At 70.0% G+C, this 57,671-nt stretch carries 50 protein-coding genes (2 of these 50 running past the window's edge); 24 read left to right on the top strand and 26 right to left on the bottom strand.

The features are described from left to right. The 3 genes from ACQPZF_RS26330 to ACQPZF_RS26340 all read right to left on the bottom strand — a co-directional run. A protein-coding gene (locus ACQPZF_RS26330) for a hypothetical protein (protein ID WP_433261263.1) crosses the window boundary here: on the bottom strand, nucleotides 1–77 show its 5' portion. It extends 3,751 nt beyond the left edge of the window; 77 of the gene's 3,828 nt are visible here — the first part of the coding sequence; its start codon is at nucleotides 75–77; the stop codon falls past the left edge of the window. A 588-nt stretch (nucleotides 78–665) separates the two neighbouring features. Continuing rightward, the gene (locus ACQPZF_RS26335; protein ID WP_433261265.1) at nucleotides 666–1,154 is read right to left on the bottom strand and encodes a DUF6640 family protein; all 489 of its coding nucleotides are present in this window, start codon (nucleotides 1,152–1,154) and stop codon (nucleotides 666–668) included. A 19-nt stretch (nucleotides 1,155–1,173) separates the two neighbouring features. Further along, entirely contained in the window at nucleotides 1,174–2,277 is a 1,104-nt protein-coding gene (locus ACQPZF_RS26340; protein WP_433261267.1) for an FAD-dependent monooxygenase, read from the bottom strand. Nucleotides 2,278–2,523: 246 nt separating this feature from the next. Here ACQPZF_RS26340 and ACQPZF_RS26345 point away from each other — a divergent pair, with 246 nt between their 5' ends. Continuing rightward, nucleotides 2,524–3,201, top strand: a complete 678-nt coding sequence (locus ACQPZF_RS26345; RefSeq protein ID WP_433261269.1) for a TetR/AcrR family transcriptional regulator — start codon at nucleotides 2,524–2,526, stop codon at nucleotides 3,199–3,201. Between the two features lie 613 nt (nucleotides 3,202–3,814). Here ACQPZF_RS26345 and ACQPZF_RS26350 read toward each other — a convergent pair. Beyond that, on the bottom strand, nucleotides 3,815–4,276 hold the full coding sequence (locus ACQPZF_RS26350) for a hypothetical protein (RefSeq protein WP_433261271.1): 462 nt from the start codon (nucleotides 4,274–4,276) through the stop codon (nucleotides 3,815–3,817). Between the two features lie 445 nt (nucleotides 4,277–4,721). Here ACQPZF_RS26350 and ACQPZF_RS26355 point away from each other — a divergent pair, with 445 nt between their 5' ends. Next, on the top strand, nucleotides 4,722–4,979 hold the full coding sequence (locus ACQPZF_RS26355) for a hypothetical protein (RefSeq protein ID WP_433261273.1): 258 nt from the start codon (nucleotides 4,722–4,724) through the stop codon (nucleotides 4,977–4,979). 566 nt (nucleotides 4,980–5,545) lie between these two features. Here ACQPZF_RS26355 and ACQPZF_RS26360 read toward each other — a convergent pair. From ACQPZF_RS26360 to ACQPZF_RS26380, 5 genes are all read right to left on the bottom strand, one after another. After that, nucleotides 5,546–6,502 carry a hypothetical protein gene (locus ACQPZF_RS26360; RefSeq protein ID WP_433261275.1) on the bottom strand — a complete coding sequence of 319 codons (957 nt, stop codon included), beginning with the start codon at nucleotides 6,500–6,502 and terminating at the stop codon, nucleotides 5,546–5,548. Nucleotides 6,503–7,178: 676 nt separating this feature from the next. Next, complete coding sequence (locus ACQPZF_RS26365; RefSeq protein WP_433261277.1) at nucleotides 7,179–7,574, bottom strand: VOC family protein; 396 nt, start codon at nucleotides 7,572–7,574, stop codon at nucleotides 7,179–7,181. 423 nt (nucleotides 7,575–7,997) lie between these two features. Continuing rightward, entirely contained in the window at nucleotides 7,998–8,528 is a 531-nt protein-coding gene (locus tag ACQPZF_RS26370) for a GNAT family N-acetyltransferase (protein ID WP_433261279.1), read from the bottom strand. 919 nt (nucleotides 8,529–9,447) lie between these two features. Next, a complete protein-coding gene (locus ACQPZF_RS26375; protein WP_433261281.1) occupies nucleotides 9,448–10,104 on the bottom strand; it encodes a response regulator transcription factor in 657 nt (218 codons plus the stop codon). Next, nucleotides 10,101–11,249, bottom strand: a complete 1,149-nt coding sequence (locus tag ACQPZF_RS26380) for a sensor histidine kinase (protein WP_433261284.1) — start codon at nucleotides 11,247–11,249, stop codon at nucleotides 10,101–10,103. The genes ACQPZF_RS26375 and ACQPZF_RS26380 overlap by 4 nt, the downstream gene beginning before the upstream one ends. Nucleotides 11,250–11,335: 86 nt before the next feature. Here ACQPZF_RS26380 and ACQPZF_RS26385 point away from each other — a divergent pair, with 86 nt between their 5' ends. Then, complete coding sequence (locus ACQPZF_RS26385) at nucleotides 11,336–12,823, top strand: hypothetical protein (RefSeq protein WP_433261287.1); 1,488 nt, start codon at nucleotides 11,336–11,338, stop codon at nucleotides 12,821–12,823. Nucleotides 12,824–12,897: 74 nt separating this feature from the next. Here the strand turns inward: ACQPZF_RS26385 and ACQPZF_RS26390 are convergent, their stop codons facing one another. Further along, on the bottom strand, nucleotides 12,898–13,695 hold the full coding sequence (locus ACQPZF_RS26390; protein WP_433261289.1) for a hypothetical protein: 798 nt from the start codon (nucleotides 13,693–13,695) through the stop codon (nucleotides 12,898–12,900). 338 nt (nucleotides 13,696–14,033) lie between these two features. On the opposite strand from ACQPZF_RS26390, the gene ACQPZF_RS26395 reads away from it, so the two are divergent. Beyond that, complete coding sequence (locus tag ACQPZF_RS26395) at nucleotides 14,034–14,330, top strand: hypothetical protein (protein WP_433261291.1); 297 nt, start codon at nucleotides 14,034–14,036, stop codon at nucleotides 14,328–14,330. 87 nt (nucleotides 14,331–14,417) lie between these two features. Here the strand turns inward: ACQPZF_RS26395 and ACQPZF_RS26400 are convergent, their stop codons facing one another. Beyond that, nucleotides 14,418–17,420 carry an AAA domain-containing protein gene (locus ACQPZF_RS26400; RefSeq protein WP_433261293.1) on the bottom strand — a complete coding sequence of 1,001 codons (3,003 nt, stop codon included), beginning with the start codon at nucleotides 17,418–17,420 and terminating at the stop codon, nucleotides 14,418–14,420. 335 nt (nucleotides 17,421–17,755) lie between these two features. Further along, nucleotides 17,756–19,342, bottom strand: coding sequence for an FAD-dependent monooxygenase (locus tag ACQPZF_RS26405; RefSeq protein ID WP_433261295.1), 1,587 nt, complete (start codon nucleotides 19,340–19,342; stop codon nucleotides 17,756–17,758). Between the two features lie 55 nt (nucleotides 19,343–19,397). On the opposite strand from ACQPZF_RS26405, the gene ACQPZF_RS26410 reads away from it, so the two are divergent. Next, nucleotides 19,398–20,102, top strand: coding sequence for a TetR/AcrR family transcriptional regulator C-terminal domain-containing protein (locus ACQPZF_RS26410; protein WP_433261297.1), 705 nt, complete (start codon nucleotides 19,398–19,400; stop codon nucleotides 20,100–20,102). A 444-nt stretch (nucleotides 20,103–20,546) separates the two neighbouring features. Here ACQPZF_RS26410 and ACQPZF_RS26415 read toward each other — a convergent pair whose 3' ends face one another. Then, entirely contained in the window at nucleotides 20,547–21,341 is a 795-nt protein-coding gene (locus tag ACQPZF_RS26415; RefSeq protein ID WP_433261299.1) for a hypothetical protein, read from the bottom strand. 70 nt (nucleotides 21,342–21,411) lie between these two features. Here ACQPZF_RS26415 and ACQPZF_RS26420 point away from each other — a divergent pair, with 70 nt between their 5' ends. Continuing rightward, nucleotides 21,412–22,422 (top strand): hypothetical protein, encoded by a 1,011-nt coding sequence (locus ACQPZF_RS26420; RefSeq protein ID WP_433261301.1) that lies wholly within the window; start codon nucleotides 21,412–21,414, stop codon nucleotides 22,420–22,422. A 537-nt stretch (nucleotides 22,423–22,959) separates the two neighbouring features. Here ACQPZF_RS26420 and ACQPZF_RS26425 read toward each other — a convergent pair. Further along, entirely contained in the window at nucleotides 22,960–27,273 is a 4,314-nt protein-coding gene (locus ACQPZF_RS26425; RefSeq protein ID WP_433261303.1) for a caspase, EACC1-associated type, read from the bottom strand. 713 nt (nucleotides 27,274–27,986) lie between these two features. Here ACQPZF_RS26425 and ACQPZF_RS26430 point away from each other — a divergent pair. Continuing rightward, entirely contained in the window at nucleotides 27,987–28,223 is a 237-nt protein-coding gene (locus ACQPZF_RS26430) for a helix-turn-helix transcriptional regulator (protein ID WP_433261305.1), read from the top strand. Nucleotides 28,224–28,620: 397 nt separating this feature from the next. Here ACQPZF_RS26430 and ACQPZF_RS26435 read toward each other — a convergent pair whose 3' ends face one another. From ACQPZF_RS26435 to ACQPZF_RS26445, 3 genes are all read right to left on the bottom strand, one after another. After that, complete coding sequence (locus ACQPZF_RS26435; protein ID WP_433261307.1) at nucleotides 28,621–28,947, bottom strand: hypothetical protein; 327 nt, start codon at nucleotides 28,945–28,947, stop codon at nucleotides 28,621–28,623. A 371-nt stretch (nucleotides 28,948–29,318) separates the two neighbouring features. Continuing rightward, nucleotides 29,319–30,770, bottom strand: a complete 1,452-nt coding sequence (locus tag ACQPZF_RS26440) for a hypothetical protein (protein ID WP_433261309.1) — start codon at nucleotides 30,768–30,770, stop codon at nucleotides 29,319–29,321. Continuing rightward, complete coding sequence (locus tag ACQPZF_RS26445; protein ID WP_433261311.1) at nucleotides 30,763–31,296, bottom strand: RNA polymerase sigma factor; 534 nt, start codon at nucleotides 31,294–31,296, stop codon at nucleotides 30,763–30,765. Before ACQPZF_RS26445 ends, ACQPZF_RS26440 begins: the two co-directional genes overlap by 8 nt. A gap of 215 nt (nucleotides 31,297–31,511) precedes the next feature. Between ACQPZF_RS26445 and ACQPZF_RS26450 the strand changes: the two genes are divergently transcribed. Both ACQPZF_RS26450 and ACQPZF_RS26455 read left to right on the top strand, forming a co-directional pair. Next, the gene (locus tag ACQPZF_RS26450) at nucleotides 31,512–31,985 is read left to right on the top strand and encodes a hypothetical protein (RefSeq protein WP_433261313.1); all 474 of its coding nucleotides are present in this window, start codon (nucleotides 31,512–31,514) and stop codon (nucleotides 31,983–31,985) included. 138 nt (nucleotides 31,986–32,123) lie between these two features. Then, complete coding sequence (locus ACQPZF_RS26455) at nucleotides 32,124–32,414, top strand: hypothetical protein (RefSeq protein WP_433261315.1); 291 nt, start codon at nucleotides 32,124–32,126, stop codon at nucleotides 32,412–32,414. Between the two features lie 208 nt (nucleotides 32,415–32,622). Here the strand turns inward: ACQPZF_RS26455 and ACQPZF_RS26460 are convergent, their stop codons facing one another. Then, on the bottom strand, nucleotides 32,623–34,428 hold the full coding sequence (locus ACQPZF_RS26460) for a KAP family P-loop NTPase fold protein (protein WP_433261317.1): 1,806 nt from the start codon (nucleotides 34,426–34,428) through the stop codon (nucleotides 32,623–32,625). A gap of 216 nt (nucleotides 34,429–34,644) precedes the next feature. On the opposite strand from ACQPZF_RS26460, the gene ACQPZF_RS26465 reads away from it, so the two are divergent. Further along, the gene (locus ACQPZF_RS26465) at nucleotides 34,645–35,559 is read left to right on the top strand and encodes an IS982 family transposase (RefSeq protein WP_433261319.1); all 915 of its coding nucleotides are present in this window, start codon (nucleotides 34,645–34,647) and stop codon (nucleotides 35,557–35,559) included. A gap of 17 nt (nucleotides 35,560–35,576) precedes the next feature. Here the strand turns inward: ACQPZF_RS26465 and ACQPZF_RS26470 are convergent, their stop codons facing one another. Further along, nucleotides 35,577–36,515, bottom strand: a complete 939-nt coding sequence (locus tag ACQPZF_RS26470) for an AraC family transcriptional regulator (RefSeq protein WP_433261320.1) — start codon at nucleotides 36,513–36,515, stop codon at nucleotides 35,577–35,579. Between the two features lie 93 nt (nucleotides 36,516–36,608). Between ACQPZF_RS26470 and ACQPZF_RS26475 the strand changes: the two genes are divergently transcribed. Continuing rightward, entirely contained in the window at nucleotides 36,609–37,529 is a 921-nt protein-coding gene (locus ACQPZF_RS26475) for an NADP-dependent oxidoreductase (protein ID WP_433261322.1), read from the top strand. Between the two features lie 114 nt (nucleotides 37,530–37,643). Then, on the top strand, nucleotides 37,644–38,351 hold the full coding sequence (locus ACQPZF_RS26480; protein ID WP_433261323.1) for a DUF6193 family natural product biosynthesis protein: 708 nt from the start codon (nucleotides 37,644–37,646) through the stop codon (nucleotides 38,349–38,351). A gap of 120 nt (nucleotides 38,352–38,471) precedes the next feature. On the opposite strand, the gene ACQPZF_RS26485 is transcribed toward ACQPZF_RS26480, so the two are convergent. Continuing rightward, a complete protein-coding gene (locus ACQPZF_RS26485) occupies nucleotides 38,472–38,651 on the bottom strand; it encodes a tetratricopeptide repeat protein (protein ID WP_433261325.1) in 180 nt (59 codons plus the stop codon). A gap of 800 nt (nucleotides 38,652–39,451) precedes the next feature. On the opposite strand from ACQPZF_RS26485, the gene ACQPZF_RS26490 reads away from it, so the two are divergent. Both ACQPZF_RS26490 and ACQPZF_RS26495 read left to right on the top strand, forming a co-directional pair. Next, nucleotides 39,452–40,906: a diguanylate cyclase domain-containing protein gene (locus tag ACQPZF_RS26490; RefSeq protein WP_433261327.1), complete on the top strand. Its 1,455-nt coding sequence runs from the start codon at nucleotides 39,452–39,454 to the stop codon at nucleotides 40,904–40,906. Between the two features lie 297 nt (nucleotides 40,907–41,203). Then, a complete protein-coding gene (locus ACQPZF_RS26495; protein ID WP_433261329.1) occupies nucleotides 41,204–41,626 on the top strand; it encodes a P-loop NTPase fold protein in 423 nt (140 codons plus the stop codon). Here the strand turns inward: ACQPZF_RS26495 and ACQPZF_RS26500 are convergent. After that, the gene (locus tag ACQPZF_RS26500; RefSeq protein WP_433261331.1) at nucleotides 41,600–42,463 is read right to left on the bottom strand and encodes an alpha/beta fold hydrolase; all 864 of its coding nucleotides are present in this window, start codon (nucleotides 42,461–42,463) and stop codon (nucleotides 41,600–41,602) included. The two genes, ACQPZF_RS26495 and ACQPZF_RS26500, sit on opposite strands and share 27 nt — an antisense overlap. A 194-nt stretch (nucleotides 42,464–42,657) precedes the next feature. On the opposite strand from ACQPZF_RS26500, the gene ACQPZF_RS26505 reads away from it, so the two are divergent. The 3 genes from ACQPZF_RS26505 (at nucleotide 42,658) to ACQPZF_RS26515 (ending at nucleotide 45,108) form a co-directional block, all read left to right on the top strand. Continuing rightward, a complete protein-coding gene (locus ACQPZF_RS26505; protein WP_433261333.1) occupies nucleotides 42,658–43,029 on the top strand; it encodes a winged helix-turn-helix transcriptional regulator in 372 nt (123 codons plus the stop codon). Between the two features lie 229 nt (nucleotides 43,030–43,258). Continuing rightward, the gene (locus ACQPZF_RS26510; protein ID WP_433261335.1) at nucleotides 43,259–44,482 is read left to right on the top strand and encodes an AAA family ATPase; all 1,224 of its coding nucleotides are present in this window, start codon (nucleotides 43,259–43,261) and stop codon (nucleotides 44,480–44,482) included. Further along, nucleotides 44,479–45,108 (top strand): LuxR C-terminal-related transcriptional regulator, encoded by a 630-nt coding sequence (locus ACQPZF_RS26515; RefSeq protein WP_433261337.1) that lies wholly within the window; start codon nucleotides 44,479–44,481, stop codon nucleotides 45,106–45,108. Before ACQPZF_RS26510 ends, ACQPZF_RS26515 begins: the two co-directional genes overlap by 4 nt. Here ACQPZF_RS26515 and ACQPZF_RS26520 read toward each other — a convergent pair. Beyond that, nucleotides 45,067–45,618, bottom strand: coding sequence for a hypothetical protein (locus ACQPZF_RS26520; RefSeq protein WP_433261339.1), 552 nt, complete (start codon nucleotides 45,616–45,618; stop codon nucleotides 45,067–45,069). The genes ACQPZF_RS26515 and ACQPZF_RS26520 overlap by 42 nt on opposite strands. Nucleotides 45,619–46,043: 425 nt before the next feature. On the opposite strand from ACQPZF_RS26520, the gene ACQPZF_RS26525 reads away from it, so the two are divergent. After that, entirely contained in the window at nucleotides 46,044–46,910 is an 867-nt protein-coding gene (locus tag ACQPZF_RS26525; RefSeq protein ID WP_433261341.1) for a hypothetical protein, read from the top strand. 270 nt (nucleotides 46,911–47,180) lie between these two features. On the opposite strand, the gene ACQPZF_RS26530 is transcribed toward ACQPZF_RS26525, so the two are convergent. Then, nucleotides 47,181–47,909, bottom strand: a complete 729-nt coding sequence (locus ACQPZF_RS26530) for a calcium-binding protein (RefSeq protein WP_433261344.1) — start codon at nucleotides 47,907–47,909, stop codon at nucleotides 47,181–47,183. 1,468 nt (nucleotides 47,910–49,377) lie between these two features. Here ACQPZF_RS26530 and ACQPZF_RS26535 point away from each other — a divergent pair. Beyond that, nucleotides 49,378–50,712, top strand: coding sequence for a hypothetical protein (locus tag ACQPZF_RS26535; RefSeq protein WP_433261346.1), 1,335 nt, complete (start codon nucleotides 49,378–49,380; stop codon nucleotides 50,710–50,712). 141 nt (nucleotides 50,713–50,853) lie between these two features. Here the strand turns inward: ACQPZF_RS26535 and ACQPZF_RS26540 are convergent, their stop codons facing one another. Then, nucleotides 50,854–51,840: a fatty acid desaturase family protein gene (locus ACQPZF_RS26540; RefSeq protein ID WP_433261348.1), complete on the bottom strand. Its 987-nt coding sequence runs from the start codon at nucleotides 51,838–51,840 to the stop codon at nucleotides 50,854–50,856. A gap of 568 nt (nucleotides 51,841–52,408) precedes the next feature. On the opposite strand from ACQPZF_RS26540, the gene ACQPZF_RS26545 reads away from it, so the two are divergent. From ACQPZF_RS26545 to ACQPZF_RS26565, 5 genes are all read left to right on the top strand, one after another. Beyond that, nucleotides 52,409–52,636: a hypothetical protein gene (locus ACQPZF_RS26545; RefSeq protein ID WP_433261350.1), complete on the top strand. Its 228-nt coding sequence runs from the start codon at nucleotides 52,409–52,411 to the stop codon at nucleotides 52,634–52,636. A gap of 262 nt (nucleotides 52,637–52,898) precedes the next feature. Then, a complete protein-coding gene (locus ACQPZF_RS26550) occupies nucleotides 52,899–53,129 on the top strand; it encodes an RGCVC family protein (protein WP_433261352.1) in 231 nt (76 codons plus the stop codon). A 676-nt stretch (nucleotides 53,130–53,805) separates the two neighbouring features. Continuing rightward, entirely contained in the window at nucleotides 53,806–54,324 is a 519-nt protein-coding gene (locus ACQPZF_RS26555; RefSeq protein WP_433261354.1) for a DUF5994 family protein, read from the top strand. A 342-nt stretch (nucleotides 54,325–54,666) separates the two neighbouring features. Continuing rightward, a complete protein-coding gene (locus ACQPZF_RS26560) occupies nucleotides 54,667–55,392 on the top strand; it encodes a GAF and ANTAR domain-containing protein (RefSeq protein ID WP_433261356.1) in 726 nt (241 codons plus the stop codon). A gap of 51 nt (nucleotides 55,393–55,443) precedes the next feature. Continuing rightward, a complete protein-coding gene (locus ACQPZF_RS26565; RefSeq protein WP_433261359.1) occupies nucleotides 55,444–56,190 on the top strand; it encodes a GAF and ANTAR domain-containing protein in 747 nt (248 codons plus the stop codon). 116 nt (nucleotides 56,191–56,306) lie between these two features. On the opposite strand, the gene ACQPZF_RS26570 is transcribed toward ACQPZF_RS26565, so the two are convergent. Together ACQPZF_RS26570 and ACQPZF_RS26575 are read right to left on the bottom strand one after the other, a co-directional pair. Further along, nucleotides 56,307–56,867, bottom strand: a complete 561-nt coding sequence (locus ACQPZF_RS26570; RefSeq protein WP_433261361.1) for a M15 family metallopeptidase — start codon at nucleotides 56,865–56,867, stop codon at nucleotides 56,307–56,309. Nucleotides 56,868–56,979: 112 nt separating this feature from the next. Beyond that, nucleotides 56,980–57,671: the final stretch of a sensor histidine kinase gene (locus tag ACQPZF_RS26575; RefSeq protein WP_433261363.1), read on the bottom strand. Its footprint extends 736 nt past the window's final position; the window shows 692 of its 1,428 coding nt (coding positions 737–1,428); its start codon lies off the right edge, out of view; its stop codon occupies nucleotides 56,980–56,982.

Raw genomic sequence — 57,671 nt, forward strand, 5'->3', positions numbered from 1 at the left:
CTGAGTCGGCGCAGATCGGCGGCGAACCTCAGCAGCGGACCGTCTCCTGGGTCCAGCGGGCGTTCCCCACGAGGCACGGAGCCATACTCCACCAACGGCAGCGGAGTTGTCAGGTGTTCGGGCACGGACCAAGGAATCCGTTCCACGGTCGTCCCGGCACAGTCGGAAAGACTATTCCACTGGGGACGGATAACGCCTGGACCTGTTGGCGCACGCGATCCGCACCTCAGCAGAAACAATCGACGGTGCCAGCCTTGGTTCACGGCCCAGTTGCGCTTCCCGCGCTCGGCCACCATCCACAGTGGACCAACAATGGCACAACAGCGTGTCGTAGCTCCACCGGCCGATTCCTGGGCGGGCCCGCCGGACGGGCGCAGTTCCGCGCCGGCCTGACGGGTGGCGTCGTTGATCGCCGAACCGAGGCCGGATCGGTCGCCGGGCACGGCGCCCATCACCGCGGCGGTGCCCGCGGCGGCCACCAGGCCTGCGCCGACACCCGCGACCAGGACCCGAACCGCGGCTTTCCTGTCGATGGTGTGATTGGTTCAAGCATCGCGGTGTCTCCGGCTCGGCATCGCGAGGACGTTGTTGGCCGTGGTTTCGTTGTCCATGATCCGCATCACCAGCCGCCGACTCACCCCAACCCCAATAGCTCGAAATAGCTGCTAACAAGCTGATCCTGTTCCGGTGATGCCCTCCGTTGGCGCGGAGTGTCGCTGTGTCGTCCTGTCTGGGAGCGTGCGCAGTGCTGCTGCTGCGCCGAGTAGGGCGAGGAGTAGGGCGATCGCCATGACGACCTGCCCGTGGAGGCCGAGGACGAAGAGGGTGTGGTCGGCGAACTCCGGGTCGTAGGTGGCGGTGTCGGGGAACAGCAGGGCGCCGAGCATGCCGAGCCAGGGGATGGAGAGTATGGCGGTGGCGCAGAGCAGTCGGCCGCGCGTGTTCCGGCTCCGCTGGAGAGCGAGGGTGAGGCCGAGGAGGCCGAGGAGCACGGTCATGACCATGTATTGGGCGTCGTGGAACTTGGCGTGGGGTGGCCATGCCGGGTTGAAGGCGTGCTGTGCCGCCAGGTCGGGGATGACCAGGTCGGCGAGTACGGCGCTGATCGTCGTGATCACTCCAACGAGGATGATCAGGATCCGTGACAAGGTCATCGGGCGAACCTCTCGGTTGTCAGGTCGTCCAGGTGTAGACGGAGGTGATCGAGCGTCCGAAGAGCGAGAGGGGCAGGAGGGGGAGCGCCGCGTCGCGCAGGGCGGTCAGTGGTGGGGAGGTCCAGTGCGCGGGCGTGCCGGCTTGGCGGGAGCGGCGGGCGATCATCTGGGTGCGTGGTCTGCGGGCGCGGTCGTATTCCTCCAGCCCCGCGCGCACGCCGAGGGTGTCCACTGTGGAGGCGAGGGTGACTGCGTCTTCGAGGGCTTGGCAGGCGCCCTGTCCGAGGTTGGGGGTCATGGCGTGTGCGGCGTCGCCCAGGAGGGCGACCTTGCCGGAGACGTAGGTGCGCAGTTCCGGCAGCTCGTAGGTGTCGTGCTGCAACACCGCGTCCGCACGTGCGGAGTCCAGCAGTGCGGGGATGGGGTCGTGCCAGCGTGCGAAGCGTTCGCGTAGCCGGTCCAGGTTGGTGCGGGAGCCGATGGGGGCGTTGGCCATCAGGTAGCAGTAGACGCGGCCGTCGGGCATGGGCACGTGCCCGAATCGTTCGCCTCGACCCCAGGTTTCCACGCTTCCGTCGACGGCGTGGGGTGGTGCGATGAGGCGCCAGGTGGTGTATCCGACGTAGCGTGGCCCGGGGATGTCGGGCCAGAGGGACCGTCGTGTCACGCTGTGCACGCCGTCCGCGCCCACGACGAGGTCCGCAGTGGTGGTGCCGCCGCTGTGCCGGACCGCGCCGTCGGGTCGCACGGCGTGCACGTCGGTGCCGGGTCGTAGCGCGTGTGCGGGCAGGACCGCGCGTAGCAGGTCGACCAGGGCTGCACGGTGCACGGTCGCCCACTGGCCGAAGCGGCGTTTCAGGTCGTCGACGTCGTTGCGGATCAGCCAGCTCCCATTCGTGCGGCGGATGCCGGCGGGCGGATCGGTCGGCCCGCCGGAGCGGAGTGCATCGCCCAGGCCGAGCATGTCCAGTGCGTGCAGGCCGTTGGGTTGGATCGACAGTCCCGCGCCGATCTCGGTGAATTCGGGCGCGCGTTCGAGGACCCCGACCTGCCAACCGCGTTGGTGGAAGGCGACCGCCGCGGTCAGCCCACCGATGCCGCCGCCCACGATGATCACCTTCATCGCCGGCCCTCGCGCTTCTGTCGTAGGTGCGCGGTTCTGGACAACCGCCACCACACGGCCGCGGTCAACAGCACGACCGCGAGCGGAATCCACCACCAGCGTTCCACCAGCTCTCCTTAATGCCTCTAAGCCAACATAGAGCCATTAAGGAACCATAGATGGTCTAAGATGTCAACGGGGCGAGCGAGAGGGGTGACGATGGCCGCGAGCACGGGCAGTAGGCGGGCGAGGCTGCGCCAGGCCACGTTGGCGGAGATCCACGGGGCTGTGCGTACGCTGCTGGTCGAGCAGGGACCGACCGCGGTGACCATCAACGCGGTCGCCCGCCAGGTGGGCATGAGCGGCCCGGCGCTGTATCACTACTACGCCAGCCACGACGAGCTCGTCGGCGCGGTGACCGCGGACCTCTTCCGCGAGCTGACCACCACCATGGAACAGGCCCGCGACGCTCGCGCCGACGCCCCGGTCGACCAGCGCATCCTGGCGGCCTGCCGGGCCATGCGCGCCTGGGCGATCACCCACCGGGCCGAGTTCGGTTGGATCTTCGCCAGCCCGATCAGCCCACCCAACCGGCAGTCGGACTCGCCGCGCAACCAGGCCGGACAGCGTTTCGAGCAGGTCTTGCTGGACCTGACGGTCGAGCTGTGGCAGACCCGACCGTTCCCGACGCCCGACCTGACCGAGCTGCCCGGGTCACTACGGGCGCAGCTCACCGCCTACTCCGCAAGCATCGACGGACGGCTGCCACCCGAGGCCGCGCACGTCTTCCTGTCCTGCTGGATCCGGCTGTATGGCCTGCTGTGCATGGAAGTCCTGCATCAACTCGACTTCGCCTACACGGACTTGGAACCGGTCTTCGAGGAATGCCTGCGCGATCTCGCCAACGTTCTCGTACTGGACGGGCCTGACCAGCCGACCGCATGAACCTCGCCGCCACCCCCGTGATGATGGGCAGGTCGCGGTCGGTGAAGTCGGCGCGGAGGTGGCCGGTGAAGCCGTGCCAGGGGCGGGGTCGGGGAACCACGGCCAGTACGGAGGGGTGAGGCTGTGGGGTGAGCCGGTTCGGTCGATGTACGGGGTCCTGGAAACGTGGCAGTTCAGTCAAGCCAGGATTAGGTTGGGCGGTGATGCGCCATCCGGTCACGGAGGGCGAGTGGCGGCTGGGGAGCGGGATGTGCCGTCCGGTCCGGTGGGTCCGACAGTACCCCGGTCAGAGTCCGTTCCGGGGAAAGCCGGGGGTTGTCGGGTACGTGGTGACGTGTACAGGCACGGACGGGCGGGATCTGGTGGGAGGATCCGGGCCATGTCCGGTGGTGGCCTGACCCGGCGGTACGCGAGCCCCAAGCGGTCATCGCGGCCGGCACCACCGCATGTCAACAACGGCCGTCAGGCCAACTTCAACGCCACCGGACACGGTGCGCGCCGGTGTCCCGGTCTTCGCCGCGAGGAGGACGTCCCCGGTGTGCGAGTTCCGGTCCTACCCGCCGGCCACGCGGCGCCAGAGGGTTGGCGACGAGGCCGGGACGGCAGCCGCGGGTCAGTACGACACGCACCACCGGCCGTCTTTGCGGGCGAGCGAGACTGCGGTCGTCGGGCCGCCGTAGAGGACGAGTTCGACGGTGGCCCGCTCGCTCGATACCTGCACGGCGGTGACTTTCGTCGCCTCCTTCGGCAGCGCGCGCTTGATACCGCCGAACGCAGGAAACAGCGCACCGCTGTCGGTACCCGTGCACGTCAGCCGGGTCGCCGCGGCCTCGTCGTTGGCGTCGAGCGCGGCCGCGTACTGCTGGGCCGCCGCCCGCGCATCCCCCTCGTCGTCACGGGCAGGCACTGACTCCGTCACCGACTCGTCGTCACGGGCGGGCCCCGGCTCCGTCACCGCGCCACCGCACCCGGCGAGCAGCAGCACCACCGTTCCCGCCATCACCAACCGGCCCAGTACACAACGCACGTCCACGTGCCTCCGATCGAACGCCTCGGTCAACTCCAGCAGGTTCATCGTGAAGCCCTTGCCCGCACGGGGGTGTCGGGATCCGGCTCGATCGTTTCATGCCCGTTGACGGGTAGGCGCTGCTGTCCGGCGTCACGATCGAGCGACCGGACCGTCGGCCTGGTCACCGGCGCGGTGCCGGGTGTGCAGCTCCCGGCCCGAGAGCCCGCCCGTCATGATCAACAGAGCCGGGTGATCCGCCTCTACATATCCACCCGCACGTACCCCAACACGTGGACCTGTACCCCGACAGGGGTTCCCCGATCATGGCTTCGGCGGCACCCGGAACCCACTGCCGGCATGGCAATCACAGGGCTTCTTCGCGCGGCCGCAGCCGAGTTGGCAGCGACGACGCTGCTCGGTCCGACCGCCCGGCGGCGTCCGCGCAGCCGGCGGTGCCGGTTCCGGCGGCCTGCCCGGTGTTCCCGGTGCCGAGCGGAACCCGTTGCTGCGGATGCAGACCCAGCTTCGCTACGCGGGCTTCCCGGCCTTCCTGTCGGTCGGCGACCACATGGGCTCGATGCACCTCAAGGTCGGTGTGATCTCCCCGCTGGTTCCGCGGACCTGCACTATCGGCACCGACACGGACCCGATCGTCTCCAAGCCACTCCGCACCGCCGGGCCGGACGTGATCTCCCCGAACCCGCTCAAGAACAACACCCAGTCCGCAGTGCCACCGAACCTGCCTCAGGTACCACACGCTGTCCGTTAGGAGGGCACGAACATCCGCTTCTGCCGCGGAGCGAGCGTTCGAACCCTCGGGTGCTCGTGCAATGAGAGCGGGCCTATGTGCGACCAGAGCGTCTTCACCCCAGCAGGAGACCAACGGGTTGGGACTCGCCGGCAGTGGCATGACCGTGGTGCGCACGATCGGCCGCCTCGTGGCCTGCTGCCGGTGGGGATATGTCCGGGGCCTGGCGGACGCGACGGTCCAGGTGGGGTCCTCGGAGAGGAGGCTGAGGTAGAAGGCGCCCGACACGTTCAACGTGCCGTGCTCGGCAGCCTCCCGGAAGGCTTGAGCGATGCGGCGCCTGTTGCGGGATTCACGCCCTTCTCCGCCATCGGCTTGCGTCGGATCGGCGGTCGTTCCGAGTGCCACGGCGGCGGTCCCGACCACCGACCCGGCGAGCAGCGCTCGGCGATTCGGCTTGTGAGCGGCAGTGTCACGATCCATGGCTTCTCCTCATCTGCTGCACGGTGGCACACCCGACAGGTCCGCCCTCCTGCCTTCGCCCCGCACAGCCGGCGGCGAGCCTGCGCCGCTCGTAGGCCGGACCTTCAGCTCCCGGTCGGCACCACGACTACCCGTCCGCCCGCGGTATCGGCCACCAGCAGCCGCCGATTGCGCTCGTCGAGGTGGAAGTCCGCGGTGCTGCCGGTGCCGGCGCCGCGGTACAGCACCCGCGCGTGACCGCCGTCGCGATCAAGCCGCCAGATCACGCCCTGGTCGTAGCTGGACACGTAGTACGAACCGTCGTGTCCCTGTTCGACGCCGTCGGCGCCGCGGTAGCCGCTTGCCACGAGCGTGCGGCGGCCGGAGACGATGTCGACCGTGACGATGTTGCCGTAGAACATGTCGCCGACGACCACCTGGCCGGGTCGACGGCCGGTGGCCACCCCGTTGATGATCAGCGCGTCCCGGCCGGGCGGCACCACCTCACGCACGTCCCCGGCGAACGACACTCGGTACACCCGGGCCTCGGCGGGGATCCGCTGTGCCATCGGGCTGTCGAGCGGCCACAGGACGCCGTTCGCGTCCCGGCTCAGAGTGCGTGCGCCCATCTCCGCGACGTGGACCGCGTTCCCACCCGGCGCCGGTGCCACGTCACTGAGGAACGCGGCCGCGTGCGGGAATCGATTCGCGGTGGTGAGCAGCTTCTTGCGGCCGGCGCGGTCGATCAGCCAGATCCGGTCGGTGTCGGTGACGACGAGCCGGTCACCGGTGAACGTGATGCCGCGCGGGTTGTCCAGACCGGACACGAACGTCCGCACCGCGCCGGTGCGGGGGTTGACGGACCGGATCTCACCGTCGCCCAGGCCGGCGTCCGGAGCGCCCTGGACGGAGACGAAGAACCGCCCCTCCCACGCCCGTGTCACGCTCTCCGGCCGCTCGCCGACGGCGATCGTCGCCGGTGGGGGTCCTTGATCGCCGATGGTCGCCGAGGCCGGGGCGTGCAGCGTGACGGCGACAGCGGCTGCCATCGTCATGACCGTGGTCGATCGTGTTCTCCTCATTCACCCGACGCTAGGGCCCGCCGATGCGGTGGACCAGAACGAAGAGGGGGCGCGGTACTCCTAGGAACGGTACGGCCAGGAACCGCGCTGCGGGTGTCGCGCTGCCGCCGGTACCGCCTCGACCCAAGCGGTCGTCGATGTCGTGCGAGAGGTGCCGGCGGACCAGGGGATCCGCGGCGCCCGGCCGGTGCCTGCCGTCGCCAGCCGGCAAGCCCCGACAGGCAGCGACCCGCAGTCGGATCGAGCCGACTGCGGGTCGCACGGGTCGCCGTTCCCAGGCCTTACTGTCGTTTGCGGACAGTCATTTTCCAGGGCGATCGAACCGCTGGTCAGACGGCTTACGCATGGAGTCCATGCAGCGTGGGCGGTCGCACCGTCACAACGGCAGCGCGGGGGCCCATACCCCACAGGAGCCCAACGGGAACAGGCCTGACTTGGAGGTTTGCGTTTCCGAGTCTGCGTCGGCCTCACGGAGGGAACAGGACTGAACTGCGGAAACGCTTGATCAGGTTGGTGCCCCCGGCGGGATCACCAAAGGATGGAAACAGGGCTGGCCAGGGGATTCTTGCCGGCAGCTTGGTTGTGGAGGTGCTGTTCGCTCTGTGACGCGCGTCAGGGACCGGCGGGTGGTGGGCGGGGTGCGGCGGCGCTGCTCTGCTTGACCGGTCTTGACGGGTTAGGACCCGGTTACCGGCGAGGCGATTCCCACGAGGACGCCATAGGGGTCTCTGACGTAGGAGACCACCTGGCCCCAGGCAGTGTCGTGCGGCTCGGCCAGGGCAGTGGCACCGGCCGCGACCGCGCGGGCGAAGCCACCGGCGACGTCATCGGTAATGAAGGTGAACTCGATCCCCGCCGGTGGCATGGCAGGGTCGAGGGCGGCGTAGGGAACCGGCACCGCCTTCACCCCCAGCCGGTGGCTGGTGAAGGCAAGCGCCGTGCCGCCGGTATCGAGCTGGGCGAAATCGCCCGACTCGTGAACGAACGCGCGGGCCAGCCCGAAAGCCCGCTCGTAGAAGCCAACGGCTTGGACCACGTCCGAGACGTACACGATGGCGTAACCGAACCTCATTGCGGCTCCCAGGAGATCAGTACGAAGTACCGCCAACACCATCACAGAGCCGGCGCCGCAGTCTTGAATGAATCGGACATCGCGCCGTCGATCACCATCGTGCAACATCCGCACATGCCGCATGGCGCACGTCTGCCAACAACGAGGCGACTCGTTGCCTCCGCTCCTCCAGGTCGGCCTCCGACTCATCCGAGCGGGGAGCATCTTCGGGTTGATGTCCAGCTACGCGCATCTCAAGCAGGCTTCTCTGAACTAACGTCTGCGCGCCCCAACCGACTTTGACTACTGGCATCCACGGTTGGCGGAACGCGCTGTCGGGCGGCGGAAGAGTGCGTTGAAGGGATCGGGATGTGTCGCCGGGGGGGTGGACGCGGCCCGCGATCCACGATGACGTGCGCATGCGGATCCACCATCGGGCATGGTTCAAAACTCTAGTACGGTTAGCAGGCTGTGGCCGTAGACGGAGTCGGGCTCCACCCGGCCCGTTTCGCGGAACCCGAGCTTCTCCAGGACCCGTCGCGACGCGACATTCCAGTCCCACACCGTTGCCCACAACCGCCGATAGCCCGCCTCGCTCGCCCATGTGACCACGGCCCGACTTGCTTCAGTTGCGTAACCGCAACCGTGAGCCGCGCGCAGCAACTCGTAGGCCAACTCAGGCTCGTCAGGCGACCCGTTCCCAGGGAAGATCAACCCGCAATACCCGATGACGTCGGCCGTGCCCTTCCGCTCCACCGCCAGAATCCCTGGCCCCGAATTCTCACGCTCTGCGCGCACCTGCGCCGCAATGTCCTCCACGGTCGGTCGCCCCTCGGAATTTATCCGCCGATGCGGCGGCACCCGCAGATCCCGCTCAGTCCACAACTGGTGATAGATCGCGGCCTCGCCCACCCTTCGACGCCGAAGGATGAGGCGATCGGTCTCCAAGGAGTCCAAAACCGGCGGTAGCGACATGCTGGCATTGTCTCAGAGCTGTGACGCAGGGCGTGCAAGGTTCAATCAGCTCCCAGCACGGCGTCGGCCCGCTAAAACTGCGGTGGGCGGCGTGACAGGTCAGCGGCCGGTGAGGCTGACGCAGGGTCCACCACAGTGGATCCCTTCCGTACCAAGGTGACCAACTGCTGGCCAGGGTCGACGTCGCAATGGCGTGTGCCCAGCAGCTCTGAGGCCCGCGCCCGGTGGGGATCCAGAACGCCACCAGCGCCCGGTCCCGATTCGACGACAAGGCTGCGAACAGCTCGTCGAACCGATCGTCAGGGATCGCCTGGGGAATCCTCTGCGGCACGCTCGGTCGGTACCGGCCGGTGCGCTCGTGTTTCCACTCGTCCATGGGTTTGTGGTGGGCGTGAGCCCGCCGTGACCGGCGGGAGGCGTCCAGCGGGAACGGGTTGATCCGTTCCCGAGCGCGGGCTTGCCGGTCACCGGATTCGGGGCGCCCACAGCCTTGGCCGTCGGACTTCCGGTACTGGGCATGGGATCCTGCTTGCGCTGCTTGACCGTGAGTTGGATCCAGCAGATTGAAGTCCCGCGCCTCGAGCCGGGTCGCACGGTCCCAACTGACGTCCACCGCGAGCAGGAATCGCCCCACCGCAACAGGTCCATGCCATAGGAGCGGAGTGTGGACACCGCCCTTCCGGCAGCTAGTAGCTCCCGTAGGAACGCGGCCACCGGAGCAACTGGAGCCCCATCGCCGTCGAGTAGCCGGTAGGGCTCCCACCTGTCGTCCGTGGCGACGAGCTGCCCCGTGCGGGGTACGACAAGGCAAGACAGGCCCCTGTCCGTCTGCGTCGACTCGATCACGCGGGCAAGCTATCGGCACCCTCACCGAGTCGCGCTCGGATCATTCGTCTGCGTACCGCCGTGGGGTGGTGGATCAGGCGATCCGGTAGCCGATTCCTGGCGTCGTGGCGATGACCGGTGGGCTGCCGAGCTTGCGCCGCAACCGGCCCACCGTCACGGTGACGGTGTTGGTGAACGGGTCGGCGTTCTCGTCCCAGACCTGTTCGAGGAGGGTCTCGGCGCTCAGGAAACCGGGGCTGGCCCGCAGCAGTGCCTCCAGCACGGCGAACTCCTTCACGGAGAGGGTGAGCTGCCGGCCGTCGCGGACGGCGGTCCGGCGTACCGGGTCCAGCTCGATCCCGGCCGCGTGCAGCGTCCGGGGCCGGGCGTCCGGTTTGCGGCGGGCCAGCGCCTGGATGCGCAGGATCAGCTCCGGGAAGTGGAAGGGTTTGGCGAGGTAGTCGTCCGCGCCCAGGGTCAGCCCGCTGACCCGGTCGCCGGGTGCGCTCGCCGCGGTCAGCATCAGCACCATCGGCCGGTCTGCCCGTTCGGTGATCATCCGGCACAGCGTGTCGCCGTGGAGGCCGGGCAGGTCCCGGTCCAGGACGACCACGTCGTGCGCGGTGAGTTCGAGCTTGGCGGCGGCGGCCGGCCCGTCGTGGGCGAGGTCGACGGCCATCCCTTGGTCGCGCAAGCCCTCGGCGACGACCTCGGCGAGGGCGTGGTCGTCTTCCACGACGAGGATCCTCATGCCGGGACGGGCGTCTTCGCGGTGGGAAGGGTGATCGACACGCGCAGGCCGCCCTCGGGTCGGGCGAGCAGGGCGAGCCGACCACCGTGGGCGGCGGCGACGGCGGCCACAATGGACAGTCCGAGCCCCGAGGAGCCGGTGCGCTCGCCGCCGAGCCGTTCGAAGGGCCGCGCCAACCGGTCGACCTTCCGCTGGTCGAGGACTCGCCCGCCGGTTTCGACCACCAGCACCGTCTCCTCCTCGCCCGCGGAGCCGGTGACTTTGATCCATCCGCCGTCCTCGTTGTGCGTCACGGCGTTGTCGATGACGTTGCCCACCAGTCGCGCCAGCAGCGCCGGGCTGCCCCGGGTCGCCGAGCTCGTCCGCAGGTCCACCGTCACGTTCAGGCCCTTCCGCTGTGTGTCGGCGGATCTTTCGCGCAGCGCCGTGCCGACGAGGTCGCCGAGGTCGACCGGGGCGACGTCGGCCAGCGCGCCGTGTTGCGCCCGGGTCAGCACGAGGAACCCGTCGAGCAGGTGGTCGACCCGGTCCAGTTGGGTACGCATCCGGTCCGCGAGGGCCACCGTCGAGGCGGCCGGGTCGGGCTTGGCGACCGCGACGTCCAGCGACGCACGCATCGTCGACAGCGGCGTACGCAACTCATGGGAGGCGTTGGCGACGAAGCGGCGCTGCGCGGCGAACGACGCCTCAAGCCGTTCGAGCAGCTCGTCGATGGTGTCGGCGAGATACTTCACCTCGTCGGCCGGACCGGTGACGGCCAGGCGCCGATCCAGGCTGTCGGCGGAGATGCGCCGCGTGGCGCTGGTGATGAGCCGCAGCGGTCGCAGGACGCGCTTCGCCAGCGCCCGACCGAGCAGCAGTGAGATGGCCGCCATCACGAGCAGCGCCACCAGCGAGCCGGCCAGCAGCCGGCCGGCCTGCTGCGCCTGCACGGCGACCAACTGGTCTTCCAGCTCCTGGATGCGCTGCTGCGCCGCGGCGAGGCTGCCCCGGGCGGGGGGATGCCCGACGGGGGCGACGCTGCTCAGGCTGCCGCCGGAGAGCAGGAAGGTCAGGACGAGCAGCCCGATGCCGGACAGCAGGAACCCGACGGCATACAAGATCGTGAACCGGACCCCCACGGTCCCGCTGCGTAGCCTGATCACGCCTCCAGCATGCCCTGGCAGACCTAACAACGGCATGACAAAACCGGTTCGGGCGGTGTCACCCGCCGATCGGTAGAACCGACGGCATGTCGACCACCGAACTCCTGCGGCGGGAATGGACCGCGTTCCGCCGTCCGGGCCGCCTGATCGCCCTGACCGCCGCGGCCCTCACCATCATCGCGCCGGGTCTGCTGTACGCGTTCGGCAGCCACTCGTCCTGCGACGGCCCCTGCCCGGCCGTTCCCGTCGCCGGCGACGGCTCCACCGTCAGCGACACGTTCTGGTTCCTGCATCGCGACCTGGGCCGCGAGGGCGGCATCACGGTCCGGATGACCTCGATGACCGGAACGATCACCTACCCTCCGCCGGACCACGACCAGATCGTGTCCGGGCTGGTGCCGTGGGCGAAGGCCGGGATCATCGTCAAGAACGGCGTGCGGCAGGGCTCGCGGTACGCGGCGCTCATGATGACCGGCAGCCACGGCGTGCGCTTCCAGCACGACTACGAGCACGACGTCGCCGGGAGCGCGGGCGGTGTCTCGGAGCGTGCCCCGCGCTGGCTGCGCCTGACCCGCTCGGGCGACACCATCACCGGCTCCGAGTCGGCCGACGGCAAGCAGTGGCACACCGTCGCGACGGCGAAGCTCGACGGCCTGCCGGACACCGTGCAGGTCGGCCTCTTCGCCACGTCCCCCGGCGATCTCACGCTCCGCGAGGTCGGCCTCGGCGGCGCGATCGAGGAGTCCCGGTTCACCCAGGCCGTCGGCGTCTTCGACAACGTCGCCGTCGAGGGCGACACCACCGGCACCTGGGTCGGCGAGTCGGTCGGCGAGATGAACCACACCGACTGGGAGAAGCACCACAACGCTTCGGGAGCCGTGGAGAAGCACGGCGCCATCACGGTCAGCGGCACCGGCGACATCGGCCCGCTCAACGAGGAGGGCGCGCGCAGTGTCACGAACACCCTGACCGGCCTGGCGGTCGCGCTGATCATCGTGGTCGTCGCCACGGCCCGCTACGGCGCCCGGACGGCGCGCGAGACGGCCGCCCGGCGGGTGATCGCCGCCCGGACGGCCGTCGTCGGGGCGGCCACCTTCCTCACCGGCCTGGTCGGCGTCGGCGTCGTCCTCCCGGTGGGCACGGCGATCCTGAAGGACAACGCCGTCCCGGTGCAGCCGGTGCCGGCGCCGACCCTCGCGTGGCTGATCGTCGGCGTCGCGGCAGTGCTCGCGCTCTGCGCCGTGCTCGCCTACGGGCTCGGGGTGTGGCTACGCCGCGGCTGGGCGGCGATCCTCATCGGACTGTCGCTGGTCGCCCTGCCCTACGCCGTCACGACGTTCCCGCTGCTGCCCGACGTGGTCTCCGAGTGGCTGCTGCGGCTCACCCCGGCCGCCGGCTTCGCCGTCCAGCAGACGATGGTGGAGTATCCGCAGGTGACCGCGCACTACGCACCGTCAGCAGGGTACTTCCCACTCCCCGGATGGGCCGGGCTCGCCGTGCTCTGCGCGTACACGGTCGTCGTGCTGCGGATGGCCCTCGGCCGTAAGCCGGCCGCGGACACCCACTGGCGATAGTGGATAGCGACGTCGCGGTGTCCTGCTCGCTCGTGCTCGCCATGGTGACGAGCACGAGGCGCCCATCGGCGGGATCAGTTCCAGGGATTGGCAGGTTGGTCGTCGATGGCGACCCAGAACCGGAGGTCGCCCGAGGCCCACCAGCCCCAGCCGCCACCACCGTCGTGGTGTTCGCCCATCCGGTAGCCGGGGCCGAACTGCGTGGCGCACAGGTTGTCGGCGGCGGTGCGGGAGGTCAGCGTCGTACCCCGGACGGGTGACGACAGTTTCACCTCTCCGGCGGCCCAGCCGTTGTAGAAGTCGAAGGGGATGCCGTCTGGTGCCGGTCGGCCGTCCGGGCGCAGGCACAGCACGGGGAGTCGGTCGGTGGTCGGGGTGTCACCGTGGTAGCCGTCGGTCTTGATGTCGCTGTGGAAGTCGACCAGGTCGCGGTTCCAGTCCTGGGTGAGCAGCGACCAGGTCATGGCCTTGCCGGTGGTCGTGTTCCAGGGGTTGGCTGGTTGGTCGTTGACGGCGACCCAGGTACGGAGGAGGTCGCCCCTGGCCCACCAGTTCCAACCGCCGCCGCCGTCGTGGTGTTCGCCCATCCGATAGCCGGGTCCGAACTGGGCCGCGCACAGCCCGTCCGCGGCGGCGCGGCTGTAGAGCGCGTAGCCGGACACCGCGGGGGTCAACTTCGCTTCACCGCCGGTCCAGCCGTTGTAGAAGTCGGGCACGACGCCCGCCGGGAGTGGCAGGCCGGACTTCTTCAGGCACAGCACCGGCAGCGGCACGTCGCAGGACGTGTCGCCGGCGTAGGCGTTGGTCGAAGAGTCGTTGCCGACCAGCACGGTGTCGGCGTTCCAGTGGTTGTTCCGGACTGACCACGTCATGCCGACGCACTCGTCCGACGCATTCGCCGCACCGACCGCCTGGGTGGCACCCGGAATCACCAGTGCTATCACGCACACCACGATCGCCTGCCATCTTCGTCTCACTGAATGCACTCCCTCGTCGCTGTTCTGGGATGTTGAGCCGACAACGCCGAACCTAGGGGATCTCCGGGTCCGGACGGCGATATGTCGCGCCCGATCACCCGGATGGTCCGACCGTATCCCGGTTTCCAATCGGAGCGGATTAATACGCAAACGGTCTACCGGCCGCGACCGGAGCCTGGCCGCGGATTGCGCTTTTCCGTCGCGGAGGACGCCAGCCGGCACAACAATTCCACGTGAGCGGAACGGCCATTGAGACGCGGTCGGGCGCCGTGCGCGATCAGTTGGCGCGATACGGAACTCCGCACAGCGCGCCGCATATTTCCGGTGAGGGCCGCAGTTCGCAGGCGCGTGCGGTGTGGCTGCCCGGCTTCGGCGACATCGCCGTGGACCAGGCGCACCAGCGGGTGTTCGTCAGCGGCGGCCCGACCGCCAACGGGATCGTCATCACCGTGGCCGTCGGGCCCGATACCAGCGTTTCGAATTTCCAATACGGACACCGACCATCGGCGTGTCCATCCGGCTCACCGTGAGGTCACCCTCGCGTCGCTGAAGGCGACCCTGGCCGGCCGTCGAGCAGACTGGTTCCACCACTCGACGTCGGCCGCCGCACCGGGCGGCTACAGCCACCGTTCCACGAGGTGCCGGGGCGTGTCGTGCGGCACGTACCAGCGCCTGACCTTGGCGTCCCATCGGGCTTTCGCCGCCTTCTTGGCCGCATCCTTCTCCGCGAACGGCACGTTCAGGTACAACCGGCCGGCACCGTTGCCGTTCGGTCCGGACGTGGGCCGTACCTCGGTACGAGTGGGCCGGGCCGGACGGGCCGGCGGATCGGGGCGGGCGCGCCCGACGATGTGGCGCACGCGTTCGCAGGCCCCGGGATCGGTGATGCGCATCATCAGGTCGGTGGGCCCGGTGCCGGCGAGCAGGTTGAGCGACCCGTGCCAGAGCACCTCGTCGTCGACGATCACGACCTTCTCGTGCATGCGCTCACGTTGGTTCACGGTGCAACCCGCCGCCTCCAGCGCCGAGATCTGGCTCTCGTCGTCGGATCGCCGGGCCGGTCGGGTGTGGACGGTGACGCGCAGCCCGCTGTCGATGCGGGGCTTCAGCTTCGAGAGCCAGCGTTCGACCGGGGCGGGGGCGAGGAACGCGCAGTAGATTTCGATGCTGCGCCGAGCGTGCGCGATGTCCCAGGCGACGGCGCGCGGCACCTCGTCGGCGGGGAAGAAGGCCGGCCGGGTCAGTTCGTGCGGGCCGAGGCCTGCCAGGTCGGCAGCCGCGCGGAACGGGACGAGGTCGCCGACATCGAGCCGGTGCGCGTGCCGCTGCAGGTAGTCCACCATGCGGGCGGCTTCGCCGTGGGGCTTGAGGTTGCGGCTCAGGAAGTCGACGTCGGCGACCACCACGAGGTGGTCCTGCGCACGGCTCACCGCCACGTTGAGCAGCCGGCAGGTCGCGGACGACAGGCCCGTTCCCTCGTAGAAGAGGCCGACCTTGTCACCGGCGCCGGCGACGGTGTCGATCACCACCAGGGGCCGCTGGCTGCCCTGGAACCGGTGCACGGTGTCGACGACACCGTCGTAGTCGGCGCCGAACCGGTAGGCGAGGCTCCCCTGTAACGCCCTGACCTGGTCGCGGTAGGGGGCGATGACGGCCATCCGAGCGGCCGGCCGGGCATCGGGCGGCCCGCCCTCCTCCTTGCGCGCGGGCAGCACGCCGTCGTACTGGAGTCCCCGGACGAGTTCGTGGATCACGGCCTCGTGCACCGGGTTGGACTTGTGACCGCCCGAGCCGCCCCGTGCGGCCGAGCGCCGGGACGCGGTGTCGACCAGCACCAGCGGTGCCTCCAGCAACGGCGACGGGGGCAACCGGCTGTTGTCCGCCCGCCCGGTGATCAACGGCGCGTCGGGGTAGGCGATCGTGTTCACGACCGCGCAGATCGCCGAATGCATCCGGTACTGGGTGTTCAGCCCGACGAGGCAGTCATGGGGCCGCACCCGCCCGTGGCCGTCGACGAGTCCGGCCGCGTGGAAGGCGTCGCGATCCATCCAGCGCTCGGAGTGCGACCGCGTCTCCTGGCCGGCGTTGCGGTCGCTGGACGCCCGGGTCACCGCGGGAAGCTGCCGGAAGTCGCCGGCCACGACCACCCGCTTCTTCGCCAACGCGGCGGCGTACCACGCCGAGGGGAGGTTGACCATGCCCGCTTCGTCGATGACGACGGTGTCGAACTTGTCGATCAAGTACCGGGACTGCACCGCCTTTGCCACCGTCGTCCCCATGACACGGCAGTTGCCGCGCACCACCTCCTCGACGGTGCGGAGCTCCTCCTGCCGCGCTTCGAGGCGTTCCCGCAGATTCTTCGCCGTGGCGACGAGCTGGTCGGCGGGCGCGATCCCGGCAAGCTTGGGCAGGAGCGTGCTCACCTTGCGCTCGGCGGCCTCCGCCTGCGCTGTGCAGCGCTGCTGTTCGGCAGTGGCGAACTGGTGCCGCGCGGCCAGGTTCGCGATGTCCTGGTTGACCGCCTGGAGCTGAGCAAGGAGTTCGTCCCGCCGTCGCGCCTTCCGTGCGGCGAACAGGCCGGACGGCACTCCGATCCCGGTCAGCTCGGCGTGCAGCCGGGCTGCCTCCCGTCCGGCGCGGTCGGCTTGGGCCGCGGCGGCGGCGGCGTTCCGCGCGGCCTGCCCGGCGTCGTCGCGCAGTTGCGCAAGGCTCCGCGTGAGTTCCGCGTACTCGCGGTGCAGCGCCAAACGGCCGTCGACGACGTCGAGCTGATCGCGCAACGCCACGATCTCGGCAGTCAGGGCAGCGCTCAACCGCGCCACGATCTTCTGCGGCTCGATCTGGTTACCGTACTTTTCTTTGAGCGAGCCCACCGCGATGTCCCCGACCCGCTGCACGAGCCCGTCGGCAAATCCGCTCTCGGCGCTCAACAGCTCGCACAGCCGCTCCACCGCCTGGTCCACGGCGACCTTGGTCGGCGCGAGGAACAGCACCCGGTGCCCCTGCCGGTGGTTGCCCTCCACGACATGGCCGACGACCTCGGTCTTACCAGTGCCGGGCGGCCCCCAGAGGAATGTGAGATCGCTGCCCAGGGCGCGGACCACCGCCGCCCGCTGCCGGTCGTTGAGCTGCAGGGTCCGCCAGTCGCGCACGTACCGCTCCGGGTCCGGGCACTGACCGGCTGCGGGCAGGCTCCGGCCTACCAGCCACCCGGCCGCGGTCAGGTTCAACCTGCCGGCTCCGGAGGTGGTCTGGTCGAGCTGTTCGGCCAGTGTGACCAGGCCGGACGTGTCGTCCTCGCGGAGTTCGGCCTTCGCACCCAGCTCGGCGGACGTGCGCAGGCGGAGCCGACCGCGTTCGGCGACGACGAGTTCCGCCGGCTCCCAGCCCGCACGCGGCCGGGCACGCACCAGCAGCGGCCGGTCGGAGAACGAGTCCTTCCAGCCACGGGCGGCAAACGAGTACTCGTGCTGTTCGCCGTCACCGCCCACTGCCCGGCCTTCGGTCAGGACCACCTTGTCGAACCCGGTCTCCGCGCCGAGGGTCGCATCGATCTCCGCGCGGACCGCGCGCAACAGCTCAACCAGCTCCGGCCAGTCCCCAGCCGTTTCGGCGGTCACCCAGGCACCCCCGATTCCCCCCTCAACGCACACGCTCGGTGACTCACCGTACCGGGTGTGGACGATCGGACGTCACCGATTCGAGGGAGGAGAAGGAGAGCCGACCTGTTCGAAGGTCAGCACCGTCGCGACGACCTGGGTGCTCCATTCAGATTCCTCGAACACGATCAGCCGGCCGCGATCGGGGCCCTGCGCATGTGCGCGTTCTTGGAGGCCCATTACATTCCGATCGACCTAATCCTGTCGGGTGATCCGCAGGGCGTACTCCCCCGTCCTGCCCAATACCGCAGGCACGAACCTCGACCTCATCGAATCCGCCAACGCCTCGCCACCGGTCAGGTGCTCGGCACCGCCACCGGCCTGGCCAGCACCTGGTCCAGGACGTCGGCGAGGAACCGCGCCGGGTCCGGGACCGGTGTCGTGACCCGCATCGCGACGATCGCGTCCGGTCGCACGAGCAGGGCCCCGTCGTCGGACAGCCACGGTGCGGAGACCCGGTGCGCCGGTAGGCCGACGTCCGCCGCGGCGGAGAGCCACCGGTCGCCCGCGCCGCCCACCAACAAGGTCCACCGGGATGCGACCAGGTCGAGCGTGGAGACCCCGTCGACCCAAGCGTGGGGCACCCGTGAACCCGGCGACCCGTCCAGCGCCACCGCCAGGTCCACTGTGGACGGAAGTTCCGGCCGCGGTTCGACGACGGCGGCCGAGTCGTACCGCTGGCCGAGGTGCACGACCGGCGCCGCCCACACCCCTGCCGCCGCCCTGGCGGCGTCGGCCTCGGGTCCACGTCCCCAGTGCAGCCGCGGGTCGGGGAGCCTGCGCATCGCCTGGTCCAGTGTCGCCGCGGCGACCGGCTCGCGCTCCTGCGCGTAGGTGTCGAGCAGCCCGGCGCCCGCTTCGCCCTTGTGCACGGCGGCCAGCTTCCACGCCAGGTTGTGCGCGTCGGCGACGCCGGTGTTGAGGCCGAACGCGCCCATCGGCGCCACGGTGTGCGCGGCGTCGCCGACGAGGAACACGCGGCCGACGGCGAAGTGGTCGGCCAGGGAGCTGCGGGGACGCCACGGGAGCACGCTGCGCACCTCGACGTCGAGTTCGGGATCGCCGACCGCCGCCCGGACGACCGCGGCGCAGCGCTCGGGCGTGAAGTCCTCGGGGCGCTCGCCGGCGTCGACGTCGCAGGCGGCGTGGAAGACCCAGTTCGTCTCGCCGTCCACGGTCGCCAGCAGGCCGGGCGCCTCCGGCGTGGTGATCGTGCAGGTGGCGAAGGACATCCCCCGCAGGTGGGGTCGGAGGTCGGCGCGGAACAGGATGTTGACCATCGACTTGCCCAGGTCGCCCGCCCCGGAGGTGCCCACGCCGAGCGCGGTCCGCACGGCGCTGTGCGTGCCGTCCGCGGCCACCACGTGCGCGCAACGCAACGAGTAGCGGCCGTCGGGCCCCTCCAGCTCGACGTCGACCCCATCGGCGTCCTGCGCGATGCCGACCAGGCGGGTCGACCAGCGCAGATCCGCTCCTCGCCGCGCCAGGTCGGCCGCCACCACGGCGTCGAGGCGGTCCTGCGCGCAGACGCCGCGCAGCCTGAACGGCGTCACGTCCAGTTCAGCGGCGGACGGGGTCGGCATGGGCACGGTCACGACGTCGCCCGCGCCCATCCCGACGACGGTCCGCGCCACCGCCTTGCCCACGCCGCCCCGGAGGTCGACCGCGACGGCGTCGACGGCGGTGTCGAGCCCGAGCTCGCGGAGGATTTCGACGGTACGCGCCCCGATACCGGTGGCGCGCGGGTGGACCGACGGCCCGGATCGGCGTTCCACGAGCACCGCGGGAACGCCGTGGTGCGCGAGCAGCGCCGCGGCGAACAGCCCGACGCTGCCACCTCCGACCACGAGCACCGGCACTTCTGGATACACTGTTTCCGTCATGGATACACCGTATCCATAAGGTAGGGTGCCGGTCAACGAGGAAAGGAACCACCCGATGACCGAACCCGCTCCATGGTCGGTGTGGACCAGGCCCCGCCCCGAACCGCGCCGACGCGCACCGGGAGTGGACCAGTACGTGGCCGCCGCGCTGACCGTCGCCGACGCGGAGGGCCTGGCCGCGGTGTCGATGCGCCGGGTCGCGGGCGACCTCGGTTCCGGGACGGCCACCCTCTACCGCTACATCACCAACCGCGATGAACTGGTCGACCTGATGATCGACGCGGCACAGGGCGAGGACCCGCTCCCCGAGCCCACCGGAGACTGGCGCGCCGACCTGGCCGCGGTCGCGCACGCGCTGCGCGCGACCCTGCTGCGGCACCCGTGGTTGGCGGGCGAAATGACGGGCCGACCCTCGCTCGGACCCAACTCGTTGCGGCGGTCCGAATCCACGCTGCGCGCCGCCGCCGCGCTCACCCCCGACATCACCCTGGCCTCGCAGGCGCTCAGCGCCGTGCACGCGTACGTGCTGGGCTCGGTGGCCACCCAGCAAGCCGCGCGGCAAGCCGAACAGCGCACCGGCCTGACCACAGAGCAGTGGCAACGCAGCGTCGGCCCCTACATCAGCGAGGTCCTCGCCGCGGGCAAGCACCCGATGCTCGCCCGCCGCGTCCTCGAAGCCGAGGAACTCGACCCCGACGCCGAGTTCGCGTTCGGCCTGGACTGCGTACTCGACGGTCTCGCGGCCCGACTGGGTCACTGACCGGTCAGCACGCGTACCGGTTCACGGTTTCCGGGTGGAGGGACCAAGCGGACCTAGTCCTCGGCCAGGATCATCCACATCGGTGGCGAAGTCCGCGATGGCTGTAAGGGCTGGACCGACCCGGCGGATGTGTGCGACCGGTCCTGGTCGCGACTGCCGCCCCGTGATCGTCGGACCTGCTGGGTGGCCAGGCCGGTTGAGCTGAGCGGGTGAAGTGATCCCAGTGACAGTAACGGGATGCTTCGCCCCCTCGACCCGGCAGGTGGGTGGGTCTGCGGATGAGGGGACCTGATCATGTCCGTTCGGGGAAGCGTCCTCGTCGCGGTCGTCCTGGCAGTGCTCGTGGGGCTGGTCCTGCCACCACGACGGCTGAGGCAGGGACCGGCGATGCCGGCCAACGGAACTATCGGCTGAGTCGGTCTGGTGTGGTGCCTGATGGAGAATTCACAGCCGGTCCTGCACCGCACCATCGTCGTGGTGGATGTCGAGGGGTTCGGGAAACGGCGTCGGATCCCGGACCAGGTGATGGTGCGGCACAGCCTGTACACGGTGTTGGAGGAAGCCTTCCGCGCTGCGGGGCTTCCGTGGGACGGGTGCTATCGCGAGGACCGTGGGGACGGCGTGCTCGTCCTGGCTCCCGGCGACGTGCCGAAGGGGTACTTCGTGGAGGCGATGCCGCGCCTGCTGTTCGAACGGCTCCGCAGCCTCGACCGGGTCGGGGCGCCGATGCGGCTGCGGGTGGCGATGCACGCCGGCGAGGTACGACACGACGATCACGGCGTCACGGGCCCGTCGATCACCATGGCCTTCCGGCTGGCCGAGGCGGCGGCGCTGAAGGCGGCCCTGGTCGCCTCGCCCGGCCCGGTCGCGGTGATCGTCTCGGAGTGGTTCCACGACGAGGTGGTCCAGCACTGCCAGGTCGACCAGGCCGGGTACCACCCGATTCGGGTCACGGTCAAGGAAACCGACACCAGGGCGTGGATCCACCTGCCGGACGGCACGGTGCCCGTTCTCGCCCGTCGGCACGACGAGCCGCACGTCGACCGGGACGACCGCTCGACGCGCGCCCTCAGTGAACTGACGGGAACCCTGCACCGCCAGTGGAGCGACGAGGCCGCGATCCGAGGGCTCGACCGGCTGCCCCGCCAACAGCTCGTGGTGCTGGGCGAGCCCGGCTCCGGCAAGAGCGTGCTGGCGATCCTGTTGACCCTGGCCCTGTTGGAGCGCCGTCGCACCCACGCCGGCCTCATACCGGTCCCTGCTGGCACTGTCCTCGTGGAACCCGCACGCGGAGCACCTCCACACGTGGATGTCCCGACGCCTGGTCGAGGATTACCCGGCACTGCGCAACGCCGCGCTGTTCGGCTCCGACGCGGCCACCGCACTGCTCACCGGAGGACGCGTCGTGCCCGTCCTCGACGGCCTGGACGAACTACCCTCCGGGCTGCACACCGCAGCGATCGAGGCGCTCGACCGCGCGACCCGGGGCACGCCCTTCGTCGTCACCTGCCGCAGCGCCGAGTACGAGCAGGCAGTCGGTACGGGTGGTTCGGTGTTGGCCACCGCAGCGGTCATCGAATTGGAACGCGCCGACGTGACCGAGGTGATCGGGTACCTGTCCGCCGGCCCGGCCGGCGACGGGCGGTGGGCATCGGTGTTCGCCGAACTCCGCGACGCCCCGGACGGGCACGTGGCCACGGCCCTGTCGCAGCCGCTGATCTCGGCGTTGGCGCGCACCGTCTACGCCGGTGACGGCACCGGTCCCGACGAACTGCTCGATCGCAGCCGATTCCCCGACCGGGGCGCTGTCGAAGAGCACGTCCTCGACGCGTTCGTCCCCGCCGCCTACCACGATCACCCCTCGCCTCCCGGGCTGCACCGCACCAAGGCCCGGTACCCACCAGGCGAGGCTCGTGCCTGGCTGTCGTTCCTCGCCGGGTACCTCAGCCGGCGCGCGACCCGCGACCTGGCGTGGTGGGAGTTGCACCAGGCGCTCCCGCGCCCGTGGCGAACGTCGATCGGAGTCGTCCTCCAACTGGTCAGCAGCATGGTGTGCGGGCTGGGCATCGGGATCTTCGCGGGGCTCCCCGTCGGTCTCACCGCCGGTGCCGTCGGCGGGCTCGTCAAGGGAGCGTTGGTAAGGCCGCCGGCACACCCCAGACGGATCAACGCCCGACACCGGGGAGTCCAGGGGTTCTTCCTCCGGAAGCTGCCGGCGGGCCTGATCATCGGCCTGACGCCCGTCGCCGTCGTCGGAGTCGCCGCCGAGTTCTGCCTCGGGCTCGTGGTCGGACTTTCACCGGACCGGGCTTCGGAGTGATCGCCGGTGTCCTCATCGGCTGTGCGGCAGGACTGGCGCTCGGCATGGCAGACCGGGTTTTCCACCAGAAGGGCGTCGCCCTTTCCGGCAGCGCCTGGGGCTGGTTCGTCGCCGCCCGATCGGTGCTGGCACTGCGGGGACGACTTCCCTGGCGACTCATGCGCTTCTGCCACGACGCCCACCACCGAGGGGCCTTGCGCCAAGCCGGATCGTGCTACCAATTCCGCCACGCACGCCTACAAGACCAACTCGCCCGCGACACGGGAGGGCGGTGAGGCAGAGGCGCGAACACGCGACTGACTCGACTGCACAGGAGCCCACCACGCAGTGTGCTGCGGGCACGGACGCGATCGATCGACGCCCAGGAGAAGTTCATCATCACCTGACCTGGCTGCACGCCCGGTTCACACCGCAGACCGCAGCGGGGCACGCGTGCGGTGGGGGCCGGGCCTCTGTCACCGCGACAGTGCACCGGACCCACCGCGCGCAACGTGTCCGCACCGCCGTCCGCACGCGGTCCCACGTCCACGTTCCGCCTCAGTCGGAGCAGGACGGCCGGCGCGGTATGTCCGGCAGCACCTGGGACCACTCCTGGTCCGTTACCGTCGCCGAGATCCGGTCGCACACCAGGTCGGCCACCTTGTCCACGTCCGTGAACCACAGTTGCGCGGTGTGGTCCCACGAGCCGGTGGCCAGCACGCCGTCGCCGAACGCCACGGCCGACACCGGGCCGCCGTGGCCGACCAGGGTCGCGGTCACCCGCGGCTCCCCGGAGACGTCCCACACCTTGGCCCTGCCGTCGTCCGAGCCGGTGGCGAGCACTGTGCCGTCCGGGCCGAACGCCACCGCGTAGACGGGCGCGATGTGCCCCTCCAAGGTGTGCCGCACCACGGGTTGCGCCGGGTCGCGCACGTCGACCAGCTTGACCGTCCGGTCGGCGGACGCCGTGGCGAGCGTGTTGCCGTCCGGGCTGAACGCCACGCTCCACACCGAGGCGGTGTGGCCGGTCACGGTCGACCGGAGCACCGGCTGCCGCGGGTCGGTCACGTTCCACAGCTTGACCGTCCGGTCCTCGGAGCCGGTGGCGACGGTCCGGCCGTCGGGGCTGACGGCGATGGCGTACAGGTAGCTGTCGTGGCCCAGCAGCGAGCCCAGCGCCTTGACCTGTCGCGGGTACCGGACGTCCCACAGCCGCGCTGTGCGGTCGCCGGACGCGGTGACCAGCACCGTGCCGTCGGCGCTGAACACCGCGCCCTTGAGCGTGTTCCCGTCCGACGCCTGCTCGACCGCCAGCCGCTCCGGCTTCGCCCGGTCGGTCACGTCCCAAAGCTGGAACCTGCCGTCGTCCGAACAGGTCACCAGCAGTCGCCCGGTGGGGCTGAACACCGCCGCGGTCACGCTCCTGGTGTGCCCGGTCAACTCCACCACCGCCTTCGGGTGACTGGGTGACGCCACGTCCCACAGGCGCGCCGTGCCGTCGTCGGCGGTGGTGGTGAGCGTCCTGCGGTCCGGGCTGAAGGTCACGCCGCGCACCGGCCCGCGGTGGCCGCTCAGCGCCGGCAGCAGCGACGCCGGATGGCTCGGGTCGCCGACGTCCCACAGATTCACCGCGTGGTCGCCGGACCCGGTGGCCAGTGTGCGCCCGTCGCGCGCGAACGCGACGGCGTTGACGATGCTCCCGTGGCCGCCGAGGGTGACCAGCGGCAGCGGCCGGTCGGGGTCGCGGACGTCCCACAGCCGGGTGGTCTTGTCCGCCGACGCCGTGGCGACGATCGTGCCGTCCGGGCTGAACGCGACGCTGCGCACGGTGTCCGTGTGCCCGGACAGGGTGGCGCGCAGCCTGGGCGCGGTGCGGTCGGTGACGTCCCACAGCCGCGCGGTGCGGTCGTTGGACGCGCTGACCATCAATGTGCCGTCCGGGCTGAACGGGGCCATGCGCACCGTGTCGCCGTGTTCGTCCACATTGGACAAAAGCGGCGGGTGGACGTGGACGGGATCGGTGACGTCCCACAGCTTCACGGTCCGGTCGACACCGGTGGTGGTCAACGTGCGCCCGTCCGGGTGGAAGGAGACACCGCGCACCGCGCCGGCGTGCCCTCTCAACACGGCCACCGAGCGCGAAGGTTCGCGCACGTCCCACAACCGGGCGGTGCCGTCGACGGAAGCGGTTGCCGCGTAAGAGCCGTCGGGGCTGAACGCCACACCGCGCACCGCTTCGGTGTGCTCGGAGAGGGTCGCGACCTCTTTCGGCGCCCGTGGATCGCTGGTGTCCCACAGCTTCGCGGTGTGGTCGTGCGACCCGGTGATGACCCGCCCACCGCGCGGGCTGACGGCGACGTCGTAGACGTAGTCGCGGTGGCGGTCCAGCTTGCCGAGCAGCTTCGGACGCCGCGGGTCGGACTCGATGTCCCACAGCTTCGCGGTGTGGTCCTCCGAGCCGGTGACCAGGACACCGCTCTCCCGGTCGAACGCCAGCCCGTCGACGGCGTTGTCGTGGCCGGACACCACGGTGGGCGCGGGGATGGTCACGGCGCTGAGCAGCGCGCTGCGGGCGTCGGCCGTCGGCGCGGTGCGGTAGGCGGCGACGCCGAGTTGCATGGCCAGCACCGGGTTGAGGTCGCGGATGTCCTCGGCCGTGCGCGCGACCAGCAGCGACAGCGCGGTGTTGCCGCTGGCCTCGGCCGCGGCCCGGTGCTGCGCGGACTCCCGCTGCTGCACGGTCGCGTACACCGCCGCGGAGGCCGCCAGCACCAGCATGACAGCGAGCACCGCCACGGCCGCACGCTTGCGCCGCGACTCGACCCGCCGCTGACGGCGACTGGTCGCCAGGAAGGCCGCCTCGACCTCGCCGACCGGGTCGCGCTGCTGTCGCTCGCCCTGCCACGCGCTCACCTCGGCGAGGCGGTTGCCCCGGTACAGCAGTTCCGGGTCGCGTTCGTGCCGCTGCCAGTTCTGCGCGGCCTCGGCTAGCTGCTGCCGCACCAGCAGCCCGGCGCGGTCGGCGGTGATCCAGTCGCGCAGCCGGGGCCATGCGCGCAGCAGCGCCTCGTGGGTGATGGCCACCGAGTCCTGGTCGACGTTCACCAGGCGGGCCCGCATGAACGCGTCCAGCACGCGCTGCCCGCGCTCGTCCAGCGCCAGCTCCGACTGGGGCACGACGCGCCGGAGGTCACCGGTGTCGCCGAGGCGCACCAGCCGCAGCAGCAACCGCCGGGCCACGTCCCGGCTCTCCGGTTCCAGCGAGTCGTACACCGCGTCGGCGGTGCGCGCCACGGCTTGCTGGATGCCGCCGGTGCGCTGGTAGCCCGCCAGCGTGAGCCGCCCGCCGTCGCGCTCCTCCCATGTCTTGAGCAGCGCGTGGGACAGCAGCGGCAGCGGCCCGGGGCCGTCGCCGAGGTCGGTCAGCAGCCGCTCCACGAGGCCCGGCTCCAGCTCGAGCCCGGCCTTGCGGGCCGGTTCGGCGATCACCTCGCGTAGCTGCTCCTGGCCCAGCGGCGCGACCACCGCCGGGCGGCTCAGGGCGGGCAGCAGCTCCGGGTAGCGCGCGCAGTGGCCGAAGTACCCGGCGCGCACGCTCAGCACCACCGATGCCGCGCGGATCCGCGCCACGCCGGTCAGCGCCCGCACGTACGCCAGCCGCACGTCCTCGTCGGCGACCGCGGTGAACAGCTCCTCGAACTGGTCGACCACCAACACGACGCGTTCCCGGCTCGCCCGCGCCTCGGCGTGCAGTCGCACGGCGACCCCGTCCGGGTCGGCCCGCAGCGCCGCGCGCAGCTCCGTCACCGACCCCCGGCCGCGTTCGGCCAGCCACGCCGCCAGGGGCGCGAACGGGTCCGCGCCCGGCGTGACCACGCGGCACGCCCAGCCGTCCAGCCGCTCCACCGCCACCGCGAGGCCCGCCCGCAGCACGGACGACTTGCCCGCGCCGGACGGGCCGAGCACCAGCAACGGCTCCGACCCGCCGAGCCGGCCGACCAGCTCGCGGGACAACTCGTCGCGGCCGAAGAAGAAGTCCGCGTCCTCGCGGCGGAAGTACGCCAGCCCGCGGTACGGCGCGCGGCCGGGCGGGCCGGTGGGACCTGTGCCGCCGCCCGCCCGCCACGCCGGGTTGGGTGCAAGCCGCCACCGCGCCGCGTGGCCGGTGGCGAACCTCAGCGGGCGCGGGTAGCCGCGGTCGCCGAGCCGCGCCGACAGCTCCTCGAAGACATCGTCCAGGGTCAGCATCCGCGGCCCGCCCGCGACGCCCTCGTCCAGCAGCCGGACCAGCTCGCCGGAGAACGCGGTGTGCGGGCTGCCCGCAGGCGCCCACGCCGCCTCGTCCCCGCCCGCCGACGCGAGCTGGTACACGCCGTCGCGCGTGGAGTCGGCCAGCGACCGCCGCACCGGGTCCAGGCCCGCGGCGCGGCCGGCGAAGCAGCAGTCGAGCACCAGCAACACCGACCGGGCCGGGCAGTGCGCCACCACGTCCTTCAGCTCCGCGTAACGCAGCGCACGGTGGTGGGCCAGGCCCTTGGCGGGATCGTCGGTCGCCGACGTCGCCAGGTACAGCGCGTCGTCCGGCCCGACCACGCCATGACCGACGAAGTGGACCACCAGCACCTCGGTCGCCTCCTCAGCGACGGCGAGGAGTCTTTCGCCCAGCTCCCGCGGACCGGCCGGGTCGAGCACGACGGAGAGGTTCTCCTCTGCCAGCCCGCAGCGGTCGACGTAAGCCCGGCCCAGGTCCCGGGCGGTGGTGGCGGCGGACGGCACATCCGGCAGCAGCGAGCCGCCGACGTGACGCGACGTGGCCACGACCACCACGCGCGCGCCGTCGACACCAAGTAAATCGGGAGGATCGGTGTCCAAGGCTCGGGCTCCCTGTCAGCACAGCGGTGGCTGGCGGTCCGGCGACAGGATAGGGAAACGGGAAGGGCCTTCCAGCAGTTCACCGCAAGCCTCTCCGAGTTGGGTCGTACGGCCCAGCGGACCTGCCTCCTTCCGTAAAACCCCTCATCCAGACCACCGTGCGCCAACTGCTCGAGCGCGAACCAGTCCGATCGACGCGCTCACCGCCTCCGAGCGCACCACCCTCACCCGCATCCCCGCCACGCTCGAGCAGACTCTTGTCGAACCGACACTGCACCAGCCGCAGAAGTGAGCCTCAGGCAGGCGGTTTCCAACCGACATCCGGAGCGTCCGCTATTCGGCGGAGGAGGACGTTCGCCAAGGCGCTCGGTCTGCGACATCGGCAGACGTTCCGCGTGTTGGTCTGGACGTGGGAACGGCTCCTGGTGCGCTGTCGGGCTTGGTGTCCCATCGCGGGAGGACGTTCATGGATAACAGTAGCGGGGGTGTCCCGGGAGGATGCGCAACCGCAACGCCGACTGGACCCGCCTGCGGGCGCTGGTGCCGGTGGACAGCGCGATCGTCGGGATCGACCTGGCCGACGCCAAGCAGATGGTGGTGGTGACCGACCACGACTGCACGCAGGACTTTCCGGTGTCGTTCCTGGAACGTCGTGGCAGCGCTGGACCGGGCCGCCGGGCAGGCTTCGTCGAAGGGTTCGCCGGGGTGGGCTTGTGGCGGTTCCGCCGTGCAAGCCGGTGTCCACCGACAACGGCTACCACGGAACCTTCCCCGACTGGGCCCACACCACCTGGACCCGGGAACAACTGGCCGAGGCGAGCGGCTTCGACCGCAAAACGACCAATCACATCGAAACCGGCCGCCACTCCCCCAGCCTCGGCTGCGTCTTCGTCCTCGCCGACGCACTGAACGTCGAAATAATCGAACTGTTCACCTGGGACACGGTCTGACGTATCCGGCAAGCCGATCAGCCTGCCGCCCACGCGCCCATACGGATCTTCCTCGGCCTCCACACGACCGGTCGTCGATCGACACCAGGGTCAAGGCTTCCGACTCGCCAAAGCGACACCTCAAGCAACGCCGAGACGACCCTCGCAACATCTCGGGGCTTGATGACGATCGGACGTGACTCGCCAGCATCCTCGAACGAACGCGCGCTTCCGAGACGGAAAGAACGTCCGCTTCTGCCGATGAGCGGACGTTGTGAGGCCATGATGTCGATGGTCTTGACCGTGTGCGGGAGCGGGACCGCTAGGGTGCGTCGGTGTCCGGTTCGTGGCAGCGTCCGCTGCTCTTCCTCGACGTCGACGGACCGCTCATCCCCTTCGGCGCCGGCCGGTACCCGACCTACGACACCGGACCCGACCTGCGGGCGGACGACGCGAATCCGCTGCTGGTCAGGATCAACCCCGCACACGGACCCCGTCTGGCATCACTGCTCTGCGACCTGGTGTGGGCCACCAGTTGGGCGGACGAGGCCAACGAGTCCATCGCACCCAGGATCGGACTGCCGCACCTGGCCGTGGTCGCCTGGCCCGAACCCTGCGACACCGACCGGGACGACGAGCGGATCGGGCTGCACTGGAAGACCCGCCCGCTGCTCGCCTGGGCCGCCGGACGCCCGTTCGCCTTGGTCGACGACGAGATCACCGACACCGACCGCACCTGGGTCACCGCCCACCACCCCGCTCCCACCCTGCTCCACCGCGTCGACCCCCGCATCGGACTCACCGACACCGACTACATCACCCTCCATACCTGGCTACAGGGCACCCTCCACCAACCACCGCATCCCCGAACAACTGGTGGAAGGACCACCTGTCCTCCGTACTCGGTTACAGCGACTGCAACTACGCCCGCATCCACAACAAGGCCCTCAACTCCTCCCAGGACTTCGCCAACATCGACCCCGACTCGAAGGGCGGCAGAACACTCGGGACCTACAACGACAACGTCGGCCTCATCCAGCCCCGCCACGTCTGGCCCCCGCTGAAACGCCAGGCAACGGCCCGCCCCGATGGATCGGGCCGTTGCCTCCGACCAACTCACTGGGCACCGGGCAACCCCAGGGCGGCGCAGGTGCCCTCCCCGCCAGGGAACACGCCCACCACCGTGGTCGATTCCGTGCCGGGCACCCGTTCGGTGAGCACACACGCGGCCAACGCCGGCACGGGATACGACGGGTTCCCCCGGGCCTGTGTCTTCGGCGTCCCGGACACCCAGCCGTAGCGGTCGGTCTGCCAGGTCGACGAGCACACCTCGACCGGGCCCCGTTCCCGGTTGCCGGCCTCGTCCGGTCGACCCGGATCACCGGTCCCGACCGGCTCCGCCTGGCCGGCCGGGTCCGCCGACCGGAAGCACCACGCCCGTCCCCTCACCGCAGCGACCGCCGACGCGGGCACGGCCCCACTCCACGGCCCCAGGAACGGCTGGGCGTACTTATCGGCGACGAACACCCCGGCAAACCACAGTTGGTACGCCGTCGTGACGGGCAACGACACGGACGTGCCCACCGCGTTCTCGTCGACCGCCAACGCCACCGTCTCACCAGCCAGCAGCAGCCCGGTCTGCGAATCGAACAACAGGTAGAGCCGCTGCCGGGGAAACCACCCACCGGCCTGCTCCGCCACCACCGACACCGCGACAGCGGGCCGCCCCGCCCGATCCCGGGTCTGCCCCTCCACGGTGATCCCAGGCAGCGAAGCGAGGATCCGCCACGCGACGGCCGCGAACACCGGGTCGTCCGCGGCACGGCCACCTGCCACGGCCCGGAACCACTGCGCGGTCGACCGCTCGTCCCCCGGACTCGTCGACGTGCCCGTCCGCACCTGCTTGATCAGCCACTCGCGGACCTGCTCCGCAGACACCGCGCCCACCTGCGGCAGCGCCGGGCCGCCGGGCTCGGCCGGCTCATCGGCCGACAGCGGTTCCCAGCCGCCCCGGGGCGGATCCGTCGTGACCCGCCTACCGCGCACCGCACCGTCCGCGCCCGACCAGGACTGCGACCACTGCTCCCCGACCCCGGCCCCGATCGTGTGCCCACGCGTGTTCATCGACGTCTGAAAAGCCCACTGCCTGCCGACCCGGTGGAGCCAAGGCCCCGAACCGCCCGGCCCGGACTGCCGTTCCGCCCGCTCCGCCAACCCCGCCAGCAACACACGCGGGTCACGTTCCTCGGCCGGCGTGAACTGCAACACGGGCACGCCCGCCGGTTCCGAACCACCACGGCGGACGATCTGCCACCCGACCGTCACCCCGACCAGCAGCACCGCGACCACGCCCGCGGCCAACCACATCCCGCGCCGCGACCGATCGACGGGCGGCGCCACCCCTACCGCCGCAACCAAACCCGCCGCGGCCTCCACCCGTGCAGGGTCCGGGACGCCATCCGGAGCGTCGTGCAACGCGGCCCGCAACGCACGCCCCCAACCCGCATCCCGGTCGGCCTCGTCGGCCCCGCCCACGCGATCCCGACCGCCGCCTACCCGCTCATCCATCGACTTCGGCCCCTTCCCTCACGGACAGCAGCACCCGCAGCCTGACCAACCCCCGCGAGGTCAGCGTCTTCACCGTTCCCACCGAGCACCCCAGCAACCGCGCGGTGTCCCGCTCGCTGAGATCCAGCAGGAACCGTGCCGCCAGCACCTCCCGCTGCCGCACCGACACCTGCGACAACAACCGCATCACCCGAGCCCGGTCCACCACAGGGTCCGCCACATCGGGCACGAGATCCGGCACCGCCACCCGCAACTCCCGCCGCAACGACCGCTCCGACCGCCGCAACCCGTCCCGAAACACGTTCAACACCACCGCGTACACATACGCGCCGGACAGCCCCGACCACCCACCGCCAACCCGCCGCAGACACCGCACCAGCGCCTCCTGCACCAGGTCGTACGCCCGATCCCGATCCCCGCCCGTCAACGCCACCGCATACCGGAACCAACCCTCATAACCTGCCCGCACGAACTCCGCGTAACCGTCCTCGTCCCCACCAGCCACCACCCCGCTGCCCTTCGCCACTCAACCGGCCATCCACCCCTTCTAACCGACCTGACCCACCCGAAGGTTGACACCCGCAGCAACCTCACCAACACGCACTGCCATCAAGGGGACCAGTCGGCAGTGAAGTCCACTTTCCCACCGCACAGTGCCAACGCACTCTTCTGCCGCCGAACGAAACGGTGGGGGACACGTCGGCGATGAAGAGGGCGTGGTCGCCGAGCCGAAGGGACACCATGACCCGGCTGGACGCTTTGTTGGACGAAGCGGGGTTGCGGCCCGGATCGGTGACCTGCGCTGCGGTTCTGGGCGTGCTGGTCGGGGTGGGGACGCTGATCGGCGGTGTGCTCGCCGTCGTGGTCCTGGTCGAGCCGCCGGCGGCGGGCCGGGTCGTGCTCCTCGCGTGGTCGGTGGTCGCCGTCCAGGTCGTGGCGTCGGTGCTGTTGACCGTGGGCGGGGTGCGACTGGCGATGGGGATCGGGCGCAGTGCGCTGGTCACCGGTGCCGCGCTGGAATTGCTGGTCTGCGGGGCTTACCTGCTGCACGCCCTGACCTTGATCGCGCCCGACAGCGACAATGCGCCGGAAGCGGTCGTGATCTTCACCGCCGTTCCCGTCGCAGTCGCCACCGTGGCGGCGTTGAGTCTGTCGCTGACCCTGCACCGCACTGCCACCGGCTACCTGCAGCTCAGCCGACGCACCTCCTCCTGACCTACGTCGACCTCGCAGCCGACATCCGCTCATACCGAAGATCGGACGTCGCCTGAGGCGAACCGGTTGGATCGGGCGGCTGAGGGGACGGGTTTCGCCGCGGCGGTTTACGAGGCCGAGGGCGCTGAGGATTGGCGGGTGCTGTTCTCGGTAGCGTGCGCCCACTTCCGTACCGAATCGATCGCGGCGGGCGTCGCCGTGGTGGCCGCTATCGGCATCTGGCCGTCACCCGGACGTCGACCTTCAGCCGTCAGACGTGACGATGTGGCTCCCGTCGGTGGGTTCGGCAGCAAGAGCCAGGGTGACGTCGATCTGGCCCGAAGGATCTCGTTCGCGACGCGCGAGTTCAACCTGCCTGCTGACCCGGCCGCCGTGCAAACCGACCTGCTCCATCCGCATCGCCGGGGGCCGTCGCTGTGCCGAGAGTAACTGGAGTTGGTGAGCAGGTCCGGGCCGGCCGTTGCTCACTCATGCGCTGATCGCGCGTTACGACAGGCGCACTCCGTCTGCCAAGCTGAGACCCGTATGCCTCGGACTGTGCAGATGTGTAACCGGACATGACGACAGATCTGGACCGTCGTCGTAGGGCGGCGGGTGATCGTAGAATCACAGCGTGGCGTGCGGCATAGCCTCGGATCTACCCGTCCAGGTAAGCCCCGCACGCGTCACAGAAGTCCTGTTCGGCACCGGTCTGCGGCGCAGCGCACATCGGGCACCGGTCGGGCCGCTTCTGCGGTTCGAGCAGGCTCGAGGCCTGTTCGAACAACTCCAGGCGGTCCCGGATCCGGTGTAGGAGGTCGGCGCGTTGCTCGGTGGAGCCCAGGCTCCAGACGAGTGAGAACAGGTCGGTGTCGCGCGACAGGTCGACCACGACGTCGGGCGCCAGTTCCTCCAGTCGTGCCAACACGTCCCCGGCGGTTTCACCGGGCCGCGGCCGGGCGACGCCGATCGCTTCGCACAGCCAGGTGACCATCTCGTCGTCGGTGTCCCGGTCCGCTTTCACCGCCGCTCGCAGTCGGGCGAGTTCCATCAATTGGCCGAGCACGTCACGTTCCGGTTCGAGGATGATCAACCGGAACAGCCCGGGGAAGTACATGCGCAGCACCAGCATCTTGATGTGCTCTTCGGCGCGCAGTTGCGCGGAGCGGCTGTCGAGCCGGTGCGAGAGGACGAACGTGTTGAGGAAACGCTTGAGTCGGCGGGGATTCCGTTCGCTGCGTCGGACGATCAGCGTCAGGTCCTCTTCGGCGAGCAGGTCGGCGACACCGCACTCCCGTGCGCAGGCTCGGGCCAGGGCACGCATCTGTTCGATGTCGGGCACGGGCATGGCGTAGTCGACCTGGATGATCTTCTCCAGGTATAGGTGGCCGGCGTTGGCGAACGATTCGCGGGCCCGGGCGAGCGCCTCGCCGACCACCGCTTGGTCGTAGCCGATCACGAACGCCAGGCCGGGTGCGTCCAGGTAGAGCCGGATGGCCTCCAACACCTGCACGACGTTGTCGGGGGAACACCGGTCCAGGTCATCGATGAACACGACGAGCTGCCGGCGTTCGTCGACAGGTCGTTCCCGGTCTGCCCAGGCGGTGACGGCGTCCTGGATCTCCTTGCGGATCTGGTTGCGCTGCGAGGCGTCCACGCGGAACCGCTGCCAGAGGTCGTCCGCCAACGCACGCAGGCCCAGCCACGTGGCCAGGACGACGAACGGCGTCGTGAGCCAGGAGGACCGCCGCGTCCGACGCAACACCCGCCGCAGCACACTCGGGTCCATCTGGTCCAGCACCGAGCGGATCAGGGCGGTGAGGGCACCGGCGCCCTCGGCGGTCCACGCGTTGAACCAGGCGACCTTCACCCTGCCCCGTCGCTCCTGGGCGCGTTCTTCGATCTCGTGCTCCAGCAACCGCATCAGGCTGCTTTTGCCGCTTCCCCAGCCGCCCTGGACACCGAGGGCGAACGGGGTGGCGCCGCGGACATCGAGGAGGAAGTCCGCCATGCGCCCCGCCACCTCGCCGTACCCGAGCATGTCCGTACCGGGCTCGACCGGATGGTCGCTGAGCAACCCCAACCGCCGGCGCGGCTCCGGCGCGACGACCTGCACCTCCTGACCGGTGTCGACTTCCGTGTCGTCGGGGACGACCACGTGCAGCCGTCGCACGAGATCCGTGTGTTCGCTCCGCGCCTCCACCCTCAGGAGCGCCGAAGTCTGCTCACGGAGCAGCAGCGGCACAAACCACCGGTGCTCGGCCCTGGGCAACAACGCCACGGTCTCGGTTCGCGCCGGATCGGGGATCGAGCCGGACTCGACACTGACGTTCACGTGGAAGCAGTCGACGACATCGCCCATGTTGAGCAGCCGCAACTCGACGAGGTAGGGATCTTCGTAGTCGCCTGGCGGCGACACCCGCGCTGCCAAGCGGGGCGGACTCAACTGCACACGATCCGTCACTCGCGTAAGTGTCCCGACCGGCGGGCGTCCTGTGCCCTTCAAGGAACCCTTGTTGCGCGATGGTTAACCCAGGCGACGTGGAACGCACGCTTCTGCCGATGAGCGATTGCTGCCGTTGAGGCGGGTCGTCCTCGCCTGCCACGGACCTCGCCTAGATGATTGATTCCAAGGGGTGGGCACCTGGAGACGTGGGGCGAGGGTGTCGATGTACGGGTTGTGACGACCGACATTGACACCCTCGCGACCGCACTCTACGTCAGGACCGACGACCTGCTGAAGGCCGCGCCGCACCTGGCCCCGTGGCGTCCGAGGGTCGGCATCGCGCCGACATTGACCGACGCGGAGCTGGTGACCCTGGCGGTGATGCAGGCCCTGCTCGGCTTCACCTCCGAGGCCCGCTGGTTACGCCACGCCCGCGCCCACCTGGGACACCTGTTCCGCTACCTGCCCCGCCAACCCGGCTACAACAAGCGGCTGCGCAACGCCGCCGACCTGGTCAAGGCGGTCATCCGACTGTTGGCCGTCGACACGACGCTGTGGACCGACGACGTGTGGCTGGTCGACTCCACCCCGGTCGAGTGCGGCCGGTCCCGCGAGACCGCGCAACGCTCCGACCTGGCCGGATGGGCACAGTACGGCTACTGCGCCTCGCACTCCCGCTTCTTCTGGGGCCTGCGCCTGCACCTTGTCTGCACTCTCGGCGGGCTGCCGGTGGCGTTCGCGTTGACCGGCGCCAAGGCCGACGAACGCACCACCCTGCTCGACATCCTCGACACCGAACCCGCGCTCACGGCCGGGCGTCCCGGCCAGATCCTGATCGCCGACCGGCACTACTACGGCCGCGACTTCGAACACGACCTGGCCGACACCGGCGTCACGCTGCTGCGCCCGGCCCGCAAGGGCGAAGCGCAACGACCCGTCGCCGCCCTGTTCAAGCCACTGCGCCAGACCATCGAGTCGATCAACCAGACCTTCAAAGCCCAACTCGACCTCGAACGCCACGGCGGACGCACACCCGCCGGAGTCATCGTCCGCGTCCTGCAACGCATCCTCGCCCTGACCGCCGCCATCTGGCACAACGACCACACCGGCCAACCGATCAAGCGCTCCCTGACCGCCTACGACCACTAACCCTTGGAATCAATCATCTAGTGCGGGATCGCGTCTGTCGACCGCCGGTACCTTCCCGGTGGGGTGTCGTACTGCCGTTTGAACGCTACGGCGAACGCGAATTCCGAGTGATAGCCGACCGCGTCGGCGATGACGTTGAGCGGTACGTCGGACCCGCGCAGCAGCCGAGCTGCGGTGGTCATCCGCCACCAGGTCAGATAGCGCACCGGTGGTTGGCCGACCAGTTCGGTGAAACGCCTGGCGAACGGCGCCCTGGACAGGCCGGCGAGCGTGGCCAGCGACGCGACGGTCCACGGGTGTGCCGGTTTCCGGTGGATGGCGTGCAGGGCCGCCGCGATGGCCGGGTCGCGCAACGCCGCCGCCCAGCCGGTACCTTGCCGGGTGCGCGTCTCGTCGAACCACGCGCGTAGGGCGTAGAGCAGCAGCATGTCCAGGAGCGCGGGAATGGCGGCGTCCGTGCCGAGCCCTGGCCGCGCCAGTTCGACACCGAGCATGTCCAGCACGGCCCTCAGCCCGGTACGACCGTCGACGCGGGCATCGAGGTGGATGACCTCGGGCAGGTCCTGAAGCAAGGGGTGGTGGCCCTCGGGGGCGAGTTCGTATGCGCCGCACAGCGTCACAGTGGATGGTCCCGCGGTATCGGCGATCACGAGGGGACGGCTGTCGGGGAAGTCCGCGGCAGCGGGGTCACTCGCCCGGGTGGTGGGGGGCGTGGTCGAGCTGTCGGCCAACACGTGCCCGCGTCCGTGCGGCAGGAGCACGACGTCTCCCGCGCCGAGCCGAACAGGTGCGGCACCGGTCGGGAGGAGAACACAGTTGCCCTGCACCACCGCCCGGAAGCCGACGGCGTTGGGCACGGGCGGGAACTGCTGCGCCCATGGGCCGTGCCACCTCACGAGGGCCGACCTCGGCTGGCCGGCGCGCAGCACCGACAGCACGTCGCTCAGCACATCCACGACGACGACCCTATGCGCTCGAAGACGATCGCGAATGGAACAAGCGGCTTTGGCACATGGTTCGTCTCGACCGGGAACCCTACGGTCGAGATCATGAGAGCTGCACGGATTCATCAGTACGGCGACGCGACCGTCATCCGGATCGAGGAGATCGCCCGGCCGACGCCCGGGGTGGGCAAGGTGCTGATCGAGGTCGCCGCCACCTCGTTCAACCCGACCGAGGTGGCCCTGCGCGCCGGCGCACTGCGCAACCTGTTGCCGGCGGACCTGCCGCTCACGCTGGGCTGGGACGTCGCGGGCACGATCGTCGAACTCGGCGAGGGAGTGCACACGCACGCGGTCGGCGACCGGGTCATCGGCTGGATCGACGGCGCAGCCGCGGAGTTCGCCGTGGCCGACGCCGCGGCGCTGGTCGCCGCGCCCACCGCCATTCCCCTTGCCGACGCAGCCGCCATACCGCTCGCCGGGTTGACAGCGTGGCAGGCGATCGAGCGCACCGGACTCGTCGCGGGTGAGCGGGTCCTGGTCAACGGCGCGGGCGGCGGCGTCGGCGGGTTCACGGTCCAACTCGCCAAACGCGCCCTGGCGCGGGTGATCGCCACCGCCGGTCCACGCAGCGAGCACGCAGTCCTGCGATACGGCGCCGACCAGCTCATCGACTACACCGCCACCTCCCTCGGCGACGCGCTCGACCGCCAGGTCGATGCCGTCGTGAACCTCGTCGACCTCGACCGGCAACAGGCCACCGCGTTGGCCCCGCTCGCACGACCCGGAGGTCGCGTCGTCTCCGTCACCAACGTGATCCAGGCGCCGCCCGGCACCGGAGTGACCACGGCACACGTCGTAGCCCACAACGACCCCACCCAACTCGCCGCGCTGGTGGCTCTGGTCGACAGCGGAGCGATCACCGTCGAGGTCACCGAACGCCACCCACTCGGCGCAGTCGCCTCCCTCCACCGCAGGAGCGAGACGGGCGACATCCACGGCAAGATCATCATTTCCCCGGCGGCATGAACATGCGCGCGCTCCCCGACTCGAACGCACGCTCATGCCGCAGAGCGCGCGTCACGACGACCATCGGCTTCGGGTGAGAAGGTCCTTCTGGCAGCGACGGATATCCTGTCGTCAGTGAAGGCTGCGGAATGGGGAAGTCCGGTGGACTGGAGTTTCTACCCGGATGTCGCGCGGGTCTTCTCGCTGCGGGTCGCGCTGCAATCCGAACTCGACCGCCTGGGGCGCGGCCTTGCCGTCCGCCTGCCGGCGGCTCCCGGGTGGCGGGACACGGGTGCCGTGGTGCGTCACGAAGACCGGCGTGTCGACGTGGGCATGGGCATCCAGGAGCGGGTGTTCCTGATGCGGTTCCGGGTGCACGACGTCGAACTCGCCAGCGGCACGACGTCGGACCTCGCGGCGGTCGCCGGGTCCATCGCGACCTGGACGGGCGGCGCGCTGGTCCGCGACCTCAGTGCCGCGTGGCCTTTCGCGCAGTTCAGTCCCTGGTCGGAGGCCTACGAGCGGGGCGAGGGGATCGAGTGGCGCTGGCAGCGGTACGTCGGCCACCGAGGGTTGCCGCCTCACCTGACGGCGCTGCGTCCATTCCTCGTCGCCGCGATGGGCCAGCCGCGCCTGCGCGCCCTCTATCCCTTCACCAGCATGTACACCCTCGGCTTCCGGCCGACGATCCGCTACGTCGAATCGGACGGCCCCTGGGTTCAGTCCTTGGACGACGGCCGCTTCCGAGTGCGGGGCCGCGGAGGGAAGGAAGTCGGTGTCGACGACGCCGACCACAGCGTGACCCTTGCCCTCGCCGTGCTCGACACGATCACCTACAAGTAGCGCCGAGGCGGCAGCGCGCCCTAACAACGCAACCAGGCACCACTGACATCCGCACATGCCGACGAGCGGATACTCAGGAGCTGCTGTCAGCCTGCCTGGTGACGATCGAGCGCGAGCAGTTCAGGTCGATCTCGCGCCGTCGAGGTTCGATCTGATCACTGTGGCCGTCGGGTGATCATGGCCCAGTACCCGCTCGCAACTGGCGAGGGTGGCCTCGTACAGCGAGATCGCCCGACCCAGATCACCCGCCGACCGGTAGCCGCCGCAAATCTCGCCGGACTGACCCCGGCTCGGACCCAAGCGGGTGTTGGATGCGGTGGATGAGGCGTCGCTGCTCGATCACGACGGACACGGCCGCTGGCGGATGCACGACCTGATCGGCGCCTACGCCACCACCGCCGCCCACGAGTTGGACGAACCCACTCGAGAGAGTGCGCTTCGGCGGGTGGTCGACTTCTACGCCCACACCGCCTATGCGGCCTTCAACCTCATCTGGCCCAACCGCCCGCGCTTGGAACTCGACGCTCCCGCCCCCCAGCAGCCACCCTCAAACGCTGCCGGACGTGGCGGATCGCGTGGGACCGTCGATCGGGCGAAGGCATGTGCGCCGGCGGTCGGGCAGAGCCGGGTTCTCCTCGAGGCCGTGCAGGATGTCTCGGGATCGTGGGTTCACTTCCGTACTCCAGTCGGATCGCCGCGATCGCGGGTCCGTCCGGTGCGGAACAGGTCAGAATACGGCGATGGTCGAGCGGAGCAACCGGTTCACCGGTCGTTCGCTCTGCAGAGCCCTTGTGGCGAGATACATGCCAAACAGGACGCTGTTCGCTGAGAGCTTGGCGACCTTTCGGCGCATGTTCGGTCGACTCAGCCCTCGGGTGAAACAGAGCCGCACGTCACTGGCGAACAGGTTCGCGAACACGCTGCCATGCCACTGATCTGACGCTGCGAGGCGTGTTCATGCCGCTGGTCGCGTCCCGACGAAGGTCCGCTTCCGCCGATGTTCTCGCGTCGGCACCTCACGAGCGTGATCGTTTCGCTAGCGTCGGCAGGGGGCTGTGGCCGTCGGGAGCGGGCCACGCCGAGATTTGCAGGGGGTTGCGGTGAGCGAGGAGATCCAATTCCACCAGGCAGTGATGGAGCGCGGTGACGCCGCCGTGTTGGTCGTCGACGCCGACGAGTTGGCCGTTCGATGGGCTTCGCCGGCGGCGCTGCGTCTGTTCGGCACCGCGTCGGGGGTGTTTCCCGATCTTGTGGACCCTGCGGACGCGGCCGCGGTGGCCTCGTTCCTCCAGGCCGCGATCGGTCGGGACAGCGCCTCGCGCGGCACGTGCGCGGTCCCGGTCGAGGGCTCGACCGCGCGGCGGGTCGACCTGGTCGCACGTGACCTGAGCGCGGACCCGGCGGTGGGCGGCCTCGTGGTCGTCGCCTTGGACGTGACCGGCTGGGCGGAGCGGTCGGAGGAACTGGGCAGACGGCTCGGCACCGACGGCCTGACCGGCGTGGCGAACCGGGCGGGTCTGCTGCCGCGGCTGGAGCAGGCGGCTCGCGGCGCGCCGGACTCCGGGCCCGGCCCGGTGCTGATGTTCCTGGACCTCGACGGATTCAAGACGGTCAACGACCGCTACGGGCACGCCGCCGGAGACCTGGTGCTGCGTGGGGTCGCGGCACACCTCGACGCGGTCATGGCCGGACGGGGGACGGTGGCGCGGGTCGGGGGTGACGAGTTCGTGGTGCTCCTCGACCGGTCCGACGAGCAGGAGGCGGTCGCGTTCGCCCAGGAGGCCGTGAACCTGGAGTTCACCGTGGCCGGGGACGTGGTCCGGGTGACCGCGTCGGCCGGGATCATGGTCGTGCGCCGGGGATACCGGGCGGAATCCCTGCTGCACCGCGCGGACCTGGCCATGTACCGGGCCAAGGCGACAGGCCGCGCCCATGCCGTGGTCTACCGCGACGACCTCCAGGACTGGGTGCTGGCGCGCAAACTGGAAGTCGACCAGCTCGCCGAGCGGCTGGAACACATGCGCCTGGAGAAGCAGGCGCTCGTGGAAGCCGCGACCATCGACCAGCGGACCGGACTGCCCAACCCGGCCGCCTTCGACGCCGACCACGACCTCCAGAACCGTCGCGGGCGGCCCTACAGCCTGCTGCTGGTCGACATCGACCACTTCCACGACTACAACACCCTCTACCGCTACCTCGCCGGCCACGAAGCACTTCGCAAGGTGGGCCAGGCGATCAGACGCGCGGTGCGCACGACCGACCGGACCTACCGCTACGGCGGCGAGGAGTTCACCGTCCTGCTGCCCGACGCCCGCCTGCACGAGGCGACGGCGGTCGGCGAACGAGTCCGGCTGGCCGTCGAACAGTCCGGGATCGAACACCGGGGAAACCCCGGAGGAGTGCTGACGGTCTCCGTGGGCGTGGTCGAGGCCGAACCCGGCGCCACCGTCACCGACGTGATCGAGGAAGCCAACATCGCACTCCTCGAAGCGAAAGACACCGGCCGCAACCAGGTGACCGGCCGAACCGCCCACACCCCAAGACCACCCGCCTGACGAGATCCCCGGCCAGGATTCGCCTACTGATCAACTCGTGATGGCGGCGAACATGCCGTGTGCTTGGCGCATCCAGACCAAGGCTTCGTCGGACACGCAACAGTAGCCGTCGGCCGTTGGGGGCTGGAGTTCCGCATCGTCTTCGAAGTGACGCCTGAGATAGCGCTGTGCGTTGAGTCGGCGATACGGGTAACGAGTGCCTTACTGCGCAGACCGTCGTGGAGCGGAGTCCCGTGAAGATCAGGCTCATTGCCCACCAGGCGATCGGCGAGACCGATCAGCGCCCGGATCCTGGCCTTGGCGGCGACCGACACCCGAGGTCCGTTCACCATCGGTGTTTTCGGTGAGTGGGGCACCGGCAAGACGAGCCTGATGCGCATGGTCGAGCGGAACCTCGCCGCCGACGAGAACGTGGTGACGGTGTGGTTCAACGCCTGGCGCTACGAACAGGAGGAACCCCCGATCGTGCCACTCGTCGGCACGATCGTGCGAGCCTTGGAAGAGCACGCCGGACTCAACCAGCGATTCGGGAACGCCGGACGGCGGCTCACAACGATCTCGACTACCAGTCGACAAATCGCCACCGCCTTGATCATCCGGAATCCTCACGTCGGCAAGCCGGCGGGTACCGCGAGCGCACTTCCCTTCGGGCAACGACGAACATCCGCTTCTGCCGCTGTGGGTATGACTCGGCTACCGCGGAAGTGCGCGATCGCGTGATCCGGCGGGCTGGTCGGCGGCGAGGAAGGGCGTCAGGAGGCGGAGCAGTTCCTGGGGCCGGTCCAGCGGAATGATGTGGCCGCAATCCTGAACGAGGTGACCGGTGAGGTCGTCGGTGACGGGGCGCAACTGCTGTTCCAGTGCGCGGCCGACCGGGTGGGCGCCGATCGCCATGGTGGGCATGGTGAGCCGGCCACCTGACACGGCCTCGCTGATCTGACGCGCGCTGGTCGGCTGGGCGCGGTAGTAGGAGAAGGCGCAGCGCAGGGCGTCGTGTCCGGTGTAGGCGTCGGCGAAGGCGTTGCGGATCTCCGGTGGTACACCGCGACCGTGGGTGCCTGCCGCGAGGAACCAGTCGAGGTACTCCGCCTCGTGTCCGATCAGGACTGTTTCGCCCAGACCGGGAACGGAGTGGAACCCGAACCACCACGGCGGGCCGTCGGCGAGGAAGTCCTCGGCGCCGGGCAGTGCACCCAGCAGCGACTCCATCACGACGAGTCGCCGCACCAGGTCCGGCCGCCGCATGGCGAGCAGGAAGGCGACCGGGGTGCCGGCGTCGATGGCGACCACGGCCGCGGTGGGTTCGGCGAGGGCGTCGAGGATGCCTCCGGCGTCGGCGGCCAGCGTGCCCGCGTCGTAACCCTCCGCCGCGCGGGTGCTGGCGCCGAGCCCGCGCAGGTCCGGGGCGATGACCCGGTGGTGCTCGGCCAGCGGGCCGATGATCTCGGTCCACAGCCGCCAGGTGTGCGGAAAGCCGTGCAGCAGCAGGACTGCCGGTCCGGTGCCGACGACAGCCACGTTGGCTTGGATGCCGTTGGTGGCGATCCGCCGAAGCACGATGTCGGCTCTGTGCCGTGGCGAAGGGGTTGCGGGTGGTGTGCCGGGCACGGCGCCTCCAAGCTGGTTACCATTGGTTACTTGGAGACGTTAGGTAACTTCGGTAGTGCCGCCAAGACGGCACCTTGCCCACAGGTGGTGAGTTCCAGGTGACCTCCCGACCGGCGCGCTCGGCACAAAGTGGACGCGGCGACTTGTTCGATCCCGAGTGCCCGACCCGCCGGCTGCTGGACCGCATCGGCACGAAATGGACGTCAATGGCGGTCAAGGTCCTCGCGGAGGCGGCCCCGCACGAGGTGCGTTTCGCCGAGCTGCGCCGGCGGATGCCCGGTGTCTCACAGAAAATGCTGTCGGTGACCCTGCACAGCTTGACCCGCGACGGCCTCGTCGCCCGCCGGGTGGAGCCCACCGTGCCGCCACGCGTGCACTACCAGCTCACCGATCTGGGCTCGTCGCTCGAGGTCCCGCTAGCCGTGCTCCGGACATGGGCCGAGGAGCACATGGCCCAGATCGACCGCGCCAACGCGATCAGCGACGCCCAAGCCAACCTCGCGGACAGAGGGTGAGGTGTCGCCCGCGAACACACGCTCATGCCACCGAGCGGGCGTCCCGACGGGCGTCCCGCTTCTGCCGACGAGCGAGCGTTCGACTTGGGCGAGCGTCGGTCACGTGGCTGCACGCCGAGGTCGCGAACTGAGTTCTGTTGGTGGCACTTTGGCGCGATGGGTGTTCCGCGTGTCGGGCGTCAGCCGTTTCCTTGACCATGGTTCGCTTGCGATACTCCACGGTATGGTGGTGGGTCGGCAGACCGAGCTGCGTCGGCTGGACGACTTTCTGGGCCGGGTGGGTGGTGGTCCGGCTGCTCTGGTGATCGAGGGTGCGGCCGGGATCGGGAAGACCACTTTGCTCGATGCGGCCGTGGCCGCCGCTCCGCGCGGGCTGACGGTGCTGCGGACCCGGTGTGTGCCGGCCGAATCAGTGCTCGCCTACGCGGGTCTTGCTGATCTGCTCGGCGGCTGTGGTGAGGACGAGTTGGCTGGGCTGCCGCCCCCGCAGCGGCGGGCGCTCGACGTTGTGCTGTCGCGGTCCGATGCCGGTTCCGGGGTCATCGAGCCGCAGGTCGTCGGTCGGGCAACTCTTGCGGTGCTGCGGGCGATCTGCCCGGTTGTGCTCGCCGTGGACGACGCGCGCTGGCTGGACCGACCGTCCGCGCGGACGCTGGCGTTCGCGCTTCGCCGGTCGGACGATGTGGCTGTCGGTGTGCTCGCGACCGATCGTGGCGAGGGCGGACTGTGGCTCGACGATGCCGCGCCGCCGGTTCGGCTGGACCGGTTGGAGCTGGGACCGCTAGCCGATGACGATCTCGCGTTGCTCGTGGAGCAGCGGCGGGGAGCAGGGTTGTCGCGCAGGTCGCGGGACTGGATTGTGCGCATCGCGGCCGGGAATCCGTTGTACGCCTTGGAGCTGACGGGTCGTCCTGACGAGGTGCCGGCTCGGCTGGAGGCCTTGGTCGCGGACCGGCTCGACCGCTTGCCGCGGGCCGCGCACGAGGTGCTGGCGGTTGCGGCCTGCCTGCCCGCGCCGACGGTGGCACAGCTTGTCGCCGTCCTCGGAGAGCCTGCCGCATCGGCTGTGCACACCGCGCTCGACGCCGGAGTGGTGCTGGTGGAGGAGGGACGGCTTCGGTTCCGCCATCCCCTGCTGGGCGCTGCCGCGCTGGCGCGGATACCGCTGTCCGCTCGACGTGCGCTGCATGGCCGGTTGGCGGAGGTGGTGACCGATGCCGAGCAACGCGCCCAGCACCTGGTGCACGCGGCCGACGGACCGGACGAGGTGGTGGCCGCCGCGATCGAGGAGGGTGCGACGCTGGCGCGGGCACGCGGCGCCCCGGAGACCGCTGCCGAACTGGTCGAGGCTGCGGCACGGCTGACCCCGGCGGAGCAGGCGGACCACGCACGGCGGCGGCTCGTCGCGGCCGGACGTTCTGGTGATCGTTGGGCCCTCTCCTGGACCGGATGAGCCAGCTCGGGTTTCTTGAACCCGCGTGGTACCCGCTGGCCTGGTGCGAGCTCGACGCACTCGTCGAGGTCGGCGAGCTGGCCCGGGCGGCGGTGTTGACTGAGGAGTTGCACCGGTTCGGGATCCGCATGGACCGCCCGTTCGCCCTGGCCACCGCGGCCAGGTGCCGGGGAAGGATCGCCGCCGCACGCGGTGACTTCGACATCGCGATGGCCGATTTCGACGCCGCGATGGCCCAGCACGAGAGGTTCGACTGGCCGTTCGAGCGTGCGCGAACGCTCCTGGCTGTCGGTGCCGTGCGACGCCGGGCCAAGCAGAAACGTGCCGCCCGAGACGCACTTGGCGACGCCTTGGCCGCGTTCTCCCGGCTCGGGGCCCGGCTCTGGGCGGCCAAGACGGGGAGCGAACTCGCCCGGATCGGTGGCCGGACCCCGAATTCCGGCGATTTGACCACGACCGAACGGCGCGTTGCCGCACTCGTCTCGCAAGGTCACACCAACGCTGAGGTCGCCGGGTTGTTGTTCCTCAGCGTCAAGACCGTCGCGGCCCACCTCACCCATGTCTACGCCAAGCTCGGGGTGCGCTCACGTACCGAGCTTGTCCGCCACGTGCGTGACACCACCTGACACCCGCACCCATCCCCGGTGTGTTCGGCCCGCAATATGAGTCTGGACGAGGGGTGCGAAGGCGTCGTCGTCAATGCCCCGGTAACCCTGTCGCACGATGGTTCGGTACTTCGCCTCGGACACGACGAGAACGAGCGGTTCCGCCGCCTTCGCGAGCGCGCTCTTGAGCGCGGGTGCGTCCAGCAACCGGAAGCTGAGATCCAGGGCCTCGCCACAACACCCCCTGCGGTCGTAGAGCACTTCGCCGGCGTGCACGACCACACGAAGCCGCAGGTCCTGTTGCCTGGACAGCTCTTCGCCAAGCGCGGGCACGAAGGCATTCAGCAGCAGTGTCTTCGGCACGATCGGGTGGATGACCGCCAGTATCCCGTCCCCCCGGTCGACCAGCGGGTCGCGGAGACGCTCTTCGACACCGGCCGCGTACAGGGAGTTCTCGAACGCCTCGTACAGCACGCGGCGAAGGCGGACCTTGGTGGCGTCCGGTCTCGCCGTGGAGTCCGCGATGTCCACCGCCACGACGGTCCGATGGCAGGGTTCTCCCGGCCATCGCCGCTCTCTTCTACCGAATAAACCCATGGCACGGACGCTACGGTCGCAGTGGCGGGAAGGAATCGGAGATTCCTCGCATCTTTGCGGTATCGCCCGCCGAGCGACAGACGGCCCCGCCATGATCAATAGGACGCCAACACCGCAAAGCTCCACCACATGAACCCGGCCAACGACCACCACACCAACGCCGTCTCAGCGGACCTGTCACCCCGCAGGTCAGCGCTGCGCTCATGTGCTCGACGGCAAGGTGCAACGGCTGCCACTGACTGAGGCAGGGAGCGGAGATGATGGCCCGAGACCACCGCGACGATACCGACGCTCAGGTCGTCCCACCGAGCGAGCCTTCGCCCACTGTCGAGGCGTAGGCCCCGGAGGCACAGAACACGGTGACCGGGGTGGTCGCGGGTGGGGTGGTGCAGGCCCACACGATCAGCGGTGGCGTTCACCACCACACGGCTCCGCCTGGGCGACCGGTGCCGCAGCAGTTGCCCGCCGCTCCACCCGCCTTCATCGGCCGCGCCGACGAGTTGGCCACACTCACCGCTGCCCTGAACCAAGGCTCGCTCGCGGGCGGCACGGTGGTGATCTCGGCGCTGGCCGGCACCGGAGGCATCGGCAAGACCTGGCCGGCCCTGTACTGGGCTCACCAGCATCGTGACCGGTTCCCCGACGGGCAGCTATTCGTCGACTTGTGCGGTTTCTCCCCGGCGGGAAAGCCGATGGAGGCGACCGTGGCGGTCCGCGGCTTCCTCGATGCCCTCGACGTCGATCCCGCTCGCATTCCGACGGCCCTGCACGCTCAGTCCGCGCTCTATCGCAGCCTCGTCGCGGGCAAGCGGGTGCTGATCGTGCTGGACAACGCCGCCACCGCCGACCAGATCACCCCGTTGTTACCCGGCGACCCGTCCTGCACGGTGGTGGTGACCAGCCGCCGACGCCTCGACAGGCTGGTCATGGCGCACGGTGCCCACCAGGTCCGCCTCGACGCCTTCACCGACACCGAGGCCCGCCGGCTACTCACCACCCGCCTTGGCCGGCGCCGTATTGAGGCCGAACCTGGCGCTGTGGCCGATCTGCTCGGCGTGGCTGCGGTGATCGGTGCCGTTGACGACGGCCCAGCCCAGGACGTCTGGGTGGTGGTGGGGCGGGAACTTGTCGGCGACGACGTAGAGCTTCTGGCCGGTCCAGCGGGTACGCAGACTCTTGAGCAGGCCGAGGAACTCGCCGTGTCGTTGCGGCGCCGGATCCGGTAGTGGATCTTGCCGCTGCTCAGGTCGAGGGCTGCGAGCATGTGCCTGAAGGAGCAGTCGGTGTTGCGCAGTCCGCACGTTCGCCTACTCGTACCTCGGCATCCCACCGGACCCCAGACCCGACGACAGCAGGAGGCCTCGGCTCGTGGTGCTGGTTATCGGTGTTGACCAGCACGTCGACATCCGGCCGCAACTCGCTGTGATCACATCAGTGGCTCGTCACCCGGCCGGCGTCGGGTGACGGGCCGACGGATCGACCGGTGGCGCGCGTGGTTATGGCGTGGTCGGCAGGAGGCAGGAGTAGCTCAGGGGGAGCAGGTTCACGAAGGTTCCGCCGGCTCCGGTGCAGATGGCGCGGGCCTCGGAAACGCGCCGGTTGGTCGAACCGAGGGGGTTGAACACGCAGACATAGCCCACCGGGTTCACGGTGAGAGTGAGCACGCCACCGGTCGCGATGCACAGTTCGGTCGCGTTACCCGTGCCCGAACCTGGTCCCGATCCTGGCGGGGTGCTCGTGTTCTCGCAGCTCGCGTGGATATCGGGGTCTGGCGCGGGCCCCTGGCAGGTGTCGGTGCCGAGGCCGCCGTCGAGGCTGTCCTGGGCGCCGTCGTTGGACGCGCCGATGAGCGTGTCGTTTCCGGCGCTGCCGGAAACGGTGTCGATGCCCAGGCCGCCGGTGAGAGTGTCGTCGCCGGTGCCGCCGGTGAGGGTGTCGTTCCCGTCGCCACCGTTGATCGTGTCGTTGAAGTCCGAACCGGTGATGGTGTCATTGCCGCCGTTGCCGTTGATCGTCTTGGCGGGGTTCGTGCCGCCGCAGTCGATCGTGTCGTTCCCGGGAGTTCCGGTGACGACGGTGTCGGTCTGGGTCACGCCGGCACTCACGACGCAGTTGACAGCGGCGTGGGCGGTCAGAGGGCTGACCGCCCATAAGAACGGGACGGCGAGGACGCCGGCCACCGTGGCGACGACTCCTCGACGGATCTTACTCTGCAGGATTCTCATGCTCGTTTCCTTGACACATTGTTGGCGATGACTCGCACAGCGTGATGCGCTGGCGAAAACTGACCTGATACGAATCGCACGCCACCCACAACCGGCGTGGCTGTCGGCGTCCACTTCCTCCACACGCAAAAACCTCGGCTCGTGGTGCGAACCGCTCATGGCGGCTGACTCACGTCACCGAGGTCTGGGGTGTGACACAGTACGTTACTCCTATTGCAGCAAAGATTGGCGCTGCGTCGCCCGAATGGACGCACGCTCGTACGACGGCAGGACGCCTCGCTGGGTGCGCACGGGCGGCACTCGACCGACGCCCCGGTCCGGTCGGCATCTCGCACCAGACACGACAAATCGAGACCGATTGGGATCCGATTCATTGATGCGACCGCCACGAGTCTCCCGCGAATCGGCTCGGACGAGTTCCTTCGCAGCAGCGAGGTCCATGCCCCCGCCGACCCGTGACCCGCGCCCGAAGCGCAACTCCCGAGGGCCGAGTCGGTCCGGTCTGCGCAGCGGAACCAACGGCACCGTCTTGGCGGCTGGTCGGCCCAAGCGTGGACCGGCACGCCCCCGCAGGCAAGACCTGGCGGCGGGCGTACCGGTCGGACTTCGGTGTCAGAGGCCGAGCAGGGGGAAGAGGACGGCGCCGGCGGCGCCGAGGATTCCGGCGACGGTGCCGTTGACGATGCCGATGACGGAGTCGATCAGGCCGCCGACGATGACGATTCCCATGGGTGATTTCTCCTTGTATCGAGGATCTGGCGTACTTTGGCTACTGCATTCCCTGGGGCACGATCGATGACGACCGGTGCGACGCACGAGTGCCGGAATGCGCAGTCGGCGCACGGACGCCGATACAATCCGGGCCGGCTGATACCGTTCCCTATGCACAAACCCCGGTGTGCGATCCGCCTCCAGTAATTGCGGAGGTGGCGCCACCGGGGTCCGGGGTAACAAGCATCAACCTATACCCTCGACCGGTTGACCGGCACCGCAGTCACCCAAATAGCCGTACGTGCGCACCTTTCGGTGAAGGTCGACTCCCGAACGGAATCCGCGACCTGCGGATTTCGACGAGATCCGACCGGGCACCCCACCGGCGGAATTCCTGGCCGGATTCGAACAGCGGCCGTGGTGACGAGAAACACTGGAATCAATGTTTGACCCACAGCCCCGCGCACGAAGAAGAAAATTCCTCCGTCACCGGGAATTCCTCGCAACGGGATGACGAACCGCCGATTTACTTGCAATTTTGACAAATAAGGCACAGGGTTGCCCCGGGAGCGCAGACGAATCTGATGCGCGGCATTGACCGCCGACGAGATCACACTCACCGATCACTCCCTGGGTGGAACGCCCCGGCGGCGGCAGATCAACCAGAAAAGCTGCGCCCTTGCCATGACGGACGTCCTCGTGCCCTCTCAACGGCGCAGAGGAGAAATCGAGCCATTACAGAAGTGGAGAAGAAGTCATGCGATCGACCACGCGTAGCATCACGGCGGTACGGGTTCGACGTGCTCTGATCGGGCTGGGAACCGTGGCGGGGTTCGCCCTGGTGGCTCCCGGCTCCGCCCACGCCGCCGACCCGGCCGGGTGTGTCCGGTCCGGTGAGAACGTGACCTGCACGGCGGGCGTCCCCGCCGGCCAGGTCCTCGACGGCACCGCCAACGCCAACACCATCACGATCACCGGCGGCTCTGTCGCGGGCACGATCAGGGGGTTGGGCGGCAACGACACGATCGTCATCACCGGCACCGTCGGCCTCAACGGGGCGACAGGCCCTCCCGGTGCGGACGGCACGGCGGGCACCCCCGCGGGAACCGCCGGCGGCAACGGCGGCGTCGGGACCAGCGGCGGCGTCGGCATCAGCGGCACCGGCGTCGTCGACGGCGGTGACGGCACCGACCAGATCACCGTCACCGGCGGTGGCGGCGGCAACGGTGGCGCGGGCGGCAACGGCGGCAACGGCCTGAACAGCGGCGCGGGTGGTGCCGGCGGCAACGGCGGCGTCGGCGGCGTCGGCGGTGCTGCCAACGTCGGGTCCGTCATCGGCGGGGTCGGCGGCGACACGGTCAACGCGACCGGCGGCAAGGGCGGCCTCGGCGGCGTCGGCGGGCTGGGCGGCAACGGCGGTGCGACGGCAGGCGGAGCGGGTGCCGGCGGTATCGGTGGCGCCGCGGGCGCCGGCGGTGTCGGCAACTCCGGCACCATCGACGGCGGCACCACGGACACCGGCATCGACAACATCACCACCACCGGCGGTGCCGGCGGTGCGGGTTCCTCCGGTGGAGTCGGCGGCTGCGGTAGCGGCGGCGGCGCCGGTGGCGTGGGTGGCGCCGGTGGCGCGGGCGGTATCGGCAACTCGGGGACCGTCAACGGCGGCGCCGCGACGGACACCCTCACGACCAAGGGCGGCCTCGGTGGTCTCGGTGGCCTCGGAGCCAAGGGCGGCAACGGTCTGAGTGCCACGCAGCCCGGTGGAGCGGGTGGCGTCGGCGGTGCCGGCGGTGCCGGTGGCGGCGGCAACTCCGGGAACGTCAACGGTGACGCCGACAACGACGTCATCACCAACACCGGCGGTATCGGTGGCAACGGTGGTGCCGGCGGTAACGGTGGCACCGGGTGCGCCGGTCCCGGCGGCGCGGGCGGTCTGGGCGGTGCCGCGGGTGCGGCCGGCACGGGCAACGCCGGAACCATCAACGGCGGCACCGGCGTGAACACCATCACCAGTCCCAATGGCGCTTCCGGTCTGGTCGGTGCCAACGGCGTGGCCGGCGTCAACAACGGCGGCGTCTGCACCTGCTGATCAGCAGCGACAGACTCGCCACAGGGCCGGTGTGCCGGGCAATCGCCGGGCACACCGGCCCTGTCGTGGTCGCTGCTGGAGTTCGCGTTCCGCGCGACTTCGCCGACGAGCTGAACGGGAGCGGTCGGACGTCTGCCGCTCTCAGCCCGTCGGGGCGGGACGTCCGGTGCGCAGGGGTGCGCCGGCGTCGTGCAGGTGGCGTAGGACCTGGGCGTAGGAGGAACGCAGACCGGCCTTGCTGTACGGGATGCCGTTGCGGGCGCAGAAGTTCTCGACGATGGGCTGCGCGCGGCGGAGGTTGGGTCGGGGCATGTGCGGGTAGAGGTGGTGCTCCACCTGGTGGTTGAGGCCGCCGAGCAGTGCGTCGACCCACCGGCCGCCGGTGACGTTGCGGGAGGTGAGGACCTGCTTGCGCAGGTGGTCCAGCCGCTGTCCCTTGGCGATGATGGGCATGCCCTTGTGGTTGGGGGCGAAGGAGCACCCCAGGTAGACACCCATGAGGCCCTGGTGGACCGCGATGAACACGACCGCCTTCAGCGGGGACAGCACCAGGAACACCGCGGTCAGGTACGCGACCGCCGGGAGGAGTTGCAACGCGGCCTCCCGCCAGGGGCGCTTGAGTTCCCCGTGCCACAGGGCCTGCAGACCGGAGATCCGCAGCACGACCGCCTCGGCCAGCAGGAGCGGGAAGAACAGGAACGCCTGGTACTTGGTGATCCACCGGTACAGGCCCTGCTTGGAGCCCGCCTGCTCGCGGCTGAAGGCGATGGCGTGGATCTCGATGTCCGGGTCGTGGTCCTCGTGGTTGGGGTTGGCGTGGTGGCGGGTGTGCTTGCCGACCCACCACTGGTAGCTGATCCCGGTGACACCGCCGTGCAGGTGCCCCACGAGGTCGTTGAGGCGGTGCGAGCGGAAGATCTGCCGGTGTCCGGCGTCGTGGCCGATGAACGCGAACTGGGTGGACACCACGGCCAGCAGCGCCGCGCTCAGCACCTGCCACCAGGAGTCGCCCAGCAGCACCACCGCCGCTCCGACCGCCGCGAGCAGCAGGACGTTGACCATCATCCGCGTCGTGTAGTACCCGCGCCGCCTGTCCAGCAGGCCGGCGTCCTTGAGTTCACGCGTCAAGCGGGCGAAGTCACTGCCCTGTCGAGGGTCGCCAGGTTGTGCCGTGGCCATGGGCGAGGACATCATGAATATCTGCTTTCCGGATGAACGGACACACTCCGTTTCGCTTCCCCGGTGTCCGCGACCTGGGGTGGAGTGGGGCCTGGGAGGAGGCGAACCTGGCCGATCAGTCGGCGTGGCCGGTTCGCGAGGATCACGGGGGCCCACCGGAGTGCGGGCCGTTGGACGCCCCGAGGGTTTTCGGTCGACGGGTGCGCAGGAACCGGATTTGCCCGTCATCGAGTCGAACGCGGCCGACAGGCGGCCGGTTCCCATTATCGCCCCCATGTGCCGCGCGGCACATGCCGGCCCGTTCACCGCAGACCTCCCGATCGCGCCTGGTGTGACCACAGGCCGTCGGGGTCCGGGACGGCATTGCCCACTGCGGGCGATGCCGCTGAATCCCAGAGGCGTCACCGCGGTAGACCTCCACGGTCGCACTCGCCGCTCGTCTTCGCAAGCGGGGTCGGTGCTCGCCGACCGGGCAACGCGCACGTTGAACGTTCCATCGCGATGATTCGAGATCGAATTGAACAGCCAACGACCAGGTACGCCGAATTCATACGCGAAAGAGCGCATCGCCGGATTTTCCGTACCCGCCGGGTGCGCGGCCAAGGCGTTCGCGAAAGGTGTCGTCACCGGGACACCCACCGCCATCAACGCGGCCGCCGCCAACGTCGCCGCGTTCAGCGCCGCCGCCTACGCCACCTCCGCCGGCGCGACCGTCGCCGTGCTCGTCGCCTGCGCGCAGGTGTAGCCGTCCGGCACCGGCTCGACCGGGGGCCGTTGCGTGCCCGGCGGACTGCGGTCACCGCCGCGAAAATGGCGGAAACGACGTCCGGCGACTACCGGTCGGGATATTCGGAGTACCCTTGGAGGTGTCGCCCCGGCCCCCGGCGAAGTCGATCTCATTCGATTGCGTTCCCGGAGAACGAGTCGGGAATCCTCCCGCCCGCGGCTCGACGTCCGCGACGGCAGCGCATCGGACACCACGCCTCACCCACACGAAGGACGGACCGATGTCGACGACCCACGTGCTGATCGACCCCCTGGCACCCGACGCCGCAAGGCAAGCTGAGCGGTCCTGCCCCGCGTGCCCGCACCCGGCGGATGCCCACGACCCCCTCGCCCGGCGGTTCTGCGCCGCGACCCGGGCGGGCGGACTGCACCGGGGTTGCCTGTGCTCCGCCGAGTCGAGCAGCGCGACCTACGGCAAGTCAGGCCAGGGGAACATCAGCGACCGGGCCTGACGCCGGCGCTCGACCTCGGCCCGCGAGGACGCCTGATCGGGGACCGCGGCCCTGGCTTCCGCCAGGACGGTGAGACCGGCCGCGCCGAGGAAGCCCACCTCGCTGAGCCAGGTCCGGACCGGCGGAGCTGATCTGCCCGAGGAGGCTGTCACGCGGGTGGGGCGCGGTGGAGGAGCCCACGTCACCGGACACCGCGCACAACAGGGGTGAGAGCCGACAGCGGCCGTACCGCGACCGCCAGGAGATCGCCGGGCGATGGGATCGCGACTTCCGGTGACGGCGGTCGAGCGGCACTTCGGACGTTGGCGCTCACGAAGCTCTCCTCGCCGGAGCGTGGCATCCGCGGGGTCCGGGCGGGCTGACGAATTTCAGGTATTGAGCGTATTGCCCGATGAGATCCCCGCACAAGGCGGTTCCAAACCTGGTCCGAACGCTTTTCAAGCACTTCACTCTTCCACATCTCCTGCCGGAAACCTCGGAAATCGTTTTCGAGGCGTTCACCGGCGTAATGTGGGAAGTACCGAGGGCGCATCGAGCGCCGGCGTCGAGCCGGCACCGCCTTGGGCGCACCACGAGTCCGGCCGGTCCGGCCGGAGGCGGGAACGCCGAGTTGACTTCGAACCAGTCAGGTCCCCCCACCACCAACCCGGCCACAGGGCCTCGATGCCGGTGGGCGGTGAAACCGCACAACAACGAGGCGGGTTCCGTCGACGGTGGCTGGTGGCCGTGGTCCACCGACCCGGCGACCGAGTTCCCCCCGCTGATCACCGCCATGGCCGCGCGGGGGATGGCCGTGCAGCGGGTTTCCTACCACCTCGACACGTGGGACGTCGTCGGACGCCGCCTCACCGTGCGCGACACGGTGGTGCGCATGGAGGGTTTCCGCACCATGCCGCCGCACACGGTCACCATGATCGGACCTGGCCGAGCCCGGACCCGGCTGCTGGTGATCCCGCCGGCCACGCCGGGTGGCGCCGCTCGGGCCGCGTTGCGCGTCGCAGCGGACACCGGCTCGACCGCAGGCGTCGAGGACATCCTGGAGTGGAACAACATCGTTGTCGGGCGTGCCGGCGCCGCCCTCCCAGGGTGGCGGACGGTCGAGCGCGCGGAGATCGACGGTGGCGTGCTCGACCTGCGGGCGGCGCGCGGCCCGCGACGGGAAGTGCGCCTCTACGAGGACGAGGCCGCGTCGTGAACGCCTCCACCGCGTCGGGGCGGATGGGCACGTCTCCCCCAGCGGCGGTACCCGATTCACCGATCGGCGTCGTCGCGTCCCCCCGGCCGCTGTGGCGCAGGCGTATCCGGGTGAACGTGAGCCGCCGCCGGCGACCGCCTCCCGCTCAACGCTGATCTCCCTCCTGCGGTCCGGCCGACGGCGCGCGGGTCGCACGACCTCGGCGCGCATTCGGGTGAGAGTTCGGCACCCGACTCCGGTCGGCGGGCTGCGGGGTTGCGGCGCGTATCGTGGGACGATCGTGTTCCACGGTGCGGGAGGTTCGGGTCGTGCCCTGCGACCAGGCGGCTGGGAGGTTTCCAGATGGCCCGGTACACCACCAGTCGGTTGGCGCAGGTGAGCCTCTGGATCGCGGAGAAGGCCGCCGACCTGGGCACGCCCGTCTCGGTCGGCACCCTCTGCCAGGCCGCCGTCGCGCGGTTGGCTGTCGGCGGCGCCGTGCTCACCGTGGACACCTCCGGCTGGCCGGAGGTCAGGTGCGCCACGGATGCGCTGGGTGAACGCCTGGCCGAGTTGCAGGTGACGGTGGGCGAAGGACCGGCCGTGGACGTCTGGCGCGGAGGCGGTCCGGCGCTCGTCGCCGATCTCGACGCCCCTTCCAGCCAGGCCAGGTGGCCGATGTTCGCGCCGCTGGCCGTCGAAGCCGGAGCGGCCGCGCTGTTCGCGCTGCCGTTGTGCGTCGGCGCGATCCGGGCCGGGGTGCTGTCGCTGTACCGGCTCGACGTGGGCCACCTCGACGCCGCGGCGCTCACCGACTCGCTGGCGTTCGCGGAACTGGCCCTGCGGCTACTGCTGGACGAGCAGGCCGACGTGGACTCGGCGGACGTCGCCGAGGACGGCCTCCCTCTCCACAACCCCCACGTGCACCAGGCAACCGGGATGGTCGCGGCGCAACTGGACCTGGGCATGGCCGACGCGTTCGCCCACCTGCGCGCCCGCGCGTTCGCCGAGCAGGTACCGCTGGGCGGGCTGGCGGCCGACGTCGTGGCCCGCCGACGGCGATTCGACCGTGACGGAGGACAACCGTGAGCACGCACGGAATACGACCTCACTCTGAGCACACCAGCGGAGGTGGCTGCGATGGACGTTGAACGTCTCGTCGAAACGTTCGTCGAGTTGGCCGACACCCTGGTCGACGACTTCGACGTCATCGACTTCCTGCACATGCTCGTGGACCGGTGCGTCGAACTCCTCGACGTCGACGCCGCGGGACTGCTGCTGGCCGACCAGCGAGGCAGGTTGCAGTTGATCGCGTCGTCCAACGAACAGGCGCGGCTGCTGGAGCTCTTCCAGCTCCAGAGCGACGACGGGCCCTGTATGGATGCGTTCGCCACCGGTACCAGGGTGAGCCACCCCGACCTGGCGGAGACGGACGGGCGGTGGCCGCGGTTCACCGCAGCGGCGACCGAGGCGGGGTTCGTCGCCGTGGACGCGGTGCCCATGCGCCTGCGCAACGAGGTGATCGGCGCGCTCAACCTGTTCCGCAACCGGTCCGGCGAGCTGGACGCCACCGCGCTGCGCACCGCCACGGCGCTGGTCGACGTCGCCACCATCGGCCTGCTGCAACAACGTTCGATCCACCACCACCAAGTGCTGACCGAGCAGCTCCAGGCCGCCCTGACCAGCCGGGTGATCGTCGAACAAGCCAAAGGGCTGGTCGCCGAACGCCTCCAGGCGGACATGGACACCGCGTTCACCGCACTGCGCGGCTATGCCCGCGGGCACAACCTCAAGCTGAGCCACGTCGCCCGCGACGTCATCGCGGGCGACATCGACACCCCGCAACTCCTCAGCGCGCCCACCAGGACCGGGCAGCTCCGACGCTGAGGATCGCAACTCGGGTCAGCCTTGAGGTGGCCTCGCGGGGCGTCCGACCAGGTCTCGGAGCTCCGGGGTGGGAGTTCTGGAACCCCACAGCGTGGGCGAGAAGCGTCGCGCGGCGATCACCCGGAGGCGTCGGCGTGCGGCACGGGGCATTCCCCACCGGGGGCGACGGCGAGTTCGAAGTGCCACATCTCGTTCGCATACGTCTGGCACAGGCCGTACTCCGCGCCGTTCCGGATCACCCAGTCGGCGGCGTCGGTCGGGCCGATGTCGACGGCCTTGCCGGTCACGTGCGTCGATTTCTCCGGGGTGTTGACCAACCTCCGCGCCTCCGCGAGGCTCCCGTGCTTGGCCACGGCTTCATCCAGCAGGCGTTGTTGGTACGCCTTGCTCCGCCAGCCCGAGGTCACCTTCAGCTCGATACCCGCGGCACGTGCGCCCGCGGCGGCCTTTCGCACGGCTGCCAACAGGTCCGGGTCCATCTTCCGGATCGCGACGTGCTGGGAGTAGGGCGAGATGCCGGGGTCGGGGATGTGCCCGTCCTCGTTTGCGCTCTTCGGGAAGCCACTGCCGTTCGTGGTGTTCGACGTGCAGGCCGTCAACGCCGCCACGAGCGCGGTGAAGACCGCCACCGAGGTGAGGCGGCCGGACTTCCGATTGACGTTTTCCTTTGCGCGCACCGCTTCGCAGAACATGTTTCCCCGCTGGTCGTGTCGGATCTGAACACCTCCGACACTGCCGGTTCAATGTCTGCGCCCCGTGCGAGTCGTGTTCTCGTTGTGTGACAGCAGTTCAACACATGTGCTCGACCGCTCCTCGCGGCACGGTGAGGGTGAACACCGCGCCGCCGACGTTGGCGACTTCCAGCGTGCCGCCGTGCAAACGGGCGTTCTCGTGGGCGATGGCCAGCCCGAGCCCGCTGCCCTCCGTGCGGCTGCGGGCGCGGTCGCCGCGCACGAAGCGGTCGAAGACGACCGGGGTCAGGTCGTCGGGTAGACCGGGGCCGGAGTCGGCCACCGTCACGCGCACCCGTCCGGTTTCCGTGCCGTCGACGGTGACGTCGACCGGTGGTGCGCCGTGCCGGACTGCGTTCGTCACGAGGTTGCGGACGATCGTGTGCAGGCGGCGCGGGTCTCCCAGCACGACGACGTCCCCGACACGTCGGACGGGGATGCCCGTGCCCGGCGCGCTCACCTCGACGGCGTCCGAGACCAGGGCTTCCAGGTCGACGACCTCGGGGCGCAGCTCGGCCGCGCCCGCGTCGAACCGGGACATCTCCAGCAGGTCCTCCACCAGCCCGCCGAGCCGCCTCGCCTGGCTGCCCAACAGCTCCGCCGACCTGGCCCGGTCCCCCGCGTCCGGGCTGTGCAGGCCGTCCGCGGCAGCGACCATGGACGCCAACGGGGTGCGCAGGTCGTGTGCCACGTCGGCGACGAACCGCCGCTGCTGCTGGTCCTTCAGCCGTAGCTGTTCGATGGACTCCC

The organism is Actinosynnema sp. CS-041913, assembly GCF_050942485.1.
Classification (GTDB): domain Bacteria; phylum Actinomycetota; class Actinomycetes; order Mycobacteriales; family Pseudonocardiaceae; genus Actinosynnema.

What these genes read in the sequence shown, in the direction of transcription:
- ACQPZF_RS26355 (WP_433261273.1), top strand. Translation starts at nt 4,722, where the DNA reads ATGCAGACCCAGCTTCGCTACGCGGGCTTCCCGGCCTTCCTGTCGGTC.
- ACQPZF_RS26405 (WP_433261295.1), bottom strand. Translation starts at nt 19,342, where the DNA reads ATGACGGAAACAGTGTATCCAGAAGTGCCGGTGCTCGTGGTCGGAGGT.
- ACQPZF_RS26340 (WP_433261267.1), bottom strand. Translation starts at nt 2,277, where the DNA reads ATGAAGGTGATCATCGTGGGCGGCGGCATCGGTGGGCTGACCGCGGCG.
- ACQPZF_RS26360 (WP_433261275.1), bottom strand. Translation starts at nt 6,502, where the DNA reads ATGAGGAGAACACGATCGACCACGGTCATGACGATGGCAGCCGCTGTC.
- ACQPZF_RS26475 (WP_433261322.1), top strand. Translation starts at nt 36,609, where the DNA reads ATGAGAGCTGCACGGATTCATCAGTACGGCGACGCGACCGTCATCCGG.
- ACQPZF_RS26370 (WP_433261279.1), bottom strand. Translation starts at nt 8,528, where the DNA reads ATGTCGCTACCGCCGGTTTTGGACTCCTTGGAGACCGATCGCCTCATC.
- ACQPZF_RS26560 (WP_433261356.1), top strand. Translation starts at nt 54,667, where the DNA reads ATGGCCCGGTACACCACCAGTCGGTTGGCGCAGGTGAGCCTCTGGATC.
- ACQPZF_RS26410 (WP_433261297.1), top strand. Translation starts at nt 19,398, where the DNA reads ATGACCGAACCCGCTCCATGGTCGGTGTGGACCAGGCCCCGCCCCGAA.
- ACQPZF_RS26335 (WP_433261265.1), bottom strand. Translation starts at nt 1,154, where the DNA reads ATGACCTTGTCACGGATCCTGATCATCCTCGTTGGAGTGATCACGACG.
- ACQPZF_RS26535 (WP_433261346.1), top strand. Translation starts at nt 49,378, where the DNA reads ATGCGATCGACCACGCGTAGCATCACGGCGGTACGGGTTCGACGTGCT.
- ACQPZF_RS26350 (WP_433261271.1), bottom strand. Translation starts at nt 4,276, where the DNA reads ATGAACCTGCTGGAGTTGACCGAGGCGTTCGATCGGAGGCACGTGGAC.
- ACQPZF_RS26550 (WP_433261352.1), top strand. Translation starts at nt 52,899, where the DNA reads ATGTCGACGACCCACGTGCTGATCGACCCCCTGGCACCCGACGCCGCA.
- ACQPZF_RS26365 (WP_433261277.1), bottom strand. Translation starts at nt 7,574, where the DNA reads ATGAGGTTCGGTTACGCCATCGTGTACGTCTCGGACGTGGTCCAAGCC.
- ACQPZF_RS26390 (WP_433261289.1), bottom strand. Translation starts at nt 13,695, where the DNA reads ATGACGTGGTCAGTCCGGAACAACCACTGGAACGCCGACACCGTGCTG.
- ACQPZF_RS26450 (WP_433261313.1), top strand. Translation starts at nt 31,512, where the DNA reads ATGACCCGGCTGGACGCTTTGTTGGACGAAGCGGGGTTGCGGCCCGGA.
- ACQPZF_RS26375 (WP_433261281.1), bottom strand. Translation starts at nt 10,104, where the DNA reads ATGAGGATCCTCGTCGTGGAAGACGACCACGCCCTCGCCGAGGTCGTC.
- ACQPZF_RS26385 (WP_433261287.1), top strand. Translation starts at nt 11,336, where the DNA reads ATGTCGACCACCGAACTCCTGCGGCGGGAATGGACCGCGTTCCGCCGT.
- ACQPZF_RS26440 (WP_433261309.1), bottom strand. Translation starts at nt 30,770, where the DNA reads ATGGATGAGCGGGTAGGCGGCGGTCGGGATCGCGTGGGCGGGGCCGAC.
- ACQPZF_RS26565 (WP_433261359.1), top strand. Translation starts at nt 55,444, where the DNA reads ATGGACGTTGAACGTCTCGTCGAAACGTTCGTCGAGTTGGCCGACACC.
- ACQPZF_RS26515 (WP_433261337.1), top strand. Translation starts at nt 44,479, where the DNA reads ATGAGCCAGCTCGGGTTTCTTGAACCCGCGTGGTACCCGCTGGCCTGG.
- ACQPZF_RS26420 (WP_433261301.1), top strand. Translation starts at nt 21,412, where the DNA reads ATGTCCCGACGCCTGGTCGAGGATTACCCGGCACTGCGCAACGCCGCG.
- ACQPZF_RS26530 (WP_433261344.1), bottom strand. Translation starts at nt 47,909, where the DNA reads ATGAGAATCCTGCAGAGTAAGATCCGTCGAGGAGTCGTCGCCACGGTG.